Here is a 57671-nt window from a genome sequence, read left to right on the forward strand (position 1 = left end):
TCCTTGTTGGGCGGCCTCGGCGGAGCAGGATCATTTGGAGGTATGCTTGGAGGCGGTATGCGTTTGTTCGGCATGATTCAGCGTTTTGTGCCTGTCGTGAAAATGGGCTACGGCATGATTAAACAAATCCAGCCGTTTATGGGTGCCGTGCAAGGTTTGATGTCACCCGCAAGCCAAGCTCAAGAAAATGAAGATGAGGCTGAAGCGGAAATCCAACGGGGGTAACAAGAGTAAAAAAAGTAACAAAATACAGTATCAAGAACATGTTGATGTTTGAGCAGGAGAGAAGATAAGTAAGCGCTCCTAAGTCGCTATTATAGCGGCTTTTTTTTATCGTTTAAGTTTTTTTCTGAATATGATAAAGATTCAATAAGGGAGAGTAGATTCAGTGAATTCAGACTTTTCGGGTAGATGGAGTATTATTAAGTGTTATAGAAAAATCATTCCAAATTATGTGTTATGATATTTTAAGGTGAAATACAATACGTAATCATTTCTATGATCAAGAGGTGGAAACAGCAATGAAAAATAGAAACATAACAGGTATCGTAGTAGCTATAATATATTGCATTGTTTTATTTATTTTCTTGACTGATTCCCCGTCAGGTGAAGCTCCCAATAATCCCCGTTGGATATACTTATTGTTACCGCTTGGAGCGATTGCAATAACGTCTCTGTTTGATTATGTAATCAAGTTCGATTTCTTTAGGGTGAAAAAATGATTCTCGAAGGCCTGTTGGATTAAATTCAAAAGTAGAATATAAGATAACATGTAAGATAGATTTCTTTAACTCGTGGCAAGCTGCTCTCCGTACTTCATGCCAAGGAGAATTTTTTCAGGCAAAAGCGCTAACGATCATCAGAAAGCTTATTTGAGTAGATATTGAGCTTTGAACATTCTAACGATCCCGAGAGAGCTTATTTTGTTGAAAAGACGTGATTTTGCCTTAAAAACACTTAAATTGTCCGAAATAGCGTCTCCTGTGATCGTTAGAATAAAAAATGACCTCAAAGGAGCCAAATAAGCTCCGCTGAGAGCGTTAGAATTTAGCCTAGACACCCAAGCCACATATCGAAGCTACATAATGTGTTTGTCTTAAACCCACTGAAGTGCTTCTTTTATCGCCTCTTTGTCCCCGCTGTGTCACTCTACTACGTACTCCGGCACGCCTGCGGTGAACCTTCCTGGCTTGGAACAGAATCAATCAAAATTAGATTCGTTAAAGGCTAATGCCAAGGTTAAAGCCCAGAAGCAGGTATGCTCTGGGCTTTTGGATTTAGCGCGATTTGCGGGATTAAGCTTGTTTTGTTTTCAAACGGATCACGTTCCATGAAGCTTTGTTCAATACAGCTTGTACTTTACCTTGATCGACGGTTGTATGTCCGCCGTTGTGAGGCAACACGTTACGTGGATTTTCTTTGGTATTGCTTGCTTTCAGGTCGTTGCTTTCCAGGACAATGTGCTCCACAAATGTCGTTTCTCCGAAGGAGCGAAGGTCAACATTCAGTTCCATTGACTCGTCAAGATGTCTGTTCACAGCAAAGATGGTAATGGTGCCATTTTCTTCATCATGCACACTGATCGATTCCAGATAAGGTACATCCGTGAAGTCTTTGGAATCATATTTCGGTGAAGATGTGATGGAACGCAACACGGTTCCACGTCCGAAGTTGGAAGCGTGCAGGAACGGGAAATACGTCGTTTGTAACCAGATTGCGCCGTTATTTTCCGTCATGATTGGTGCGATCGTGTTAATCAACTGCGCAAGGCAAGCCATTTTTACACGGTCAGCATGTTTGAGAATGGTGATCAGGTAACAACCTACAGCCAGCGCATCTTCATGCGTGTACACATCTTCGAACTCTGGGGGAGCAATCTGCCAGCGTTCTTCCATACGACTTGTACCAATCGATTTCCACACATTCCATTCATCCAGGGAGAGCATCAATTTCTTTTTGCTCCGTTTTTTGGCTTGTACAAAATCACAGATCGAAGCCACACTATCAATAAATTGATCCAGATCCAGCGAGGTCGCCAGGAAGTCATATGTGTTGTCTTTGTTGTTATTGTAATACTGATGCAGAGACAAGTAGTCTACATTTTCATAGGTAAGATCGAGCACGGTTGCTTCCCAATCTGCAAATGTCTTCATGTCACGGCTGGAGCTACCACATGCAACGAGTTCGATCTCTGGATCAACCCATTTCATCGCTTTAGCAGTTTCATTGGCAATACGGCCATATTCATATGCGGTCATCGCACCAATCTGCCAAGGACCGTCCATTTCATTCCCGAGGCACCATGTTTTGAATTTATGTGGATCTTTATATCCGTGAGAGATACGCAGGTCACTCCAGTATGTGCCGGAAGGGTGGTTGCAATATTCAACCAGATTTCGAGCTGCATCGATACCGCGGGTTCCCAAGTTAACAGCCATCATCACTTCCGTACCTGCCAGCTTGGCCCAATCAGCAAATTCGTTCGTGCCCACAGCATTGGTTTCAATCGTCCACCAAGCCAGCTCAAGTCTGCGTTTACGGTCAGCTACTGGACCCACGCCGTCTTCCCAGTTGTAACCGGATACGAAATTGCCGCCCGGATAACGAACGATGGGTACGTTAAGCGCTTTAATTGCTTCAATAGCATCCTGACGGAAGCCTTGTGCATCTGCGGTTGGATGACCTGGATCATAAATACCGCCATACACGGCACGTCCCAGATGTTCAATAAATGAACCGTAGACACGAGGGTCTACTTCAGCAATCTGAAAGTCTTTATCGATCAGCATTTTGGATTTAAGCATAGTGAAAACCTCCATAAGATTAATTTTATAGTGCACGTGATTGATTTTGTAATACATATCATCGTTTGTAATGTCATATGTTGTCGCTAATCACTAATCCATATTGAATTCGCCAAAAAGCAAAATCAATACATTGATTTATTATCTAATATGTATCATAATGCGGATATACAGGGCAAGTTCATTTTTCACAGTTCGCTAAATAACGAATTCTAAATCTATATATATAAACACAAGATTGAATTAACCCACAGAACAAAAGCTGGATCACAAATGAGATACCCGCTATATAAGCAGACTATACAAAAGGAAGTGGATTCTATGATGCTTGGAACAGATGCATCTTCGCTGCTTGTCTACGAGGCGTTAGCCAGTGAAGCCCGTTTAAATATAGTGCGCCTGTTGCTTCAAAACAGAGAAATGCATATTAACGCTCTCGCTCAAGAGCTTTATTTAAGCAAAGCGATTGTAAGCACCCATGTCAGCAAATTGCAGAAGGCAGGCATTGTAGGCAGCCGAATGAAACGGGAGAATGGCGGCACTTACAAATATTGTTTTATCGTACAGGAGTTCATGACCATTCAACTGTCGCCCCCCGAACCCGCTGACGCTTCTTATCATGAAGTATCCATCCCGGTTGGGCATTATACAGATTATGAAGCATGGCCTACATGCGGGCTGGCAACGACAACTCAGATGATCGGTCAGTACGACACACCTGCTTGTTTCATGGATCCCGATCGGGTTAACGCGGCAATTCTTTGGATGGCACGAGGTTTTCTCGAATATAAGATTCCCAATTATCTTCACAATGATCAGCATCTTCGCGAGATTGAACTTTCACTCGAACTTAGCTCGGAAGCGCCCAAGGTTAATGAAAACTGGCCTTCCGATATTCGTTTTACGCTTAACGGCAATGATCTCGGTACATGGACAAGTCCTGGCGATTTCGGAGACCGAAAGGGCAAGCATACTCCACTATGGTGGAAACTGGATGTGAATCAATACGGGGTGTTAAAAGTACTGCGCATCAACGAGGATGGTACGTTTATAGATGGTCAACAAATTTCGGATGTCACGATCTCGGATCTGAATCTACGAGCAGCTACCTATTGGACATTTGGGTTAAAACCCGAAGAGAGCGCAGCAGGTCGAGGTGGGCTGACCCTATTTGGAAAAGGGTTTGGCAACTATGATCAGGACATTCTGATTCGGTATTATTATGATAATGCTCTAGAAAACAACACTTCAGAAGAATAGAATGTGCAATTTGGTATCAACCTATATAAGAGCAGTGCATAATCCGACTTAAATGAAGTATATACCCATTCCAGCGTTATGGTATTGACAACGATTACATGGCTGGTATAGAATACAGCTAAATAAGGAGTGTCACTGATTCGATCAGGCACCACCACAGTCTGGATTTCACAAGTTTATTTCTTGTGTACCTGGCCATGGTGGTGCTTTTTGCATATATGGGGGTGAAAACATCATGAGGTTCAAGAAATCGTTAAACAACAATATCGCCCTGGCGGAGGATGCCGAAGGCTGTGAAGTCATTGTCATTGGAACAGGTGTAGGCTTCAAAAAAGTAAAGGGACAGCCGATCGAGCAAAGCCAGATTCAGAAAACGTTCCGGATCGGCTCGAATGATAAATATCAGCGAGTCGAGCAATTTCTTAGCGATATCCCTCTGCAAGTTATCGATATCACGGATCAGATTATAGAAGAAGGCAGGGAGATCATCGGGAAAAAGCTGAATGATTCTATCCTACTAACGCTTGCGGATCATATTCATTTTGCTCTGGATCGTTTCAGAAAAGGGGTGGACATGCAAAACCCGCTACACTGGGATATTCGCCATCTGTATCCTGCAGAATTCCGCGCTGGTGAGTTTGCGGTACGCAAGATCAATGAAGCTTTTCTGGTCGCATTGCCTGCGGGTGAGGCTAGCTCCATTGCTCTTCATTTTGTGAATTCACAATTTGATTCGGGTAGCATGAATCAGACGATCAAGATTACACAGATGATTAATGACATTCTTGGGATCATGACCGATCATTTTGGGAGAACGCTGAATCAGGAGTCTGCTGATTTCTCCAGGTTCATTACCCATCTGAGATACTTCATCGTTCGGCAAATGAACCGGGAAGTGCTCTCATTCAAGGATCAGCAGTTTTTATATGATGTATTGTCGGATCGATATCCAGATAGCTTCCAATGCGCACTCAAGATCAAGGAGACGATGGAACAGCAACGCGGATTTGTAATTACTCCCGATGAGATGGTATACCTTATGATCCACATCGAAAGAGTAACATCCCGTACCGACACGGGTTGACCTCAAAATAGCTCTTAGAAGATATTCCATTACCATGTTAATTGAATATGGAGTGTTACTGATTCGATCAGGCACCACCAAATGTTTCCGATTCCGCTTCAGTAGCGGGGCGGGTTTACATTTGGTTTTTTTTTCGCCAAAAAAGGAGGAAGCAGCATGAATCACCGGGAGTTGTCCAAAGAGATCATCCGATTAACAGGAGGGCAGGAAAATATTACGCAAGCCTGGCATTGTATCACTCGATTGCGCTTTAATGTACGTGATGAAAAGAAAGTGCAGCTTGAACAGATTCGCGCACTGGATGGTGTTCTTGGGGCACAGTTCCAAAACGATCAGTTCCAGGTTGTAATTGGCAACAAAGTTGCAGCCGTCTATGAAGAGCTGGAGGATCAGTTGAAACAAGCTGGTGCAACGGAGAGAGAAGCAGAACCGCCGCGTTCAAGAGGTCTTAATGCCGTACTGGACACGATCTCGGGTATTTTCACCCCCATTCTTCCAGCCATAGTAGGTACCGGGATGCTGAAGGGCATTCTCGCATTACTTGTTACACTTGGGGCCATTCAAGAGACTAGCGGTGAGTATCAGATTTTGGCGTCCATAGCCAATGCGGCCTTTTATTTCTTGCCATTCCTACTCGCTGTATCGTCTGCGCGGAAGTTTAAAGTGAATGAATATATCGCCTTGACTCTTGCAGGTACACTATTATATCCAACCATTTTGAATGCTTATCTTGAAAATCATCTGGAGCCGATTCGTTTTCTATCTCTGCCGGTATCGATCGTGAATTACACCCAGTCTGTCATTCCGATTATTCTCGGAGTGTGGCTTCTCAGTTATGTACATCGCTGGGTAGATCGTTTCATTCCTGGTCCGGTTAAAGTCATTTTCACCTCAATGATCGTGCTGGTGATTACCGTCCCGATTCTGTTAATAGCCATCGGGCCGCTTGGTAATTACATCGGCATCTATCTGGAGATCGGTACATCCTGGCTCTTTGCTCACTCGGGCCCATTAACAGGAATCTTGCTGGGCGGACTTATGCCAGTGATCGTTATGACGGGTATGCATTATGCATTTTTCCCGGGAACATTGCAGAATTTGAGCAAACTGGGTTACGACGTACTGTTACTGCCGCTTAACCTTGTAGCCAATATGAGTCAAGCTGGTGCCGTAATGGCGGTATTCCTCAAAACTAAAAACAAATCGATGAAATCGATTGCTTTATCCAGCGGTATATCTGCTTTTCTGGGCATCACAGAGCCTGCAATCTATGGAGTAACGTTGAAGCTGAAAAAACCGTTCTATGCTTCGATCATCGGTGGAGCAGCCGGCGGTGGATTTATTACAGCGGTAGGGTTAAAATGTTTCGGTTTTGCCGTTCCGGGCCTGCTGTCATTGCCTTTATACATTGGTCCAAACGGGGGGATGGAGAATTTCTGGTACGCGCTCATCGGTGTGGGTATCAGCTTCGTAGTTTCGTTTATAGTGACCTTATTGCTTAAGTGGGATGAACCGATTACGCAGCAACCTGCTGGAGCAAGTTCGTCAGCAATAGCTCCAACAACAGCATCGGAATCAGCGAAACGATCAGGAACAACAAATCGGTCTAATCAAGAACCTGCACCACCGCCTGTGACCGTTCATTCAATTGAGGAAAAGAAAGGTGAAATATTCAGTCCGCTTACCGGTGAACTGGTCTCACTCAAAGAACTGCCTGATCCTACGTTTGCAGAGGAAATGACGGGAAAAGGAATTGCAATTATTCCAAAAGAGGGCCGTGTAACCGCACCATTTGACGGAACGGTCACAATGATCGCGAAAAGCAAACATGCTATCATGCTGACTTCCTCCAGCGGAATCGACATTCTTATTCATGTTGGACTTAACACGGTGTCCCTGAAAGGCAAATTTTTTGAAGAGAAGGTTGTTATCGGACAGCGAGTGAACAAGGGGGATTTATTGCTGGAATTTGATATCGAGAGCATTCAAGCTACCGGTATTGATCTGACCACCCCGGTCATTGTAGCCAACACGCCAGATTACCTTGACGTAGTACCCGTTCAGGTGAAGGGGGTGGTTCCAATGAATGAATTACTGCTACTCACCGTTCGTTAAACTTATTACTAAACGAATGAAGGCTTTCTATTTTACCGAGTTATAAAATTCAACGTTATATTTACACAAGAAACGGAGAGGACAGAAATAACCTGGAAAAGCAACGCGGGCGCCTTTATCACCATATTTTCCAATTAAAATTAATTCAAAAAAATCTGGGGGTAACAGCGATTGGAAGGTTAGTCTGTCATTGAAGTGGCACGTGTAAATAAAAAAAAGGAGAGAAACCATCATGACACAAACAACAAAACACACATTCCCTAAAGGATTCCTATGGGGCGGAGCTACCGCAGCCAATCAGCTGGAGGGCGCATTTGACGCCGACGGCAAAGGACTTTCCACCTCTGACATGGCACCTTATGTGCCGCATGAGGAACGGAATGGCAAAGATTTCACGTTTGACGTAAACTCCGTTGAACTGGAACAATATTTGAGTGGTAACACCGATGTGTATTTCCCGAAACGGAATGGAGTGGATTTTTACCACCGTTACAAAGAAGATATCGCATTGTTTGCCGAGATGGGCTTTAAAGTTTTCCGTCTTTCCATCGCTTGGCCGCGAATTTTCCCGACAGGAGAAGAAAGCGTTCCGAACGAAGCAGGTCTTGCTTTCTATGATAAAGTGTTCGACGAACTGTTGAAATACGGCATTGAGCCACTAGTCACGATCTCTCACTATGAGATGCCGATTGAGTTAACCCGCAAATATAATGGCTGGGAAAGCCGCGAGATGATTGATCTGTATTTGAAATTTGCCAACACATTGTTCGACCGTTACAAAGATAAAGTGAAATACTGGATCACGTTCAATGAGATGAATATGATGTTGACCAGCTTGTATACAGGTGGCGGCATTTTGGAAGATAAAATCAAAGGCACACCGGAACAGGTAGCCTATCAAGCAACACATCATCAGTTTGTAGCTAGTGCGCTGGCTGTAAAAAGCGGCAAAGAAAAAATGCCTAATGCCCAAATCGGCTGTATGATCTGCCGTCTGGAAACATACGCTGCATCCAGCAAACCGGAAGATGTGCTGCAGACGATGAAGGAAGATCAGATGAACCTGTTCTATCCGGAAGTTCAGGCGCGTGGGGAGTACCCGTCCTACATGCAAAGATATTTTGAAGAGCAAGGCATTGAACTGGTGAAGGAACCTGAAGATGATGCGATTATCCGTGACAACACAGTGGACTTTATTGCATTCAGTTATTATATGACGTATATCGGAAAATACGACCCGAATGACAACAGCAACTCCGGTATGCTGGTAAGTCAAATCAAAAACCCGCATCTGAAAGCCACCGAATGGGGATGGCCAATCGATCCAATCGGTCTTCGCATCGCGCTGAACAGATTGTATGACCGCTATCGTATGCCGCTCTTTATTGTAGAGAACGGATTGGGTGCTACGGATATGCTGGAAGAAGACGGATCGGTGCATGACCCGTATCGCATCGATTACCTGCGCAGCCATATCGAGCAGATGAAAGAAGCCGTAGCTGACGGAGTGGAACTGATGGGCTTCACCAGCTGGGGACCAATTGATATTATCAGCTGCTCCACATCCGAGATGGGTAAACGTTATGGCTTTATCTATGTTGATCAAGACAACGCGGGTCATGGTTCGCTGGATAGAACACGCAAAGACTCATTCTATTGGTACAAACAAGTGATTGAGTCCAATGGTGAGATTCTTTAAACAAAAGTAACTAGCACTGATCATTCTTATCTCTAATTTTTTAACACAAATATAAGAAGGTTGCCTCATCAGGCAGTCTTCTTATATTTCATTTCACGCCCCTTAAGGCCTAACACAAAGATCATTAACCATTTTGAATTGACATATCGCAAAAGATCGATATAATGATGATTATGAATCCAATTGAAATTTTGAAAGCTGTCTCGAATGAGTCCAGATTTCAGATCTTACAATGGCTCAAAGAACCAAACGAGCATTTCAAACCCCATGAAGGAGTGGATATGAACGAAATAGGGGTATGTGTAAGTCAAATCACCGACAAACTCAACATGACACAGTCGACCGCCTCCCAGTATCTTACGATATTGCAGCGAGCAGGGCTGATCACAACCAAACGGATAGGCAAATTTACGTATTATCAGAGAGACGAGAACGCGATAAGTGAGTTTACTCGTTATATGATGAATGATATGTAAGTTACAGCTGAGTTCTTACCAAGAATTCAGTTTTTCTTTAGCCGATCATATCGACAATTCACAATATGTCATTTTGTGACTCATTATATCTACAAATTTAGATATAACAATTTATAAATTCATTAAGGAGTGGATTCCATTGAAGTCATCCCATTCGAAAGTTTACATTTTAGCAATCGTTAGTTTCTTGGTCGGGACTTCCGAGTATGCTCTATCAGGTATTTTAGATAAGGTGGCCGCCTCTTTTGATGTCTCACTGGCTGCAGCAGGTCAGTTAATTACCATTTTTTCTTTGATCTACGCTCTTTGTACACCCATTCTAATGGCACTCACCGCGAGTATGGACAGAAGAAAGTTAATGATGATCAGTATGGGCATATTTATTGTTTCTAATATCCTTGCCTTTGTCCTTCCAGGATATGGACTCTTTGCAGCTGCTCGGGTCATGATGGCGATTGGAGCAGGAATTGTGGTGGTCACTGCTTTGAACATTGCCGCTAAAATTGCACCGTCAGGTAAACAAGCAAGTGCGATTGCTACAGTGGTTATGGGTTTCACAGCGTCATTAATCATTGGTGTTCCCCTTGGGCGAATTGCAGCTGACACTCTAGGTTGGAAATCCATGTTTGGAGGAATTGCCATTTTAGGCATTTTGGCTATAATCATTCTTTCTTTCGTCATTCCGCGTATTGAGGGGGACGCGCCTGTGCCGCTCAAGCAGCAGCTAAGTCTATTGAAAAAACCAAAAGTCGCATTAGGATTAGCGATCACTTTCTTCTGGCTGGGAGGATACTCAATCGCTTATACGTATCTCTCACCCTATTTGCTTCAAGTATCAGCATTAAATAACCAATATCTCAGTGGAGCTTTGCTTGTATTTGGTATAGCAAGCATGATTGGTTCCAAGCTTGGTGGCTTCAGTGCGGATCGGTGGGGAGTTAATCGCACATTATTCGGTGGATTTGCACTGCATATTCTCATGCTGATCCTGCTGTCCGTTGTGACCCATACATTAGTGGGCGTAATGATCGTACTTTTGTTGTGGTCGTTTTCAGCCTGGTCTTCCGGTCCAACGCAGCAATATCATTTAACGACCATTGAACCGGAAGCTTCAGGAGTGATGCTAAGTCTTAATCAATCCATGATGCAGCTTGCTATGGCAGCCGGTGCAGGTATGGGAGGAATCGCGATTGAAACGTTCTCTCTCTCATCAATAACCTGGATTGGTGCTGGTGGAATTGCGATCGCAATAATAGCATTAATCATCCTTAATAAAGTGAATGTAGCTACAAAAGTGAATGTTAATCGTTGACTTCGATGAATTAATCGTAGATCACATTTTTACCTTCGTCACTTAACTTTTTCAGAGATGAAGTCATATGATCAATTTCTTCATCCGTGTGTCGTTCCCATGAACCTAATTCAGCGACGATCTTTAGTGGGGATTTGGATCGATAGGATCGGGTCGGGTTTCCAGGGAAACGTTTATCCGTTACGTTAGGATCATTTTCGAAATCTCCTAAGGGTTCTACGATGTAAATTCGTTCTTTTGCACTCGATCTGGCTAGTTCAGCACCCCATTTGGCAGCGTTTAAGGTTCCAGTGAAGTAGATGTGATTCGACTTCTTGTCTTGATAATTGGATAAAAATTGTGGCTCTAGTAAATCGCCAATATTTAGTTCTGCTTTGGTACCGTGAAAAAAGGGACCCGGATCTAAGACTATTTTTTTGTCATCCATTACGGACACACCTCAACTTTTAGATTTGTATTTAGCAGTATAGTGCAGGCATCGGTGAAAAAACAGTCTGTTATTCTATTTTCGTAAACGTTATAATTAGAGTAGAGGAAAGATACTGTCCCGTGGAACGGACCATAATTGTTTCAATTCAGCCGCTAATTTAGCGGCTTTTTTTGTTTTTAACACGAACAGCAGTCAGTTGAAGAGGCAAGGCTGCGTCAATCACCTGCAATCGAATCCTCATTCATATTACACCTTAAACATCGAGGCATTGGATGCGTAATAGGAAATAATAAATTGTTGGAATTGTTCCAATGATGAAGAGAGGTTTCGATGTTTCATCCATGACAAGCTGATCGGATATACGGCGGCATCGTCAGCAATCGGCACATAGTGCAGTCCAAGATTACGACAGACAGAGACAGGCAGCAGTGCAACCCCACGATCCAGTCTGATGATCTCGACCAATGTATGAGAATCGACCTCGAATGCCAAATGGGGAACAAAACCTGCCCTTTCACACAGCATCAAGGTGAAACGTCGGTATTCATCGTTATTGGCGAGAGAAAGAAAAGGTTCACTCGCAGCGGCGTGTAATGAAATTTGCTTTTCACTGCCATAAGCATGATCAGCAGGCAAGACAAGCACAATGTCCTCCTCGACAAGCACGCGGCTGTCAATCTCCTCATCCTGAACCGGGTAGCCGGTGATCCCCAGATCCACATCTCCTTTTTTCAGCTGTGTAATAATGTCATTTCGACTTGCAATACCTTGATGAAGCTGTGAATCGGGGAAAACTTCGATATACTCACGTATCAAACCTGATAGAAATCTTGAATTGGAGATAGAGATCCGGATCAACCTCGACAGTTCATCCTCTTTTTCCGTAATGGCCAGCTTGGCATTCTCCAGCTCAACAAAAATGCGGTTCACATGTTTCAGCAAAATTTCTCCAGCGGCATTCAGCTCAATGTTTCTGCCTTTTCGATGAAAAAGGGGAGTACCCATTTCGTCCTCCAACCGCTTTATGGTGAGACTTAACGAAGGCTGAGCGATATTTAACTGAGCAGCAGCTTTGGAGATATGTTCTGTGTAAGCTACCGTTTGAAAATATTTTAGCTGGAGAAGCTCCATTGTTATGCACTCCTTATTTATTTGAATAAATATATATAGTACTTATTATGTATTATATTAAATTTAAAGAAAGATGTAGACTTTATTTATAAGCAAATCAACAAATTCAAATCAACAGTTAAACCAATAATCTAATAACCCGATGCAAAGGCAGGTGTCTTTTTCATGAAAATCGATGTGAACAATATCGCCAAAAACCTGAACACGCCTTTAACAGCCCCGGCATATCCAATGCCACCGTATAAATTCGTTAATCGCGAGTACTTGAACATCATCTATCGAACGGATGAACAGGCTCTGCGGGCAGCTGTTCCTGAGCCATTGCAAATCACCGAACCCTTGGTGAAATTCGAAGTGATGTGGATGCCGGACGTCTCCGGACTTGGCGCATATACGGAAGCTGGACAGGTCATTCCCGTGCAGTTCAATGGGGAAGACGGGGATTACGTGCATTCGATGTACGTGGATAACTTTCCCGCCATTGCAAGTGGCCGAGAGTTAACCGCTTATCCCAAAAAGCTCGGTGCTCCCAAGCTGTACACAGACTCTGACACACTCGTCGGTACACTGGACTATGGATCACTGCGCGTAGCCACAGCAACGATGGGTTTCAAACATGTGGAGATGGACAAAGAGCTTGCGAAAAAAGAAATCTGCCGTCCCAACTTTATGATCAAAATAGCTACGGATTATACCGGGAATCTGCGGATCTGCGACCTGATACGTACCCAGATTACCGACATCGAGGTGAAGGAAGCTTGGACAGGCCCGGCTCGGCTACAACTTTTTGAGCATGCGCTTGCGCCTTTGGCTGATTTACCAGTGCTTGAAGTCGTGTCTGCTTCACACATTCTGACGAACTTAACTTTGAATGCAGCACAGCCTGTATATAACTATCTGGAAGAAAAATAAGGAGGCAACACATATGAGAATTGCAATTGTAGGTGCAGGTTCACTTGGAACCATCGTTGGAGCTTATCTGGCAGATGGCGGAATGGACGTGGAGTTAATTGATGCATATCAGGAACATGTCGATGCACTTAATCAGACAGGAGCAAAAGTAACCGGAACGACCGAGTTTCAGGCCAAAGTAAAAGCCATCACCCCTGAACAAAAGTCAGGGCAATATGATCTTGTGCTGTTGTTAACGAAACAATTGTACAATGAGTCTGTATTGAAAGAATTGCTTCCATATCTGCATGAAGACAGTGTTGTATGTTCTCTGCAAAACGGAATTCCCGAAGACAACGTGGCATCGATCGTTGGAGCTGAACGGGTTATCGCGGGTTCCGTTGAGTTTGGTGCTACATTCATGGAACCCGGCGTATCCAGTCTGACCACGGCGTATCCTCAATTCAAGCAGTACGCATTCCAGATCGGGGAATTGAATGGAGAGACAACCGAACGAATTCAGCGTGTAAAAGAAGTTCTTGATCTCGTTGGAGGTACACATATCTCGAATAATCTGGTAGGCACGAAATGGTCAAAACTGCTAATCAACAATGCTTTTAGCGGTTTATCTGCTGCACTGAACGGCACGTATGGAGATATTCTCGATCATGAAGCAGGCATTCGAAGTGCGGTTCATATCATTGACGAAACGATCAAGGTCGGACATGCGAATGGTGTTTCTTTTGTCACGATGAACGGATTCGATATGGCTTCATTGGAGCTACAGAGCGAAAAGGAAGTCCCTGCACGTATTGAAACGTTACGTCATGTAATGGAACCATCCAGACTGCTTAAGGCGAGCATGTTGCAGGATCTGGAGAAACAACGTAAAACGGAGATTCATTATATCAACGGCGTAGTTTCGAGCAAGGCAAAAGGTACCGGGATTGCAACACCGTATAATGATACGGTCGTTCAACTGGTAGAAGCCGCAGAAGAAGCACAGAACGTACCCGAGTTTGCAGCCAACATCCATGCGTTTGAGCAGCTTTTGAATATGTCACAGGTGTAAAGCTTGAAGCTTGATGCAATCACAAATTCATAGCACAAAACGCAAACAAAGAAGCCTTTCCTTCCGCATGAGTACAATGAACCATACGTGTGAGGGAGGGCTTCTTTTATTTTGTGAAGTTTAGCTAAAAGGTCATTATTCCAACGGATTAATCTTGCTCCACGAATTGACTCTATCGGTTGTCCTCATTGCCTGCATAATGCAACAGCATATCAACCAACTGCTTTGTCATCTGATCATCCAGTTGATGAAGTTCATGTGAGCGGTGTGTAAACATCTTCTGCAACATGCCCATCATCACCGTAAATATGAACTGCGCCAGCTTAAGCGGAGGGGTAGCATTGCGGATGCTGCCGTCGGCAACACCTGAGTTCAATGCTTCAAGCAGGAAGTGATTCTCTTTACCGTTTTGGATAAACCGTTCATAAGTATCCTTCAATTCCGGCTGAAAATGAACTAGCTCATAATTGATATCAAATAATTGAATAAAACGAATATGGTCCGGATTTTCCTTAGCAAAAGAAACCCATGCGTTCAGCATCGCTGCAAGCTGTTCACGGCCACTACTACTTGGGCTTGTAGCCTGCCCTACGTGCTGGGTCATGGTTTCAACCAACTGCATCTGAATGGTGAGCAGCAGCTCATCGATCGATTGAAAATGTTTATAGAAGGTCACTCGGCTTAGATTCGCTTCAGCACAAATGTCTTTGATTTTTACTTGAAGCAGACCGTGTTTCAGAAAAAGGTGCTTACCCGCTTCGATCAGTTCATCCCGATTCTGATTTTTTAACTGCTGATGCCAATTCTCATTCGCTTGCATATTGCTTTCCTTTCCTGGAACGTTGTGCACTCATCGTAAGTGATAATGCTGCCAGTAACATAAAGGCACCAAAAATATACGGAAAGTTTACGTTTTTGTCAAACAGCAGACCTGCAACAAGTGGGCCGAAGACAGTACCTAGGCTCGAATACGTCGTATTCAAACCTGATGCATAACCTTGACGATCCCCGGCACTTTTAGATATCAGGGAGCTGACAGTTGGTCTCAGGAACGCATTGAATGCAAAATAAAGCGCTGATGCAAATAATAAAAATGCCAGATTAACCTTAATTAACATCAGCAGAAGAGCAATCGGGGTCATGATTAAGGACAGACGGATGAGTTTGATTTCGCCCAAGCGTTTCACAAAAAAGTCCAGTAACCAGATCTGGATCACGATACCGATAATCGCTCCCATGGTGATGATAACCGAGATGGTTGAAGCATTAAAGCCATATTTGTATTTGGCAAACAGCGAGAAGACCGTCTCATAACTCATCAGACCAAAGGTCATCACCAGAATAATCAACAAGTATCCAAAATAAGGAACCTTGAACGAACTCCAGATTTGCTCGCCCATGGTGAACCCTTTTTTCTTCGACGTTGAGATTGTTCTTTTTTCAGGTGGAAGAGTCTCTGGCAAGAGAAGAGTAAGCATTGCCGCAACTAAACCCAAACCGGAAGCGACGAAATACGGCATACGCACACCCATCTCGGCAATAAAACCGCCCAAACCTGGCCCAAGCACCATACCCAGGTTCATCGATGCACCGAAATAACCCATCCCCTTGGCGCGGGTTTCCGGGGTTGTAATATCGGCCACATAAGCCAGATTGGCTGGAACCATCAGACCTAGACTGATTCCCCCGATGAAACGAGCGATATAGAGGAGAGGTAGAGACGTCGATACCGCAAAAATAAGATCAGACACGACAACCAGAAACATCCCTGCCATAATCAGCTTTTTACGTCCAAAACGGTCAGCCCATTGTCCTCCAAGCGGAGAAAACAGAAACTGGGCTGCGCCAAAGGCTGCGACCAAAAATCCGGCAACGGTGCCTCCTGCATGGAACAGCTTGAGATACTCCGGTAATATCGGAATCAGCATCCCTTGTCCGAGCAAAGCAATAAACAGATTTAACATCAAAATAAACATCGGAAAGCGGGTGGATTGTGTCATGGTACGCATACGTTTAAATTTCTCCTTCTCCATCATGTACAATTTTTTATGGTTTACACATCGTTAACCTTTACTCGATGTAAACTATTATAGTGTGTTATAATTCCTGTTGTAAATACATTTTTGATGGAAAATGGGTGAGACGTATTGATTGATCACAACAATCAGGAAGAGTACCGAGATCCAATGAACTATGATCTGGAATTTGGCGGTGAGACGGACAAATACGAATTTTTCCTTCAACTTGCCAAGAAAAATCCGGGACATGTGCTGGAGCTTGCTTGTGGAACAGGATTAGCCACACTTTATTTAGCCGAAAGAGGAGTTCAAATTAGCGGTGTAGATATCGTAGAGCCTATGCTCGCGTATGCGAGAGTCAAAGCGAAGGATCTGCCGGTTGCTTTTATCGAAGCAGATGCGCGTACGTTTGAATCTGATCAGCGCTTCTCCATGATTTTTCTGACGGGAAATGCATTTCAGGCTTTTCTGAGCGATGAGGATCAGCAGGCATTGCTGCAAACGGCGTATAATCATTTGGAGCCTGGTGGCATATTTGCATTTGAGATGCGAAATCCGGACGGCAATGATTTATCGGATGAAGAAGAAGAGCACTGGGGCACATTTGTCGATGTGGATGGCGTGACGGTTAAAGTATCTGGTAGCCAGACATATGATGCCGAGAAACAGATCATGCACTGGACAACCGTTCGGGACTGGGGCCATCGCCAAACGACGTCACGCATTGCTTGCAGATTTACGGATGTGCAGACACTGCAGCAGTTGCTGGAAAAGCAAGGTTTTACCCTCGAGAATCAATATGCGAACTGGGATCAAACGCCGTTTCAACCGTCAAGTCCAATGGTAATTAGTGTATGTAAGAAAGGGTAAGTATGCATCGTAATGATTAAAATGATTGAAATGATGCATTGAAATTACATAAGTAGAAAGGGGAATGTTTGATATGACAACATCCAGAACTTGTAACGATTGCGGAGGTACATCCTTTGTGGAGGCAACCGACTTTATTAATTTGCGGCCTTTGGATAAAAAGATGTCGCTTGGTTCTGAACGTGTGTATACGATTTGTCTGAACTGCGGTGAGGTTGTTTCCATTAAGGTGAAAAACCCGGAGAAGTTGGTGAATTAAACAGTTTTCGGGAGAGAAGACAAAAGGAATCCTGCACTTATAGTACGACTTGACCGTTTTATCATTTTCATCACAGGCAACCGATATGTCGGTTGTCTTTTTGCTTTTCCCACCTTGTATTTCAAATGATACATTTAGTAGAATGATGAAGCACATACACTTGCATTTAAGAGGTAACGCTAGGATAGGGGTGCTACAGTGAATCGCATTTTGCTTGTTGAAGATGATGAAAATTTTGTATTTGGAATAGAATATACGTTAACCAATGAAGGTTATGAGGTCATTCATGCCGGAACCTTGAAGGAAGCTCGCGATGCTCTTGCGCAGCACGAGATAGAACTTATTTTGCTCGATATTAATTTGCCTGACGGAACGGGATATGAATTATGCAAGCAAATTCGTGTGGACTCAGAGGTGCCGATCATTTTTCTCACCGCGCTGGATGAAGAGATGAATGTGGTCGCGGGACTTGATCTGGGTGCTGACGATTATATGACCAAGCCGATTCGTACCAAGGAGCTGCTTTCTAGAATCAAGGCTGTTTTACGGCGTCATTCCCGCCCTGAACAGCATTCAAACATATGGAAATCCGACGACTTTGAAGTTCGCGTGCTGGAAGGTGTTGTTTTCAAAAACAAAAATGAAGTTCCGCTGACAACGCTAGAGTTCCGGCTGCTTCTTATGTTAATGTCCCATCCCAAACAGATATGCAGCAGGACATCAATCCTTGAGAAGTTATGGGATGTCTCTGGTGAATTCATTGATGATAATACGTTGTCCGTACATATACGCCGATTAAGGGAAAAGGTGGAGGAAACACCCGCCGCGCCTAAGTATATTGTTACAATTCGCGGAGTTGGATACAAATGGAACGCCGAAACGACAGGAGCATACCGCTGATGGTTGAAGTCATCCGTAATCCGGAGTGGAAATCTGTGTTCACCAAGTTTATCCTTGTTCAATTAGGTTTGACTGCAATCATTTATGTTGTGATGAACCTACAAACACAAAGCATTAATGAAACGGTTGTGAACCAGCACGCGGCCTTTGTTGGACAAGTGTTAAGTAAGCAACCACAGCTCGAAGATCAGCTCATTCATACAATTACTCAAGGGACAGACCCGCAGGATCTTAAGCTAGGTAAACAAATATTGTCTCAATACGGATATACAAATCATATGAATATTCAGGATCAGCCTGCCCTATCGGGAACAGCATTACCTGGAAATACAGCGTTGATCTTTTTCCTGTGCGGTATCCCGGTGTTGCTGCTTTTATATTGGGAGTACCGTAAGCTGTTTTCCAGAATACGCCGTGTTACACATGCAGCGGAGCAGGTGGTGGAAGGTCAATTCGATACCTCATTGCCTGAGAATGCAGAAGGAGACTTCAGCGCTCTTGGTCATAGCTTTAATATGATGGCAGGTAGGCTAAGTCATAGTGTAGATCAGCTGAAGCAGGAGAAAACATTTCTAAGCCATCTGCTGACCGATATATCACATCAACTCAAAACACCGCTCGCATCCCTGCTCGTATTTAATGAAAATATGTTGCATGACCCACACATGAAAGAAGACGTCCGAGCCACTTTTCTGGAACGAAGCAAGCAACAGATCGAACGCATGGAATGGCTCATTATCAGCTTGTTGAAGCTGGCAAGAGTGGAAGCGGGAGCCATCGTTTTTCAACTGCAGAACATTAAACCCAAAGACATCATTGAATCAACGGTGCAGACCTTGCAACCCTTGGCGGAGCAGAAGAAACAGACTATTGTCGTTCAAGGCGGCGAGGACATGTTGCTGCATGCAGATGAAGAATGGTTAACCGAGGCGATTATTAATCTGACTAAAAATGCACTGGAGCACTCTCCCGTATCAGGAAAAGTTTACATTACCATGGAAGACGAAGGCTTGTTTCATTCGATTACCATCCGGGATGAGGGGGAAGGGATCGGGCCGGAACAGATCCCCCATGTGTTCACGCGATTTTACTTAGGCAGAAGCAATGCTAAACCTCACAGTACCGGGGTAGGTCTGTCCCTGACCAAGTCCATTATTGAAGGTTTGGGTGGAACGATCTCGGTATCAAGCGAGCCTGGAGAGGGAGCTGAATTCCGAATTACTTTTATGAAAACAGTGTATTGAGAGGAAGCTTACAATAACGTAAGCTTCCTCTTCACTTTAACGTAAGCTTCCGAGCCTATAATAACCATATGAATACAACAATTGTTCACAGCTCATGAAGGAGGCACATGCTTTGGAAATTTTAAAAACGCGTGATTTATGTAAAACATACGGAAGTAACGACGCCAAGGTCGATGCATTGAAAGAGATTAATTTAACGGTTCAACAAGGTGAATTTGTCGCTATTGTTGGTGCAAGCGGTTCGGGGAAAAGTTCGTTACTGCATTTGCTTGGAGGTGTAGATCGCCCAACAAGTGGACAAGTCCATATTGATGGGACAGACTTGTATTCTCTGAACGAAACGGATTTAGCCATTTTCAGAAGACGAAAGATCGGATTCATTTTCCAGGCGTATAACCTGATTCCGGTTCTAAGCGCAGAAGAAAATATTAAACTGCCTATGCTACTAGACCATCGTCAAGCCGATGAAGACTATGCAGACGAACTAATGAACGTACTCGGTCTAAAAGACAGAAAGCATCATCTCCCTAACCAGCTATCAGGTGGACAGCAACAGCGTACAGCCATTGGACGAGCCTTGATTAACAAACCTTCGATCATACTAGCTGACGAACCAACGGGGAATCTCGATAGCAAAAACAGTAAAGAAATTGTAGATTTGCTCACCTATTCGGTTCGAAAGTACAATCAAACCTTGATTATGATTACACATGCTTCCGATGTAGCCCGGAGAGCCGATCGTATTGTGAACATTAAAGACGGGGTTCTTTTCGATCAGCAATCTGGGGGCGAGAGCGATGCGTAAGTACACAGGGCTCACCGAGAAGTATTTACTTGGCCAGAAAAAAAGATCCATTCTCACCATTGTTGGCATCATTCTATCGGTAACACTTCTTACCGCTGTCGGCACACTAGCGATGAGTTATCAGGACAAACTGGTACGTCAGACGATTCAAGATTACGGAGATTATGAGGTGTCCTTCAATGGAGTTTCGGGCAAAGACGTACCTCGTATCGTAAACCAGGCCGCCATAGGCAGTGCAGGAGTCATTCATCGTATTGGTTATGCAACCATAAGTTCCACGAGTGAAAAGGAGCAAAAGGAAAATCCATTTGCTGCGCCGTATCGTTATCTGAATGTGAAGGGATACGACTCGCAAGCCATGTCCAAGCTTCAAGTTCAGTTGGAGAGTGGACGTTTGCCACAAAAGCCTAATGAAATCATCCTGTCATCCTGGAGTCTGAATAATTTCACTTCGAAACCAGCGGTTGGTGACAAGATCACGCTGGATCTGGGAGATCGGGTCGAAGCTTCCACCGGAAAGGTGAAGAGCGTGAACTCCATTGGTGATTACGGGTGGAATCTGGATGAAAAATTCAAACCGCGTATGAAACAGCAATATACCGTTGTCGGGGTGATGAAAACAGCCAAAAATGTAACGTGGTCATCCACTTTTATCTATTCAGCGATTACGTATGATGATCATCAAAAAATCGATCCGTCTCAGAATTTTTTTATCTATGCGACCATGAAATCGATGGACAATATAAAGGAGAAGAGCGAGGCCATTCTGTCTTCATTGGGTTTAGGGAATGTGGATCAAGGTTCTGCTCAGGAACTGAACCGTGAAAATGTGTTAAAGGATATACGCATTGAATATAACAATGAATTGCTCAAACTGTTTGGCAAGAGCACCTATGCCAACGTTAACCAAAGCTCAATGTATGCATTTGCAGCTATTGTTCTAATTATCATGGGATGCACCAGCGCGGTAATTTACAATACGTTTCATATTTCAGTGCTTGAACGCATTTCTCAGTTTGGCATGCTGCGCTGTATCGGTGCAACACCAGCCCAGATTCGCAGGATCGTATTCAAGGAAGCGACTGTGCTTAGTCTAATTGCCATTCCAATCGGTTTATTTACAGGAACCATTCTAATGAAAGTTTTATTCTATAACATTAGCATGCTGACATTAGGCTTCTTGAACGATATGCACATGATTATTTTATTGCCTGTTCTACTTGCGGCAGCAGGTTTAGGACTGATTGTTGTCTATGTGTCAGCGCTGGGTCCAGCCAAACTGGCCTCCAACGTTTCACCGCTTGAAGCACTGAAAACCTCAGGCAGCACGGCGGTAGAGCAGGGGGATTTCAAGCGCTTGTCTTTTGCAGGTAGCAAATGGCTAGGGTTTGAAGGTCGGTTTGCCAGCCGAAATATTCGGCGGAACCGAAAGAGATTCCGCATTACGGCTTTTTCGATGATTATCAGCATTGTTATGTATATTGTGTTTGGCGGCTTGGTGAATCTTCTAGGAACAACCTCTGAATCAGGCATCGATTACTCTTACTCCTTGGACTATCAAGGGATGAATAAACGTATCCCTAATTCGGTGTATAATAAGCTGGTTACACTTGATGGAGTTAAAGAGGCTTATCCGTTCTACACCCACCAGCTTCAAGCGATCATTCCGAAAGAGAAAATAAATCCGGATTACTACCAGCAGCAGAAAGAAATGTACACGGTTGAACAGGAAAACGGGTATCGGATGGGTAACAACTTTCTGACATCTTACGGTATAAACGGACTTCAGGAACTTCGTCCCAAACTCACCTCCGGAAGCATTGATGCAAGCCAAATGAATGATGAAAATGGTGTCATTGTTATCCAGAAAATCAGCATGATCACCGACAAAGGGACTAACATGATCATTGATCAAACCCGTTTCAAGGTTGGTGATAAAATTAAGGTCCGGTCAATGGGTGACAAGCAGTCATACAAAACCGTTACTGTTGTCGGAACCGCAGATCAAGCCCCTCTCTCTGGTAAATACACCGAAAGTGCTGTTATTCAAATGATTACGACACCGAAGGTGATTGAAAACATCACGGGCGATAATTCTTATGACAGGATATTCATTCAAGCGAATCCTGAGACAGATAACGGGGCAATTGTGGGTTATTTCAAAAGCCTTGTTCAGCAGGATGCAGGGTATAACTATCGCGATCGGATAGAGGAGATGAAACAAGCCCGTAACGATGCTATGACGCTAAATATATTCCTGTACGGTTTTATCGGAGTCATTGCAGCCATTGCGTTTCTGAATATTTTGAATACGGTAAGTACGAATCTTATTCTGCGGACGAAGGAGTTCGCCGTATTAAAAGCGATTGGTATGACGCAAAAGGAAATTCGTAAGATGGTTTTGCTTGAGGGTGTGTTCTATGGCGTATTTGCCGCTGTGTACGGAAGTCTTCTTGGCACAGGCCTAAGTTATAGTGTGTCCTATCTGATGAGAAATGCTGTGCAGGTCGAATGGGTTATGCCTTGGAGTAGCATTCTGATTGGCAGTTTGGGTGCTATCATAGCCACACTCATAGCCTCATACTGGCCGCTTAGACGTCTTGAACGAATCCAGATTACAGATGGTTTGCGCGGGGAAAATTAACGAGTCAAAAAAAGCTCGGTTGTTCGCTTTAGAACGAACAACCGAGTTTATTGACGTTTTAAGTGGTCGTTACTCCTTTAAGAAAAACACGTACAATTTTCTCCGCCATGACATGATGAGACTCATATTTTTGCTGATCATGCGCCCGGTTCCCCATCAACATTAGAGTCGAAAAAGCCTCAGCCAAGAAAAGCGGATCTTCTTCACGAAAGATTTTCTCATCCATGGCTTTTTTAAAATGCGAGGCTAGTACGTCATGAATCTGATGTTCTGATTCACGAATGGCATGAATCTGTTCTTCCTCCAGAAAAGGCTCCGCTTCACGCATCATCATTTCAATCTCACCATGCGGATTAGCAAGACGAGCTTCCGCTAATCGGATTAATCCGTCTCGTAAATGTTCCGCCTCATCCAGCATATGCGCCGTAATTTTTCTAACGTTCTGCAACATCGTTGTCATGGCTGCCACGAATAGATCCGCTTTGCCCGCGAAATGATAATATATGGTTGGTTTGGATACGCCGCATTTCTTCCCAATCTGCTGAAGGGTAACCATCTCGTAGCCAAATTCTTTAAATAGGGTAGATGCCGTATAGATAATAGTTTGTTGCATGGAAATGTCATTGTCTGTCTGCTTGGGTCTTCCGCGCAAACGCTTAGGTACTTGCTCTGGCATAGATTCGTACACACTCCTTCCACAATATTTTATGTCAAATCATAAATATAAGCAAAGAAGCTTGTAATTTTACTTACCAGTAAATATAATTAGTTCTGTAATTAAAAATGATACGTTTAAAGGTGGGCAACGAAGTTATGGCAAAGACAACAGTGCGTAAGAGCAGATGGAAGAAAATAGCGATATGGATTAGTGTAATTATTATTGCCCTGGTAGCAGGGGTGTTTGCGTACCTGGCATCTGTCACATACAGCCCTTCGGAACAAGCGGAAGTGGCAATGAAAAGTGATGATCGGGTCGTTGTTAGTGAAGTGAAGAACGGTTATCAATTTGAACCTAAAGGGCAGGACATCACACAGCCTAATGTTGTGTTTTATCCCGGAGGTTTAGTGGAGCCGGCAAGTTATGCGACTATGGCACGAGCACTAGCGGAGCAAGGACATCGTGTGTATATTACGAAGATGCCGCTGAACTTGGCGATGTTCGGGGAAAACCGGGCGGATACGTTTCTCGCGGAACATGCGGGTGAAAGCTTTGTTATTGGTGGACACTCTCTAGGAGGTGTATTCGCTTCAAGATATGCTGCGGCGCACACAGCTCAGATCAAAGGTGTCTTTTACCTAGCTTCTTATGCAGATGATGGCGGGAGACTGGACGGAACCAACTTGTCCGCACTGCAAATTACGGGAAGCAATGATGGTGTTCTGAACTGGGAATCGTGGGAAAAAGCCAAATCCAATCTTCCAAATGACACGACATATGTAAGCATAGAAGGCGGCAACCATGGTCAATTTGGCTCCTACGGAATGCAGAAGGGAGACAACGCACCTAAGATCACAGAACAGGAACAGCTTAAGCAGGTTGTTCAGGCATTGGAAGAATGGATGAAATCAAATTCAATAAAACCATGACCAAATAAAAAAAGACCGAGGTTTTCATCTGCAAACGATGAATGCTGTCGGTCTTTTTATGATTTTCGATGATTTTCTATTGAACAACGTGATCGATTTCCGCTTCTCTTGGTTAACGTCTACGGAAGGCTCCGCCGCGTGCCAGAGCAAAAAAGAGGAGCAGGGCAATGATTGAGCCAACGATCGCCGGAATGATATGAAACCCGCCAATCACCGGTCCCCTTGGTCCAAGCAATTCGGTTCCTAACCAGGAACCGATAAAACCCGCAACAATGTTCCCAATTACACCGCCCGGTACGTCCCGCCCAATCAAGTTGCCACTTAACCAGCCAATAAGTCCACCAACAATAAGTACCCAGAGCAGATCCATGGTTTGTTCTCCTTTCTTCGGGTTTATTACAAGTTATGTTGGGTTCAGTGGAATATACCTCATCTTATATTGGTGGAGTACTGCAAATGCTCTGTGCTAAGATGAGGGTACTTATGATTCAAGCTGGGGAACAAGGATAGAAGGGGTGTACAGTCCATTGAATAAAATACTTGTCATTGACGATGAAGTCGCCATTCGAGATTTAATTGAGCTGGTGCTCAGAAGAGAGAACTATGATGTAAAAACCGCAGAAGATGGCAAAACCGGGCTGCAATTGCTGGACTCTTTTCAACCAGATCTGGTAGTGCTTGATTTGATGCTGCCCGATTGCTCGGGATATGACTTGTGCAAGGAGATTACCGGGAAACGTGCAGTTCCTGTTATTATGCTCTCTGCCAAAAATGAGATTATAGATAAGGTGCTTGGATTAGAACTTGGCGCGGAAGATTACATGACAAAACCTTTTGACAACCGCGAATTACTTGCTCGCATCAAGGTAGTTTTGAGAAGAAACGAGAGCAAGGTGGAGACAAGTGAAGGGACGGAATCGCAAACAACACGCATCGTTCATGAAGAGCTGACATTTGATATGGAAAGTCGAAGAGTGCTGAAAAACGATGTTCCCGTCTCTTTGACGGCCAAAGAGTTTAAAATTCTGGAAACTTTACTTAAAAGGCCTGACAAAATCTATACTCGGGATGAGCTCTTACAGATCGGATGGGGATATGATTTTATGGGAGATAGTCGTAGTGTGGATATGACCATCATGCGACTGCGGAAGAAACTGGAGGATAACGCGGACGAACCGAAATATGTCAGAACGATCTATGGATTCGGTTATCAACTTGGAGGTGGCGAGGCCTGAAGTACGCAACCCGGCTACTGCTGAACTATTTATTTTTCTCTGTATTGTCCTTTGGCATCATCATCTTTGCCGTTAATAAAGCCATTGATTACTACAGCTTCATTACTATTGAAAAACAGATGATGGAGAAGGCAGATCTCTCCGAGCTGTCCTTCCGTGAAGTGCTGGCACAGCATCGATCATCATCAGGGGAGCCGCAGACGAAGGAAATCGTCAGACTTGCACTGGAGAAGCTGAAGGCTTCAGGCAAGGAAGTGCGTATCTATGACAGCTCCAAGCAGCTACTGGGCTTGGCTGTAGATGGCATCATCATTAATGATGGCAAACCACATATTTTCGAGAAAAATATTGAAAAAGCTCTGAGCGGTAGCTATGCCTACACTGTAACGGATGATCATCTGCTTTATTTTGCGACTCCCATTCAGAATCAATTTTACGAAAATGCTTATGTGTACGAGTTCGTAGAGGACATTTCGTACTTTTATGCAATCATGGATCAAATCCGTTATGTGCTGTTTGCAGGCGCGGGCGGATTCATTGTGCTGATTACGTTAGCCAGTCTGTGGATTGCACGAAATACAACCAAACCGATTAAGGTGCTCCTTGGTGCCGCGCAAAGTTTCTCCAGACAGGAATTTAAGCGAGTTCATCTGAACCGCAAGGATGAGCTGGGGATGCTCGCGGATGGACTCGACTCCATGGGACAGCAGCTTCATAATTACATTCAATACCAGAAACAATTTGTCTCGAACGTGTCTCACGAATTAAAAACACCTCTCGCAGCCATTCGTGGTTTCTCTCAATACTTGTACGAAGGAGAGAATGAGAACGAAGAGCTACAAAAAATCTATGCTCATCTGTTGCAGGAATCGGATCGGCTCACCCGTTTGATTAATGAACTGTTGTTGTTATCCCGATTTGACAAGGCAGGTTCAAGCGAGCTGGAGGTCGAAAAGACGGAAATGAACGCACTGATCCAGCAAGTCGCCAGAAATATGGAAGCCAAAGCTAAGGATAAAGAGATCAGGATCACAGTTAAACAAGTAGAGGAAGACCAGGCGGATGAAGGTCTGACAAAAGTCTATGCGAGCGTCAATCCAATGCTCATGTCCCATGCAATCGCCAACCTGTTGGATAACGCTATCAAATATTCAGGCAGTCATTCGCAAATTAATGTGGAGATGGAACATACGTCAAGCGAGGTCGTTGTAAAGATAAGTGACCAAGGCATAGGCATCGCGGGTGATGAACTAGAGCGAGTGCAGGAGCGCTTTTACCGGGCGAAAAATGCAAGCACAGCGAATGGTTCAGGTCTCGGTTTGTCCATTTGCAAAGAGATCGTCGAGCGTTTTAATGGATATATCGACATCGAAAGTGAGTTAGGACAAGGTACGACAATTACGATTGTGTTACCTCGTGTCTAAACACATTTCTAAAACGAAGCCCAAATAAATACCGTTACAAGACTGATACATTTCTGTTATAAGACTAACAAATGCTTCTTTTATAATGACTTCATAAGAACAAATCACACATTTATGGAGGGATTATGATGAAATTAACAAAGAAATCTGCGAGCTTTATCCTGCTAAGTGCTTTACTAACGGTAGCTCTGACGGGCTGTCAGTCCACGGATGCGAAGTCACCAACAACCGGACAGAATTCGGCTGAGCAAAATACGTCGAATGGACAAAGAAAAGGTGAAGGAACATCCGATTCAAAAAAACCGGATTCCGAAGGTACTGAAGGACAGGGCTCTGAAGTAGTGAAGGAAGGTTCAGTGAAGAAGGAAAGCAATGTGGTGCTGAAGGAGCTGGCTTTTGTCTATAATGAGCACACCATTGCGATTTCGGATACAGCGAATGAAGAGCAGATGGAACAGATGCTGGGCAAACCAGACAATTTCAAATCCCACACGTATACTGAAGGTGATGGAACCAATATGGATAATTTAATCGGATTTACGGAAAAAGTATACACGTATCCTGGTATGGAGATTAAAACGATCAGTGTACCTGAAGGAAAACAAGACTCGATCTTTGATATCAAAATTACCGATCCCAAGTATACAACAGTTCGAAACATTAAAGCAGGGGATAGCCTAGACACACTTAAAAAAGCTTATCCTGAAGGAAAGCTGGTAGGAGATGGGGCACCTGACGAGGAAGACGACTTCCGTTACGAGCCATCGAACTATGTAGATGTCATGTCATTCCATATTAAGGATGCCAAGGTCGAGAGCATTCATATCTTCAGCCTGCTGGACTAAAAGTGTAATTGATTTACTTCTTTGATTTATAGAGCCGTATCATAAGATTTACTTTTCGAACCTGCCCAAGAGTTGGGCAGGTTTTTATGTCGTTATGAGTTGATAAGAGATTATAGCGTGTTTAATGTATGTAATGTTTTTGACGTTACATATCTCCAGATTTATACATAAAGATTCAGGTGGAGTACAAGTTTTCCTTACGCAACTTTTTTGGATTCCCATTAAACTCTTGCGGCACTCAGACTATGTTTGCTTACACTTAAAACGTTTCTCTAGACCCACACAAATGTTCAATGATACCATCATACAAGTGTTACGATAGTTGAAGATTGCAGGAGGAACGAAATGTGGATCAAGTAAGATACGATAACTTAAAACTCGGGGAACGTGGGGCGATCATCAGTATCATCGCTTATATATGTTTGACCGCAATAAAGCTGGTGATTGGCACAATTGCTGGCTCTGAAGCACTCAAAGCAGACGGCTTGAATAACGCAACGGATATTGTCGCGTCCATCGCCGTACTGATTGGTTTAAGGTTCGCCCAGCGTCCGGCCGATAAAGATCATACATATGGGCACTGGCGGGCAGAAACAGTGGCGTCTCTTGTGGCCTCATTCATCATGATGGCTGTGGGATTGCAAGTATTATTCGAAGCCTTCGGTTCCGTATTCGAGGGCAAGCACGAATCTCCTGATCTCATTGCTGCGTATACAGGCATTTTCTGTGCAATTATTATGGTTTTGGTCTATCGATACAATAAAAGACTGGCCACACGTATCAAAAGTCAGGCTGTTATGGCTGCCGCACGGGATAATATCTCCGATGCTTGGGTGAGTATCGGTGCCGTCGTCGGGATCGTGGGTTCTCAGTTCGGCCTTCCGTGGCTTGATCCTGTAACGGCAATTATCGTCGGTTTACTGATCTGCAAAACGGCCTGGGATATTTTCAGAGAAGCTACGCACCATCTTACGGATGGATTCGATGTAGAGTTGATTCAAGAATACCGGGAGACCATTGCCGGAATTGATGGTGTAGAGACGGTTAAAGATGTACGAGCGCGTAATTACGGCAGCAACGCCGTAGTTGACGTGGTGATCACGGTTCGGGGAGATTTGGATCTGCAACAAGCACATGATATTTGTACGGATGTGGAGAATGAGCTGCTGGAAGAGCATGATGTGTATACGGTACACGTTCACGTCGAGCCGGAGCCAGAACAGGAAGTAGTCAAAGAATACATGTAATATTCAAAAAAATATAAAAGGACCTTGAAAAGGCAAAAACCAGTAAACGATGATGTTTACTGGTTTTTTTGATGTTGTTACCTATTTAAGGTTCGTTCAGTTTTTAACATGCAAGCATCAACACCAACGACCTCACCTAACAATCATTTAGGCATAATTGTACATAATCAGATTATTGTACTTATCCGCATGTTTTTGTTCGTCTAGAATGATTCCCCATACCGTGTCTTTGTAAATGCCGTAGGGGAGACCAAACCATATTCTTCTGTACTTCTCCACCGCAGCAAGCTCGCCCTGAAATGCCTTTTGTAAACCACCCAGATACGATGTAACGTTTTCCGGGGATTCAGTGCTTACGCCTGTGATCTCCTGGCCTGTAAGGTCTTTGTACATCTCTCTGAACATCTGATTGTGTCCACGCTCATCATCGCGAATGCTTGTAATAATCGCGGCTTGGTACGTATCTGGAGCCATACGAATAAGAGCGTCATAAAACATTTCATCATTTCGCTCGCCTTGAACAGCGGATTGAATGAGTCCGAGTGCTTCAGCTGTTGATGTGGCCCACACGGGAGTAAAGGGTTTTCGATAAAAATAAGGATACGTTGTGTACATACCAATACCTCCATAACAATAATGAGTTAAGATATGCACATATGCCCAGAAACGTAACCCTCTCTCTTTTGCTGTGCTTCATGCTATGCCTGCACCAGAGCCCTTTAACGTTCGATCTGCTTAACGATATCGTCTCTAATCATGATTTTTATCAGCTTACTGTAACCATAGGCAATGATAAGCGCCAGGAAATAAGACCAAAACGTCCAGAAGATAGTCCATCCATTAAAATAAACAACATGTCCCATAAGCTTGGCAATGTACTCGATCAATGTCAACAAGAGCGCTGAAACAGTGATACTCGGCCAAGGTCTGAAGTGTTTAACAAGGATTAGATACATCATAATGCAACCCGTAACCGGATATATTCCCAGATCCATCGGGAGAGCCGCAAAGGCTTCATTGCGAGTGTTAGGTAGTATATTCCAGAAGAAATTGAAGCCAACACTATTAATACAAGTGGATGTAGCCACACCAAGCGGAAAATAAATCAAAACGAGTCTATAGTTCCGCCGTAAAATCCATGCACCGATCAGAAGGGGGATGACCATACCAACGATCCAATTGACCAGCATATCTTTTCCCTCCAAATTAAACTGTGAGTTTTGACTGTAGTACCGATTCATAAGATGTTTAATTCTGAACTCTCGCCATTAATCCGTTTTTTTCTGCTCAAGGAGAAGATTCACTTTATCCGTAAGTGCATTTAATTTTTGATCATAGTGTCTGTACGTGTACCAGCCAATCACAGCTTTGATCGCAAAAAAGAGAACCGCAGCAATGACGACCAAGATGTAATTGTGTGCGATCTGTTTCAACCAATCATTGATGTGTTGCATTGTTTACAACCCCCGTCGCGTACATATATCATCTGGTTAAGATGCCCAATACATCTTAAGGTAATTCATAAATCTAATAAGATCCTTTGATTAAAGTAAGAGATGATTTCTGTGTTGTAAAGGAATCATCTCACTATTCATCCAATGAATTGGTGAGTTAAAACAAATATAAATATACCTTTCAGCAGATTCTTCTTTTCGGTAGAATAGAGTTATCCGATCTGTAATCTTTTTCCTTATTGATAACGGATTGGAAAAATGAACTGAAGGAGGAGAATGAATGAAATCGGTTGCTTGCAGGGAGAGGCAATTGGTGTACAGAAGGGTGGGTGTGATGCTCGTATTCATCATGCTGGCCAGTGTTTTACTTGGGCCCGGTTCAACGGCTCGGGCTGCCGGGAAGACGATTACGTCCATGGAGTACTTTTCATCTGCTGACGGACCTGTCATATCCAAATCCGGGGTTGGCAAGGCCAGTTTCGGATTCGTGATGCCTAAGTTTAATGGGGGTTCTGCTGCATGGAGCGAGGTGAACGAGGATTTAGGTGTTAATGTCAAGGTAGGAAGCGAGTGGGTGGATATTGATCAGGCGGAAGGCTTTACGTACAACCAAAACTGGGGACACTGGACTGACGCCGGCTTTCATGGATATTGGTTCACTCTCTCCTCAACCACCGATGTTCAATTGTATTCCAAAGCGAACGGAATAAAGCTTGATTATCGACTGGTCTTTCAGAACATTAACGAAACAACGATCTCAGCAATGAGCCCTACACAGGGGCCTGACATCATTGCCAGCAGCACCGGAGGCGCCGGCTTTACGTATCCCACCTTTAACAATAATCCATCAGTCACCTATGAAGCCGTCGCTCAGGATCTCAAGGTGTATGTGAAACCGGTGCAGAGCAACACGTGGATTGATATTGACAATAACGCAGCCAGCGGCTGGATTTACGATCAGAACTTCGGCCAATTCACTGAGGGTGGAGGAGGATATTGGTTTAACGTAACCGAGTCTATTCACGTCAAGCTGCAGTCCAAAACATCGGCTGTGAATATTATTTACACCATTACATTCAATGAACCTGTGCGTAATTCATTCGTAGTTACTCCCTATGAAGGAACAACTTTCACAGCAGATGAAAGCGGTTCCATTGGTATCCCGCTACCCAAGATTGGCGGGAGCGCACCTATTGCGAAGGAATTACAAAATTTTGTCTACCAAATCAATATCAATGGTCAATGGGTAGACTTAAGTAATAGTGGTCAAAGTAAATTTACGTATTCCGCCAATGGCTACAATCCGATTTCCGATGCCAATCAGTGGGGATACTGGGCCGATCATATCTACGGTCTATGGTTCCGGCCTATTCAGGAAAATATGCAAATTCGAATCGGCTATCCGCTTAACGGACAACCCGGTGGAAACGTAGGCAGCAACTATGTGAATTATACACTCATTGGCAACCCGGATGCCCCGCGTCCCGATGGCTCGGACCAAGAAGACATCATCATCGGTACACCGAACAATCCGGCGATTGAAGGCATGAATCTGATTTGGCAGGATGAGTTCAGTGGTTCTGCGCTGGATACAAGCAAATGGAATATAGAAACAGGGTATTATCTCAATGATGATCCGGGAACCTGGGGGTGGGGCAATGCGGAGCTCCAGCACTACACTACCAGTCCGCAAAATATTTTTGTTCAGGATGGAAAATTAAATATCCGTGCAACACATAGTAACCAATCATTCCCTCAAGACCCGAATCGTTTTGCTAAATATGCTTCCGGTAAGGTGAATACCAAAGACAAGTTATCCTTGAAGTACGGGCGTGTCGATTTCCGTGCCAAGCTGCCTACAGGAGATGGCGTATGGCCTGCACTCTGGATGCTACCGCAAGATTCGGTATATGGCACATGGGCTGCATCAGGCGAAATTGACGTGATGGAGGCAAGAGGCCGTCTGCCTGGAACAAGCAGTGGGACGATTCACTTTGGCGGGCAATGGCCTGCCAATCAGTATGCAGGTGGAGAGTATCACTTCCCCGCAGGACAAACTATTGCTAACGATTATCACGTATATTCTGTAGTTTGGGAACCGGACAACATCAAATGGTACGTGGACGGCAAATTCTTCTATAAAGTTACCAATCAGCAGTGGTCGTCTGCAGCTGCACCGAACAACCCTAATGCTCCATTTGATGAACCGTTCTATTTAATCATGAACTTGGCGATCGGCGGTAATTTCGATGGTGGCCGCATTCCGGATGCTTCAGATATTCCTGCAACCATGCAGGTGGATTATGTTCGGGTGTATAAACAGCAATAATGGTTTTAGCTTAGTCCGTTAAATTAGCGAGAGCGAAATCCTTCGTGTAAAGTAACATGATTATTAACGCTATATACCTGGGGTGAACTTCGATTCACCTCTTTTTTGTACACGTAAGAGAGGTAAAGGCCAGCACGTAATCAAAGACATAGATGTCAAATAGTTGAGTTTTTTCTTTGTGCGAGTACATCGAATCCTAAAAATGTTGCAAACTGTAGCAATTTATGTTGCAATGAGATGAAACTTTCTGTTTACAAAGAAGAAGGAACGTGAGGTAAGCGTATATGATTGCAAAAACGGAAGAGGATTTTAATGGTTTAAAAGAAATTGGAAGGATCGTTGCTTCCATCCGCGATACGTTGGTTGAGCGGACGGTTCCGGGTGTAACGACCAAAGAACTGGATGATTTAGCTGGAGAGCTGTTTGAGAAAGAGGGTGCCATTTCCGCACCCAAAAGTGAATATGACTTTCCTGGTTTTACGTGTATTAGTGTCAATGAAGAAGTCGCTCACGGGATTCCAGGGGATCGGGTAATCCAAGAAGGCGATATCGTCAACATCGACGTTTCCGGCTCCAAAAACGAATATTTCGCGGATACTGGTATCTCCTTTGTTGTCGGCCAGGGAGAAGAAGTGTTAACGAAAATCTGTGAGGTAGCCAAACTGGCTTTTGATGCAGGATTGAAAAAAGCGAATCCTGGCTCTAAAAAGAGCGGTATTGGCAAAGCTGTTTTTCTAACTGCCCGGCAGAATGGGTTAACTGTTATTCGTAACCTGACAGGACATGGGGTTGGCCGTGCCATTCACGAAGCGCCGGATCATATCTATAATTATAATGACACGTCAGATGATGAGTTGCTGAAAGAAGGCATGGTCATCGCGTTTGAACCCTTTATTTCTACATCTGAAGAAGAAGTGTATCAAAAAGGGGATGGATGGACGTTTGCTACCAAAAACAGTCATGTAGCTCAGATTGAACATACGATCATTCTGTCCAAAAAAGGGCCAATCATTATTACCCTGTAACTATAGAGGTCGATTAAGGTTTTGTAAGGTATACTTAAAAGCCGATTCCAGATGTAGATGTGGAATCGGCTTTTAGCGTTAGAGAGTCATTTTTTCAACAAGGGGTCTGTTCTGCAAATATAGATCCATATCCGGGCTGGAGCCATGCACGATATTGTCCGTTACAATTTTTGCCAACACTCCGTTATACACGGTTCCATTGTCGCCATAAGCCATAATGACGTAACAATGCGGATATGACTCATATTGTCCGATTACCGGCAAGCCGTCATGTGTTCCCCCGTAGAATGCTCCTAAATAATACTCGGGTTCCACCTGAATATTTGGAAAAAGCTTATTAAATTCTTGGATCAGTTTATCCTTACTTGCCAAAATTTTAGAATCCCTGGTTTCCACGTAGGCCGTATCCTTATCCATGCCGCCGATAATAATACGGTTATCCGTCGTTGTGCGCATATAAACATACGGACGTGCCGTTTCCCAAATTAACGTGCGTTTGTACCAGTTTTCTAAATCAGAAACCGGCTTGGTAATAACAGCGTAAGAGCTGGAAAGCGTGGCATTTTTTTCTACTTTAAAGTCTTTATCTTCATATCCAGCCGCAATAATCACATGTTTCGCACGAATCTCGTGGCGTTCTTTGGTATAGAAAACAGCCGAATCGTTCTCAAAACGTTTACCTGAAATCTCGGTTTCCTCGTAGATCCGTACACCTTCTGATTTTGCTTTCTCAAGCAGTCCATAAACGAATTTTAACGGGTTCATCTCGGCATCATCATGATAATAAATCGCAGCTGATTTAGAGAAAGGATATACGCTTGATATACGCTGCTCATCCCAAAAATCCACGTTGAAACCGTGCTTTTTGAGAAGTTCATATTCTTCTTGCAATGCCGGGATATCTTCCAGGTAACTCGCGTAATACAAGCTATCACGTCTTGTAAAATCAGGCTTAATCGGGAGCTCGCTACTGATATGCTCAATATGATTGATCGATTGTTCACACAATTTCAGATGACGGGCGGCTGCTTCTTCACCGAATGTATTCTTCAAAGATACAAAGCTCTTTTCCCCTGCATATTGAATCAACGCAGTGTTGGTGCTTGTGCTGCCTTCTCCAACCTTTCGCTTGTCCACGACAACGACTGATAATCCTTGATTACAAAGAAAATGAGCACACTGTGCACCCGAACTGCCCGCACCGATGATGAGAACATCACAAGTAATATTTTCCTCAAGCTTCGGGTAAGAAGGAGGATTTGTTACCGTGGTTGGCCAATACAATTTGCCGCTCTGCAGATCCATCTCGAATCTCTCCTTAAATATATTCGATACGTAGTATGAGCACTTTGTTGGAAGTCAATGCAGAGCATACGTTTCTTATGAAGGAGCAAATGGCGAGTATACCGAACATGAAGCGACTTTAGACAGGCCTTCGGATCAGCATGATCAACGAAGAAGACCACTTAATAAACATTTTTGTTTACAAAGTGGTTTGCTTATCCTATATTAAAGATACATCTGCAGGTGTATTTTACTAATATTTCAATATTTATGGAGGTGTCCGTGACACACGAGAAACCAATCGGCATCTTTCATCGACGTTACAGCGCCATGACCATTGGCATCATGTTAGTATTAACTACTTCGGCATTCGAAGGGCTCGCGATCACAACTATTGCTGCCAAAATAGCTCAAGACATGCAGGGAATTCATCTATATGGGTGGATTTTTAGTGCGTTTTTGTTATCTCAGCTTGTAGGAACACTGGTGATGGGCCAGCAAGTGGACAGGCGAGGTGTATTCACTTCCATTCTTATATCTTTTGTTATTTTTGTAATGGGGACAATGATTGCTGCGACATCCATGAACATGTACATGCTCATTGGAGGAAGAGTTTTTCAAGGATTTGGAGCTGGCGCTTTAATTACATGTGTCTATGTGTGTGTAACATTATACTACCCGGAAAATCTCCGAACTCAGATTTTGGCAGCTTTTTCGATGGCCTTTGTTCTTCCTTCATTAATCGGGCCTTATTTTGCTGGACTTCTTGCTTCTTATCTGTCTTGGCGGTTTGTTTTCTGGATCGTTATCCCTTTGATTGCACTTGCTCTTCTGCTTACATATCGCTCATTTCGTGATCTGCAGCGCAATCAGCACATTATAGAAGAAGCACGAGCAGTTGACTCAAGAACAGGTCAGGCCATTTTATTAGCTATCGGAACGGGCTTGTTACTGACAGGTCTCGGGATGATTATAAGTTGGCAGGGCATAGCTCTTTCGATTAGTGGATTCATAATCATGATACCGTTCATGCACAAATTACTGCCTCAAGGAACATTTCTAATCCAATCCGGTTTACCGGCAACCTTGGTAACAAGAGGATTGTATGTGGCTTGTTATTTTGCAACGGAAAGTTTTGTTATTTTGGGTTTGACTGAGATGAAGGGGGTATCTTCAGAAACTGCCGGATTACTTGTCGCAGCAGGCTCATTAAGCTGGTCTGGAGCGGCGTGGTTGCAAGCCCGATTGGATGTAAAAGACCAAGGTGATGGACGGAAGCAGAGAGTTATGTATGGAATTGGCATTATGATCGTCGGAGTTATGCTCGTCATGCTGGCTTTATTTTTGACGGATACCGGGATTGCGCTCATTCTCCTCTCACAGATTATTATTGGTTTTGGTGTGGGTCTGGCTAACCCGACTACCGCGGTTCTTGCTTTACAGTACGCTGAGCTTGGACAGGAAGGAAAGATGTCTGCCAACCTTCAGTTTGTCGATTCTTTTTATGTGGCTGTAAGCATTGGTGTAAGCGGTTCATTGGTTGCTTTAGCCAAAACGACGGGATGGGGCATATCCACAGGCATTCTGATGGTGCTGACGCTTCAACTTCTATTGGTTATACTGAGCTTTTTCTCATCATTACGGATTGCCGCTGTTCCTTCTCAATTACATCAGCCCACTGGACAAAAAATAGATACACTTCCGATGTAAACAAACAACCGGTCAGACCAGATACGGATCGGAGGCACATATTACATTCAGGAGGTGCGCACGATGGCGCGTGTATTGGTTGTTATTACTCCGGCTGAAGGCCATGTGAACCCATCCCTTGGGTTAATTACGGAGCTAGTCAAACTTGGGGAAGATGTTGTTTATGTCTGTGTAGAGGAATATCGTTCTCGGATTGAGCAAACGGGAGCTAAGGTCATGACCTATCCTTTTGCGGAGGATGCGTTCTCACATGAACCTACACTTAAGCCTTTGGCGTATCGGCATCCCTACCAATTCCTACACATGGTTACTTGCGGTATCATTCCCAGAATGATTCCTGAGGTGCTTCGTTTAATTGAGCATGAAACGTTTGACTATCTCATCTATGATTCACTGATGGGGTGGGGAGGCCAAATTCTCGCTGAGAAATTAGGGATTCCATCCGTATGTACGATAGCTTCTTTTGCTTCCGTTGAGCCGGCAAGCATAGAGAACGGGGAGGTTATCAATACACGAGAACTATATGAAGCGATTATGAACAAGGCAAAAGAAATAGCAACAACGTATAAGGTCAGCCTGCCTGCTGTGGAGGAGATGATGGCACATAACGCTCAATTAAATATTGTATACACCAGCCGTTATTTTCAGCCACGGGCAGAAGAATTGCATGATCGTTTTCTATTCACGGGTTCATCGATTATTCCGCGGGAAGATGCCCCCGAATTCCCATTTTATCTTCTGCGTGAACGGCATACGAAAACAGTATACATTTCCATGGGAACCATACTCAATAAAAACCTGGAGTTTTACAAACTTTGTTTTGATGCATTAAAAGATCAGCCAGTAAATGTTGTTTTATCTTCGGGGAAATACACTGATATTACATCCATCGAAGGAATGATTCCCGATAACTTTATCGTGAGGCCTTATGTTGCTCAGATTGAAATATTGCAGCATGCAGACGTTTTTGTTACCCATGCAGGCATGAATAGTGTAAGCGAGGCATTATATTTCGATGTTCCACTTGTCATGATTCCCATGACCTCGGATCAACCGTTTGTTGCAGGTCGCGTAAAAGAGCTTGGAGCCGGGATTGTATTAGATCAACATCACCTGAACGCAATTCAATTACAGGAGGCGATTATGGAAACACTTCACAATCCTATCTATAAAGAGCAGGCACATCTCATCGGCAAATCTTTAAAAGAAGCTGGGGGCTGCACCTTTGCGGCGACGGCGATAATGCAACAATTTGCCAAAGTATAACTGCAATTCACCTCTTATTCTTATATAACAGGGAATAAAATTAATGCTAATACAACAACCCCCTCACTTCATTTCTTTCGAAAGAAGAGAGGGGGCAATTTAGAAAAGTACTTATACAGCTAACCATTGGATATCAAGAGTGCAAAATCGTTTACTTGCCCTTTTTCAAAATATCAAAAATGATTTTGGCATTATCAGTGTTATCAATTAAGCCAGAGAAGCGCTGACTTCCTGGGCCATAGGCATACACCGGAACATCTTCACCTGTGTGTCCGCCTGTTGTCCAACCTGTGAACGAGCGGTTATCAATAATAGCTTCAATCGCATTATCGATCTTTGTAACATCCGCACTTTGGGCAGCATCTTTCACGGATTGAATTTCCTCAGCTGTCAGCTCAAGTTTGAGATATTTTTTCAAAGTTTCATCAACAGAAGCCCCTTTGGCAATTTGAGCAGCCATGAAGTCAGGAGTACGCAGTGCAGCTTTAATGGGGTCTACGAAGAAGTTGTATTCTCCATCTTTACCCAGGGTAAGTCCTCCTGTGGAGTGGTCAGCTGTTGCTACGACAAGAGTTTGTCCATCTTTTTTCGCGAAATCAATCGCAGCTTTAAAGGCAGCAGCAAAATCGTCCATCTCACTCATGGCACCGACAATATCATTATCGTGTCCTGCCCAGTCAATCTGACTGCCTTCAACCATCAAGAAAAATCCTTTTTTGTTTGTTTTAAGACGATCGATAGCCGAATTCGTCATCTCAGCGAGTGAAGGTGTCGCGCTTGTGCGATCAATAAATTTGTCCAATCCGCCATCTGCAAACAGGCCAAGAACTTGTTTGTTTTTGTTCGCGAGCAGGGATGTACGATCCGTTACATAACTATAACCTGCTTTTTGAAACTCTTTCGTAAGATCACGGTCTTTACGTACAAAATTGGTTTTCCCTCCGCCGAGCAGTACATCCACTTTGTGTTTGCCGTTAATCAACTCGTCGTAGTAGTCATTTGCAATAGCATCCATGTTTTTGCGGCTGATATCATGAGCTCCAAATGCCGCTGGAGTAGCATGGGTAATCTCAGAAGTCGCGACCAAACCTGTGGATTTACCGATCTGTTTGGCTTGCTCCAACACGGTTTTGACATTCTTTTGATTTGTGTCCACTGCAATGGCTGCGTTATATGTTTTCACACCTGACGACATTGCGGTTGCGGCAGAAGCGGAATCCGTAACATTTTGTTTGTCATCGTCGGGATAGGTCATTTGAGCGCCTACCAGATACGGATCAAACACCGTTTTTTCCATCACTTTCGTCTTAGGATTATCTTTCATATAACGATACGCTGATGTATACGATGTTCCCATACCATCTCCAATAAGGAAAATGATATTTTTGATTGGTTTTTTCTCAGTACTTGCACCGGCAGCTTTAGCGATAGTTGCTTGTCCAGGGGAAAGAAGAGTAGAAGCTGATACAGCCAATGTCAGAGCTAATGCAGGCAATGCTTTTTTAGACAATTTCACAACGATTCCTCCTCGATATCTCTTTAACATGAATGCATGAAACTTTGTTCATTTGTTCATCCTTAAGAAGATTATCATTCATTTGTAAATAAAAACCATCACAATTGTACGCTGATTGTAAAATATTCAACATTAACTAACATACAAGCTTAGATCAGTCTAAACCCTAAAAAACGAATAAAATCTCATTTATCAACTTGAATAGTTCGTAAATAATGTGAACAAAGCTCGAATTCCATTGACATCCCGTGTTATTTTTAATAAAATTCGAAATGCACCTCAGATTAAAAACAAAATTCTTTTTTTGATCTTCACATTCGGAGCTGTTCAGATCCTAATGACGAATATAGGAGCGTAAGAATTCCAATCCTATAGGCAATTAGGATTTTTTGTTTTTAACTGTGCTGTAGAATTTAAGAAAACAAAATGAAAGTTGGAGGCTGGCTTGACGATGGACAACTGGTTCAAACTGAAAGAAAGAGGCACCACCGTTTCAACCGAAATTATTGCTGGTATTACTACATTTTTCACGATGGTATACATAGTGATTGTGAATCCCGGAATTCTTAGTGGTACGGGAATGAGCTTTAACGGCGTATTCATTGCTACAATTCTGGCGAGTATTGTAGCAACCTTGATTATGGGATTGTGGTCCAATTATCCGATTGTTATCGCACCAGGCATGGGATTGAATGCGTTTTTCGCGTTTAGTGTTGTACAGGGTTATGGGGTAACTTGGCAGACAGCACTGGGTGCTGTATTCATTGCGGGTATTCTGTTTATTATTTTATCGTTGACTTCATTTCGTTACATGCTGCTGGATGCGATTCCGGCAAGTCTCAAACACGCCATAACAGCAGGGATTGGATTATTTATTACTACGGTAGGACTGCAGAATGCAGGTATTATTGCCAATTCGGAATCCAATCTGATTACACTTGGAAATCTGGCGCAACCGATGACCTATCTGACTCTTATTGGTCTAATCATCACCGTTACGTTGATGGCTTACAATGTCAAAGGATATCTATTTATAGGTATGGTTATTACAGCGATCATCGCCTGGTTCATGGGACTGTTCCAAATGCCTGCATCCATTGTAGCGATGCCTTCAGGACTGGGAGAAACTGCGTTCCAGATGGATTTAGCCAGTGTCTTCTCCAATGGACTATACACGATCATTTTCACGTTTTTGTTGATTACTTTGTTCGATACTACAGGGACGATGCTTGGTGTCGCGGAACAAGCTGGATTACTGAAAGATGGCAAATTCCCGCGCTCTCGTGGTGCATTGCTCGCTGATGCTGTTGGTACAACGACGGGTGCTATGCTTGGAACAAGCCCAACCTCGGCATATATTGAGTCCAGTACGGGAGTAGCTGCAGGGGGGAGAACTGGACTGACTGCGGTAACAGTAAGTGTATTGCTCGCCGCGACTTTGTTCTTTAGTCCAATCGTAAGTGTCATCTCGAGCATCCCGGCAATTACATCCCCGGCACTCATTATTGTTGGTTTCTTTATGATCAGTGTGATTAGTAAAATGAACTGGAGTGATCTGGAAGAGGCCTTCCCGGCGTTCCTGATCATTATTCTGATGCCGCTGACGCACAGTATTGCAACAGGTATAGGGATTGGTTTCATTTTCTATCCTGTGCTCAAGCTACTTCGTGGCAAAGGTAAAGATGTTCATCCGATTTTTTATATTTTTGCGATTCTATTCTTCATTCAACTTGTATTCCTCGACCACTAAGAAACGGTCTTGAACATGGCAAAGAGAGCTGCGTTTATATAAGCAGCTCTCTTTTTTCATGTATAATGCTTAAAAACGATATAAAATGAATGATTATTTACACGTTAACGGAGAGGACAGAAAAAACCTGGAAAAGCGGAGCGCTCGCCTTTATCACCGGATTTTCCCCTTTGGAAAAGGGAATCCAAAAAAATCTGGTGATAACAGCTACTCTCCAGGTTATTCTGTCATCGGAGTGGACTGTGTAAACCAATTCAACTTATATATGCCAGTTCATATTCCGTTCATATTGGCGTCACGCTGGCAACATCTTGTCTCACTATACTGTAAATAAGTCACCAAGACAGTTACACAGACTAAGGGACAGGAGAAGATGAGAATGGAAGAAATCGTAGAAATAAAGCAGACAGAGAAGAAACGTGGCAAGAAACGCAAGCTGTTCTTAAAAATATTCGGGGGAATCTTCGCAGCGCTTGTATTATTCATGGGCATCGTCTTTGTGATCCATGTGATTAGCAATGGAATGGAAAAGAAAAAGATAGAATCGTATGGGCAGTATGTGCAAGTGGATGGCAAAAACATGAATGTCTCCATTCAAGGTCACGGAGAACAGACCATCGTGCTGCTTCCGGGACAAGGAACCCCATCTCCGGTGTTAGATTTCAAACTATTAATTGACCAATTAACGCCAGATTATAAAGTGGTAACGATTGAACCATTGGGCTATGGATTAAGTGATCGTACAGACAAAGAACGTACCTCTGAAAATATCGTTAGAGAAATACATGAAGCTGTGGAGCAACTAGGTCTTGACCGTTATATTCTTATGGGGCACTCTATTGCGGGACTGTACAGCGCATCTTATGTAAAAGATTATCCGGGTGAAGTGATCGCATTTATCGGTATAGACAGCAGTGTTCCTAATCAGCCTGGCATGGATGTTAAACTACCTCTGAAATCGATGCAGTTCCTTCAAACCTCAGGGCTGATGCGATTCCTCAAAAATGTGAGTGCAGATCCTTACAAATCCATGGACTATGATGAGCATACCATAGAGCAGATGAACCTGATCTCGAATCAGGTGTCGAGCAATGCGACCTTAATGAATGAGTTGAAAAATCTGGGGTCTAACTTCAAAAATGCAGAGAAACTGACCTATCCTCGCGATTTGCCGATGTTGCTTTTCGTTCAGTCCAATAATACTGCGAATCCCAATTGGATACCGCTACATGAAGAGCAGATCAAACAATCCGATCAGGGCAAAATGATCCCGATGGAAGGCTCGCACTATTTGCATCATACAAAGTATAAAGAGATTGCTGCAGAATTCAAAGCTTATATGAAGAGTGTTCAATTAAAATAAAGTAAAGTTGTTAAGGGGGAAAAACATCTCCCCATAGGAGTCGCTATATTAGCGGCTTTTTTTGTTTTATCGGTAGAAGCTTCCACTGGATTAATTAATATAATTCTCAAGCTTCCTTTATCTGAGTAATCTCCCCGTGCTTCAATCCGAATTTTTCCATCATATCTAAAATCGGTAGGAGATCGCGTCCTTTGTCTGACAGAGAGTATTCTACTCGCGGTGGAACTTCAGGAAATACGTGTCTGGATATGAGTCTATTTTCCTCTAATTCCCTCAATTGTTTGGTTAATGAACCTTGCGGTATGTCATTCAGAAATGACTTGATTTCATGAAATCGTCGTGCTTGATCCTTCAAAAACCATATAATGAGAAATTTCCAACGCCCTGATAGCACGTGTTGAGTGTAAGCCATGCCAAAAATGATAGGATACTTTTCCCTAAACTCTTCGTGAAATCCGTCTTTGCATATCCGAGTCATACACTTCCTCCTCACAATGATAATCCAATAGTATTAAAAAAGTGACTATGTTCATTATTTTTGCCTACTTCTAACTTATAGAGATCTCAGCTAGTATAGAAGACATTGAGAAAATCTTCAATCTAGGCTTGAAATATACGTATAAAGGAGTTCGTCAGATGAATAAGATTACCGAATTACTGAATATAGAATATCCCATTATTTCTGCAGCTATGAATTGGGTAACTTCAGCAGAGTTTGTAGCTGCTGTTTGTAATGCAGGGGGGATGGGGGTACTCGGACCAAATGCTGGACAAAAACTACATCCTACTAATTTGAAAGAATATGCTGATAACCTGCGAAACGAGATCCGTAAAGTGAAGCAGTTAACGAATAAAAATTTCGCTGTAAATTATATATTCCCTCTAGATGACAGTGGCACTCTACCATTTGGCTCATTGCTTTTTGATATCATAGTTGAAGAAGAAGTCAAATATGTAGTAGCTATTGGGAACCAAATGGTCGCAAGCGAAATGATAAAATTAAAAGAGCAAGGCATAACCGTTATCTATAGGCCGCTTAACCCTACGGTTCATAACATTCTGGAAGCGGAGAAACATGGAGCTGATGCAGTTATCGTTACTGGTAGTGAGGCTGGGGGACATTTTAGTCAGTATAATCTTAGTCTATTTACGCTGTTACCCCAAATAACTGCAGTTGTTAATTTGCCTGTGATTGCGGCTGGTGGAATTATCGATGGACGTGGTGCTAAAGCAGCCTTTGCGATGGGGGCACAAGGCGTTTACATGGGAACTAGATTCATAGCAACCGTAGAAAATCCTGCGAGTCCTGCCGCCAAGCAAGCCATTATTGATGTCAAAAGTGAAGAAATACTCGAACTGGATGGGGTTTATGAGCGAACAATCCCGACTCCAGGAGGAAAAAAAGCTTATCAACTCATTAATGAAGGGAAGTCACTAGATGCCGTTCCGTACCACAAAAATGGATACAAAGAAACGCTCTTACTAGGGAATTTAGATCAAGGAACAATTAGCGTTTCTCCATCAGCAGGAGGGATTCAGGAAATATTGACATGTCAGGAAGTTATAGATGAGATTATAAACTATATAAGTTATTAATTAGCAAGATTATGCTTTCCAAAAATGGATTCATCACCACGATGATAACTAAAATCTATACGCAGCAAAAAGTGGTACCAGAGCAGGTGCCGCTTTTTGCTTATCATCAATTTTATATACAAGTACTTCACAATAGATACCGTGTTGAGATCATCGAAAATCTCCTCGTAGCAAATGGAATTTTAAGGTTTATTTGTAACTGGTTTAAGCTTTTCCACATCATTTTTATTAAATATATATCTTCCCTTTGCATTGAAAGTTATAATGATTCCTGAGCAAGTAAAAATAGAGTTTGTCCAAAAATCAAGTGCATTCGGAGGTAACGATCAGCATGAATATTCAGTTTGGCACTCCAGCCACCTATTGGGTTGAAGCACTGCCTATCGGTAATGGCAAGTTGGGCGGAATGGTCTTTGGCGGTATCGAAAAAGAACGCATTGCATTGAACGAAGACACGTTGTGGTCAGGCTATGCACAGGATTGGAATAACCCGGAGGCTCGTGAAGTTTTACCGCAAATCAGGGAATTGATTGCCCGTAAACAGTATGTAGAAGCGGATCAACTTAGCAAAAAAATGATGGGGCCTTTTACACAATCGTACCTGCCATTTGGTGATCTGGAACTTGTGATGGAACACGGACAATTATGTGAACGAAAAACTTATCAACGCAAGCTGGATTTATCTACAGGTGTTGTAAGCGTTTCCTATGAAATTGGTGGAGTACGATATGACAGGGAGGTATTTGCTTCCCATCCCGATCAGGTTATCGTCATTCGTTTAACCGCAAGCAAAGAAGGAAGACTTAACTTTCATACCAGACTGAGCAGTCCGCTGAGACACGAAACTTCTGCTGCGAACGCTCAATATGAACTGTCTGGAACAGCTCCGGAGTATGTGTCACCGAACTATCACGATGTTGAAGTGCCTGTCCGTTACGGAGATGTAGCAACTAGTCGTGCGATGACTTTCCATGGCAGACTTGCGGTAACCCATACTGGAGGCACACTGCATTCAAGCGGTGGTGGACTGCAAATCGTGGGTGCAACGGAAGCGGTCATTTACTTTGCAGGGGCTACAAGTTATGTATCCTCTAGTCAAAAAGGTGACAGCGTAACCTCCCCGAAAGAGAAGACTGCGGACGTTATTAAGCAGATTATGACTCGTGATTATACAGAATTGCGTCAACGTCATGTACAGGATCATCAAGCGCTGTTTAATCGTGTTCAATTACACTTAGGTGAAAGTGTTGCTCCGCAGGACATGCCTACAGATGAGCGCATCGAGAAATACGGTAGCAGTGATCCAGGGTTAGTCGAGTTGTTGTTCAACTATGGCCGTTATTTGATGATCGCCAGCTCCAGACCAGGAACGTTGCCAGCGAACTTGCAAGGAATTTGGAATCAGGAAACACGTGCGCCTTGGAGCAGCAATTATACACTGAATATTAATGCAGAGATGAACTATTGGCCTGCGGAGACGTGTAACATGGCTGAACTGCATGAACCATTACTTGATTTTATTGGAAAACTGGCGGAAAACGGACGGAAAACAGCTGAAGTAAATTATGGTGCTCGAGGCTGGGTAGCCCATCATAATGCGGATATCTGGGGACAAACAGCCCCTGTAGGAGATTATGGTGCCGGTGACCCGTCATGGGCTTTGTGGATGATGGGCGGCGTATGGCTGACGCAGCATCTGTGGGAACATTATGCGTTCTCAGAGGATAAAGAGTTTTTGCAGGAGACCGGTTATCCACTGATGAAGGATGCCGCCTTGTTCTGTCTCGACTGGCTCATTGAGAATAAAGAAGGACATTTGATCACATCACCATCAACGTCACCAGAGATGAAATTTGTCATTAACGGAGAACATACAGCTGTCAGTGAGGCAACTACAATGGACATTTCACTCATTGCCGAGCTGTTCGAAAACTGTATTCAAGCAGCTGAAGTGTTGCAAACGGATGCGGAATTCGTGGATCTCCTGCGAGCGAAGAGAGAACAACTGCTGCCTTTGCAGATCGACCCAAAAGGTCGCCTTCAGGAATGGAGCGAGGATTTCACAGAAGAAGATCCGCAGCACCGCCACGTATCCCACTTGGTTGGTGTGTTCCCGGGAAGACTGATTACAAAGAAAAAATCTCCTGAACTGATGCAGGCAGCACGCACTTCACTCGAGGTTCGGGGTGACGGTGGTACAGGCTGGAGTCTTGGCTGGAAAATCGGTTTATGGGCTCGTTTTGGAGAAGGGAATCGCGCTGAACAGCTTATCTCCAATTTGTTAACACTCGTTAAAGCTTACGAGCCAAGCAAACATGAGCAGGGCGGCGTGTACGCGAACTTGTTTGATGCTCATCCGCCATTCCAGATCGATGGAAATTTTGCGGCAACCGCAGGTATTGCCGAGATGCTGCTGCAATCTCATCAGGGATATCTGGATTTCCTGCCGGCATTGCCTGAACGCTGGTCTACAGGTTCGGTTAAAGGTTTGAGAGCAAGAGGCGGGTTTGAGGTCAGCCTAAGTTGGGAGAACGGTAAGCTAGTTGAAGCAAAAGTCCTCTCACATACGGGCAATACATGTTATTTGCAGGTTGAGCCTGGCTTGAAAGTATATCAAGGGGATACGGTTGTACAAACCGTTCAGGAGAAAGACGATCAAGTTAGTCTGCCAACGCAAAAAGGACAAATATATACCGTTTCATTTAAATAAAATGAACTTGAATCCTAATGTCGTTCGAGTGAATAACTTATATTCAATAAATCAATTCACCCTCGGAGCAGTATAAGATCAAGGGATGAAGCCGCTGATCAATGAAGATCAGCGGTTTTCTTTTATACCAAACGCGAAAAGTTAAGTGTTGTAATGAAAACGGTTTTATGCTATTTTGAATGTATAAAAACGTTTTAATAGCAAAGGAACCTGAATGTATGGGAAAAATCACAATTAAAGATGTTGCAAGGGAAGCCGGTGTCTCGATCTCTACGGTTTCGAATGCCTTAAATGGTGTGGATGTACTGAATCCGGAAACGAAGTCCCATGTGCTCAAAGTGGCGGAACGTTTAAACTACATTCCCAATCTGAATGGGAAACTGTTGAAGTCAGGTCAGACAAAAATGCTTGGTTTCTTCACAACTAGTGTGTCTGGACCGTACTTTTACAAGTTAGTCGAGGCCATGTCGCGTGAATGCGACCGTCTCGGTTACGGACTCAATGTGTTTGTAACCAAAGATAAACATGTGATTATGAGCAATATTCTCGGTAGACGGGTAGATGGGGTAATCATCTACGAAGAGCTTCGAATCGATGAACAGGATATTTTGTCGATGGAAAAAGACAAGATTAAAGCTGTTTTCCTGGATCGTGTGTATGAGAGCGAACGAATGGGAAGTGTCATCTTTGACTCTTACGTAGCCAGCTATGAAGCAACCAAATATCTGATCGGGCTTGGTCATCAAAAAATTGCCTATATCTCCGGTGTAGATGAGATGTTTGACAGTGTACAGCGTCGAGAGGGATATCTGGCGGCCCTTCGAGAATATGAACTTCCAGTCGATGAGGATTACATTATTCAAGGGTACTTTGAAGAAGAGGCCACTTACAGTGCCATCAAATCCTTCATTCATAAGCACCCAGGCAAATTACCAGATGCCTTTCTGGCCGGCAATGACCTGAGTGCGATCGGATGCATACAGGCATTGAAATCTCATGGTTATGAGGTTCCAAGTGACATGAGTGTAGTCGGATTCGATGATATCGATATTGCTCCGTATTATTCTCCACCGCTAACGACCGTTCGTAATCAAATTGCAAGACAAGGCATTCTAGCTGTCACGCAATTGGTCAATATGATCAAGGGACAGGAACAAGGCTTAGCGCAAAAGCTGTCAGGAGAACTTATTGTACGCGGTTCAAGTCATGTGAAAATGAACAACCGGAGAGATGGACGTAAATAACGGGTGAGAGGCTCATCGGGTCCATTTTTCATTTTATATTACAGAGAAAGGAGCTTTTTCGGATAAAATAAAAACGTTTTTATAAAATGAAATACATGCATCTATCGACACATACAGAGGGGAGCAACGAAGGATGAGTCACTTGACGACTACAGCAAACAGACAGCAGCAACCTCTTAAACCCGGTGGCAGAAAACATTTCAAGCAACGCTTCAATACGTTCTGGGCCGATTTCGCCAGACAATGGGAGATCCAGTCCATGGTTCTGCCGGGTATTCTGTTCATGATTGTTTTCTGTTACATACCGATCTACGGATTAACGATTGCCTTCAAAAATTACACCGTCATTGATACGCTGTCCAGTGCTCCATGGGTGGGGCTGGATAACTTCAGAATCATTATGTCAGATAAATACTTCTGGGATGCTGTTGTGAATACGCTAGGCATCAGTTTTTTGAAGCTAGGGATTGGGTTTGTCATTCCGATTATTCTGGCCATTATGATTTACGAGCTGAACAGCGGACGATTCAAGAAATTCGTGCAAACGGTTTCATATTTGCCTCACTTTCTCTCATGGATCGTGCTGGGCGGTATGCTTATCACTTGGTTCTCCACAACCGGTTTGTTCAATGAACTACTGCTCGGTCTTGGCATCATATCACAGCCGCAAAACATATTGCTGGATGCGGGCAAGTACTGGTGGATCGCCACGTTATCGGATATCTGGAAGGAAGCTGGTTGGGGCACCATTTTGTATCTTGCCATCATGTCCAAGATCGACCCTACGTACTATGAGGCCGCCAAAATCGACGGAGCCAGCCGAATGCGTCAGATATGGAATATTACCTTGCCTAACATGAAGTCTATAATCAGTCTGAATCTGATCCTGACGGTCAGCGGACTGCTGGGTTCGAATCTGGATCAAACCTTAGTGCTCATGAACTCACAGAACCGTGAGAAGGCCGAAGTCATTAATTCTTATGTCTATCGCATGGGGATGTCGCAAGGCGACTTCTCGTATGCTACCGCCGTAGGTTTGGGTGTTTCCATCATTTCTGTAATTCTGCTCGTCACGGCAAACAAAATAACTAGCAAGCTCAATGACAACCAGTCTGTGCTGTAGAAGGAGGTTCCCTCATGAATGGAAAAGCGGCCAAAGAAGATCTGGACAGCCGGATTTTTGATACGCTCAATATCATTTTTTTAACGATCTGTACCATCGTCATTATTGTTCCGCTCTGGAATGTCATCATCTCGTCCTTTAGTTCTGGCAAAGCACTGGCAGAAGGTGGATTCATCTTCTGGTCACCCGAGTTTTCGCTGGAAAATTACCGAGCGGTGTTTAATGATTCAAACATCTGGCAGGCGTTCTTCATCTCTGTGTCCAAAACCATGATCGGTGTCGTAACACATGTATTCTTCTGTGCCATGGTCGGATACGGACTAAGCAAGAAGTACCTGAGAGGACGCAAATTGTATGTAGCCATGGGTGTAATTACCATGTTTTTCTCCGGCGGCATGATTCCAACCTTTTTGCTCATCAAGGCACTGGGTCTCCTGAACAGCTTCTGGGTGTATATTATTCCGGCTTTGTTCAGTTTCTTCGATGTCGTCATCCTGATGAATTTCTTCCGTAATGTACCGGATTCACTCGAAGAGTCGGCGAAGATGGATGGGGCTGGAGACTGGCATATCTTTCTCAAAATCTTTATCCCGCTATCCATGCCAGCAATGGCAACCATCGCTTTGTTTAACGGGGTAGGGCAGTGGAACGACTTTATGACGACCAAACTGTATATTACGGACCAGTCACTCTACCCATTACAGATGATGTTATATGAAATTATTGTGCAATCCCAGACACAGTCCATGCAGAACGTGGGCGGGTCCGTCGTGATCGAAACAACAACCAAAGGCGTGCAGCTTGCCACCATTGTCATTACCACATTGCCAATTGTACTGATCTATCCTTTGTTACAGCGATATTTCATTTCAGGCATGATGCTTGGAGCTGTGAAGGAATAAAACGATAGATTCACATCAACGATTTATATTCGACTACGAGGGGGAAAACACATGTTTAATATTCACCGGGTACTGGGCAAAAGAGGGGTTAAAGGATGTGCAGCATTACTGACGGCTGTGTTAATGATTACGGGATGCAGCGGTGGTTCCGATGGATCAAGTGAAGCGAACTGGGTATCCATCGAGAATCGTTATACGGTTGATCCGGAGAAACCAGCATGGCAGCTCGATAAGAAGGAAGAAGTGACCGATCTGACCTGGTACGTTAATGCCGACTGGTGGAATACCGATTTTGGCAAAGATATCGTCACCAAAAAGATCAAGGAAGACTTGAACATTAACATCAAATTCATTACAGGCGATGATACCAAATTAAATACCTTTTTTGCCGGTGGAGATATGCCTGACCTGCTGACGGTGTTTGATTCCAATTCGCAAGTCGTGAGCAAAGCATCAACCTGGGCCATTCCTCTGAATGATTTGGCCGAGAAATATGATCCGTATTTCAACAAGGTCGCGGCTGCGGACACGATGAAGTGGTTCCAGCAAGAGGATGGCAAGACCTACGGTTATCCGAACTATTCCAACACACAAGCAGATTATGATAGCGGTAACATTCCAGCCAAGACCGCCTTTATCATCCGCAAGGATGTATATGAAGCGTTAGGCAGTCCAGTCATGGGAACACCGGAGCAATTCCAAAGTGTAATGAAACAGATCAAGGAAAAGTTCCCATCGCTCATTCCGTTTGGCTTTAACGCCATCGGTGGAGGCACCGGTTCGCTTGGCGATGCGTTGCAGGATTTTATCGGCGTACCCCTGGAGGCGGCAAACGGAGAGTTCTATGACCGCAATCTGGACGAAGATTATCTGACTTGGCTGAAAACCTTAAACGCTGTATACAGAGACGGCAATATTAGTGATGACAGTTTTGCGGATGACGGTACGGCCTTTGAAGAAAAGGTGAAATCCGGCAAATATGCGGCGATGCTGCTCGACGGTACACCTCAACAGGGCGGAAACCTTCAGATCTACATGAGTGATAACGAAGGCAAAGAGTACATCGCCATTGATGGGCCGCAAAGTACCAAGGGCAACGCACCAACACTGAATCAGTCCGGTATTACAGGCTGGATGATTAATTTCATCTCCAAGGATGCCAAAGACCCGGCTAAAGCGATGCAAGTTTTCACGTATTTGCTGAGTGAAGAAGGCCAGATACTGATGAACTATGGCGTTGAAGGAGAGACCTTTAAGAAAAAAGCTGACGGTACGGTGGAACTACTTCCGGCCGTGAAGGACATGCAATTGCATAATGCGGACCAATTCAAGAAGGATTATCGCTTGGGTGAATTTATGTTTTTCGGTCATGACCGTCATAAGGCGCTGAGTGCCGATGCCTTCCCGGAGGCTATTAAACAAATGCAAACATGGGGCAAAGGCAAGCTGACCCCTCATTTTATTCTGGAAAATATTAACCCGAACCTGGGCACACCGGAAGCCCGCGCCTTGTCCGCCATTAACACCAAATGGAACTCAACACTGGTAAGCATGTTGCGTTCGAAGGATGATGCCTCGTTTGACAATGCCCTTGCCGCATATCAATCGTTCTTGGAGGAAAATCGCTGGCCTGACATTGTGAAGATCCGCAGCGAGAAGATGAAGCAGAATAAAGAGAAATTAGGCATGCAATAATGAGGAGGCTTTGCGATGACAACATCTAAAATGTTCAAAACTACGGGGGAAAATGACCTGTTTCGTCTTGTTCCCCCCGAGGAATACAATCCGATCAAGTCCATGGACGCTGATTCGATGGTCGTAACCGTTCAACTGGATGATCGTCAAACGTACCAGGAGATGGACGGGTTCGGAGCGTCATTTACAGATGCTGCGGCATATTTGATGAATCAAAAGATAACGCATGAACAGCGAGTTGAAGTGATGTCACGGCTCTTCCATCCGACAGAAGGGATCGGTTTGTCGGTGATTCGCAACCCGATGGGCGCTTCGGATTATGCCCGCACGGTATACAGTTATAACGATCTGCCTGACCATCAGACAGACCCGGAATTAGCCGGATTTAGCATTGCACATGATGAAGCGGACATTATTCCGTTAACCCGGCAGGCGCTTGCACTGAATCCCGATCTGAAACTGTTCGCTTCGCCGTGGAGCGCACCCGGCTGGATGAAAACAAGCGGCTCCATGATTACAGGCCAGCTCAAGCCTGAGTGGTATTCGGCATATGCGGAGTACTTTGTAAAATATATTCAGTCCTATGCAGCTCATGGTCTGCCAATCTATGCAATCACCCCGCAGAATGAGGCTTTGTATGAGCCTGGACATTATCCGGGCATGCTGATGCCCGCTGAGGCGCAAGCAGAGTTCATTCTCAATCATCTCAAGCCAGCTTTTGTACGCAACAACCTTGACACCAAAATCCTGTGTTATGATCACAACTGGGATCGTCCGGATTATCCGCTGACCGTTCTGGAGCAGGCAGGAGAAGCCGTGGATGGAGTGGCATGGCATTGGTATGGGGGAGATGCTTCTGCCCAATCCAAAGTATACGAAGCTTTTGCGGGAAAAGAAGTGCATTTCACCGAAGGTTCTGGAGGGGAGTGGATTCCACCCTTTGAACAAGCGTTCTCCAATGTGATTCGAACGGGCATTCACATTTTGCGAAACTATAGCAAGTCACTCGTTCTATGGAATATGGCACTGGATGAACATAACGGCCCTACAGTGCCGGGTTTTGGACAGAGCACGTGCCGTGGAATTGTGCAGATTAATCAGCAGACGGGAGAGCTTGTCTACACGCTGGATTATTACGCGCTAGCTCATTTCAGTACTTTGATTCGCCCTAAAGCGGTTCAAATCCAATCGGTGTCCAGCGAAGATTCCATATATACAGTAGCTTTTCGCAACACGGACGGAAGCACAGCATTGGTACTGTTTAACGATGAGCAAGAAGGCAAACAGGTTAAGATTGAAATGCAAGATCAAGAAAGCCTTGTTGTATACATGGAATCCAAAAGTGCTATATCCATATTAATATCGAACGATTAAAGAGCAGTAGCCCGGCTATGACCTAATGGTTGTAGAAATGAAAACACCTGCCTCAGCATGTATTCATGTTTTCTCGACATTCCTAGAGAGCAATAATGCGAACCACGCAGACCGCCAATTGGCGGTCTTTTATCTGTTTTCTAAACTGTTGTCTGTTTTTTGATCGTTTTCTGATCATTTTTCTAACCTTTTAAGGGGATTTCATGCATGCAGTCCGAATAAAGTACAAGATAGAATGTATCTGTCCCTGAATTTTTTGGGTGATGGCTCGTGTATAAATAACCAACTTTGGAGGACTTCCATGTATAAACTGATGATTGTGGAGGACGAATTGCTAATGCGCGTGGGCATTCGTTCCATGCTGAACTGGGAAGAATATGGTTTTTGTATAACAGGTGAGGCTAGTAATGGAAAAGAAGCACTGGAGCTTGCGCTTGAAAAGGTACCTGACTTGATCATTACAGACATCCGAATGCCCGTAATGGACGGATTAGCGTTAATCAAACAGTTATCCCCATCGTTAAAAAACTGTAAATTCGTCATTCTGAGCAATTTTGATGAATTAGATTACGTGAAAAATGCTTTAAAGTTCGGTGCCACCGATTACTTGATTAAAAGCGAAATTAATGAGCAATCGCTCATCGAGCTTTTGACGAATATACGGGAGAAGTTGCAAAGTGAACAGCATCCATTAAATGCCTTACCCTACGTATTCCCCGAGTATTCCAAGAGTATTCGTTATTTGAAGGATAGCTTTTTCCAAGATATTGTAAGCGGATTCACCCATGAGAAAGAATTGCTTACCAAAGCCAAAGAACTCCATTTTCGTATCCAATCAGACCAGTTAGTGGTCATCAAATTCATCGTTAATCATTATGAGAAGGTCAAACGCAAATACATTGAAAAAGGGGAAAAGCTGCTCCGTTTCTCGATACTCAACATTATGGAAGAGGTTATTCCATCCCGGTGGGCAAAGGAGATTTTTGTGGAAAGCTCGTCTGAATACTGGGTAGTGGTTAATGTCCGATCTGACACGGAAGCACATGCTAACCTGAACAAGCTGATTCGTAAAGTACTCACTTCCCTTAAGGATTTTATGAACCTGTCACTTACAGCGGGAGTAAGTTCGATTAGTTTCGGCTTTGTGTCGCTGCGGAAGGCTTGTCAGGAGGCAGAATTTGCGCTTAAGGAGCGTTTTTTTACGGGTGAAAGCCAGATCCTGTATGTTGAGGATATACGTGAAACCCCCAGTAGGGAAGACGTTGAACATCTGCTGAGTCCTCAGCAGGAGCAACAATTCATGAAAATTTGTATGAGCAAAAATAAGGAGAAAGCCCGGCAATTTCTTGAAGAAATCTACATTGACCTGAAGACCGTAAGGGCAGGCGAGAACAGTATCCGCAAGCAATACCTTACGTTGCTCGAAACAATGCAGGCCCATTTGCTGAACAGCACATCACGAAGCAAGCTTTCCATGACGGAGAAATCCCCCTATGAGATTGTCCTGAACGGGGAACATTGGCAGGATATCCATGAGAATGTGCTGACTTATATCACGGAGACATTTAACGCTAGCTCCCAGGTCACACACGAGCTCAAATACACGGACCTCGCAATAGACATCATCAACAGTTATTATGCAGAGGATCTTTCATTGCAAAGTGTAGCTAGCCAGATTAACGTGAATCCGTCCTATTTAAGCCGTTTGTTCAAGCAGGAGAAGAAGGAAAATTTCATCTCTTATCTGACCCGGGTTCGGATTGATCATGCGAAGGCTTTTCTCCTCAGCAAAGAGCTGAGAATATATGAAATTGCCGATAAAGTCGGGTATCACAACTACACGTATTTCAGTAAGATTTTCAAAAAGAACACAGGGCTTACGCCAGAGGAATATCGGGAACAGCAGCATGTGCATGCCATTCGGAAATAGAGGTGTGATCGATGAAATATAAGCGGCCTTTTCAGATTAAATACAAGATTATGGTGATCTGTATGATCGTCATCATCTTTCCTGTCGTTGTGATGACTATTAATTCGTACTACTCTTCCGAAAGGTTATTATCACAGAATTACAATACACTGCTTAATGATTTGACCAAACAGACGAACATTCGCATTGACGAGTTTTTGAAAGAAATCGAAAAGATCACGCTGCTCGCCAGTAATGGACTCAGTGACAGTTTATCTGCTACCCATGAAGGCAGCTTTCCGATCCAGGATTTTCTGCGTGTAAGTAATGAAGAAAACGAAATCTCGGCATATAACATACTAATGAATTACATCATGATGAAGGATCGTGTATTTTCCATTTATCTCTACAATATGAACGGAGGACAAGACCTGTTTGTAAGTCCACATCAACCGATTGACAAGGCCTTCAATGTGAGAAATGAGCTGTGGTTCAAGAAGTTTATGCATGAGGACGAGCGTACGATCACGTTAACAACCCGGGTTGACAAGCAACTCGAAAACAAAGTGCTGGCCGTGTCCCATGCACGAAAAATTCATGATGTCACGAACGGCAAATTGCTTGGCGTGATGGTGGTTAGCATCGATATTAAATTTATCGAAATCGTCAATCGTAACTTGCAGGAAGGACTTCGATCCAGATTCATGATCATTGATGAGGACGAAAAGATCGTTTACAACGTCAACGACCAGTTAATTGGCACCTTGTTTCGGGATAACGTTCGTCCATCCGAAGCAACCAACGTCGTGGTAAAGAGTCCGCTTAGTCAGCAGAAATGGACTACATATGTCTATATGCCGCTGGAAGAGCTAACTGCCGATGGTAGAATACTAGGTAAAAACCTCGTAACGCTAGCGATCGTCATGTCACTTTTCGCTGCGGTGATCTCCATTTTCCTGTCTCACGTCATTACACGTCCCATCAAAAAGCTGTTAAACAATATACGTCTTGTCGAAAAGGGGCAATTTGAGCAGGTGCAGGATATTCGCTCCCGTGATGAGATTGGTCATTTATCCACCAGATTCAACCGAATGTCCCATGAATTGAAACGAATGGTGGAACGCATGCAGCAGGAAGAGGTCGAGAAGGCCGCTGCCGAGATGCGGGCACTGCATGATCAGATTAACCCGCACTTTCTGTATAATACTTTAGGTTCCGTGAAATGGATCGCTTCCATGCAACAGGCCGACAAAATTGTAGATATGACCGATGCACTGATCTCTATGCTCCGATATGCCACCAAGTCTGATGGAAGTCTCGTTATGATTCGTGAAGAATTAACTCACATTGCACATTACGTGACTATCCAAAATGTTCGATATTATGGCAGTATTCAGATGAAATATGAGATTGATGAGAACCTGCTACAATATGCAATGCCTAAAATGATCCTGCAGCCCATCGTCGAGAACGCGTTCTTTCACGGTCTGGCCGAGATCGAAGAGGATGGCGTAATTACGATTCGAATAGGATCTCAGGAGGAAGACATCTGCATTGAAGTTTGTGATAATGGAACCGGCATGGATCAGAGTATGGTACGAGGCTTGATGGAGGAAAAGCATGAAACAGGAAATGGAGGCCGGGGGATAGGCCTCTATAATGTACAACGGCGTATTCAACTTCACTTCGGTGAGCCGTATGGGATACAGGTGAAAAGTGAGGTCGGCAAAGGAACAACGTTTGCAATTCTGCTTCCAGCGATCTCCTGTTTATCGGAAAACAAGTGAATGTGTCTTAGACAGTCGCATGTGAAGTCGCTTTTGCTGTCACTTTAGCCTTTAACACTGCCCAGTACCAGTCCTTTGGTAAAATACTTTTGCAAGAACGGATAGATCAGCAGAATCGGTATCGCACCGAGGAACATCTGCGCGGCTCGCCCTGTCCGGGCATTCATCATGGATAACAGTTGCGTGTAATCCGATCCGGATTTCAGCATCATCTGCTCAAAGCTTTGAAGCAGCGTCTGCAAATAGCTCTGTAACGGATAGTTGGCGGGATTGTTCATATAG

The 57671-nt window shown here is 43.8% G+C and carries 49 protein-coding genes (2 of these 49 cut by a window edge); 35 read left to right on the plus strand and 14 right to left on the minus strand.

Annotated features, from left to right (window positions below):
• Window positions 1–225 carry the 3' portion of a hypothetical protein gene (locus BLQ13_RS03530; protein WP_090916051.1) on the plus strand. 360 nt of this gene lie to the left of the window's left edge, so the window shows 225 of its 585 coding nt (coding positions 361–585); its start codon lies beyond the left edge, outside the window; it ends in the stop codon at window positions 223–225.
• Between the two features lie 1070 nt (window positions 226–1295).
• Here the strand turns inward: BLQ13_RS03530 and arfA are convergent.
• Entirely contained in the window at window positions 1296–2804 is a 1509-nt protein-coding gene (arfA, locus tag BLQ13_RS03540; protein ID WP_186812399.1) for an arabinosylfuranosidase ArfA, read from the minus strand.
• A gap of 321 nt (window positions 2805–3125) precedes the next feature.
• On the opposite strand from arfA, the gene BLQ13_RS03545 reads away from it, so the two are divergent.
• The 6 genes from BLQ13_RS03545 (at window position 3126) to BLQ13_RS03570 (ending at window position 10750) form a co-directional block, all read left to right on the plus strand.
• The gene (locus tag BLQ13_RS03545) at window positions 3126–4064 is read left to right on the plus strand and encodes an ArsR/SmtB family transcription factor (RefSeq protein ID WP_090916058.1); all 939 of its coding nucleotides are present in this window, start codon (window positions 3126–3128) and stop codon (window positions 4062–4064) included.
• A 235-nt stretch (window positions 4065–4299) separates the two neighbouring features.
• Entirely contained in the window at window positions 4300–5148 is an 849-nt protein-coding gene (gene licT / locus BLQ13_RS03550; RefSeq protein ID WP_090916060.1) for a BglG family transcription antiterminator LicT, read from the plus strand.
• Window positions 5149–5304: 156 nt separating this feature from the next.
• Window positions 5305–7263: a beta-glucoside-specific PTS transporter subunit IIABC gene (locus BLQ13_RS03555; protein ID WP_090916062.1), complete on the plus strand. Its 1959-nt coding sequence runs from the start codon at window positions 5305–5307 to the stop codon at window positions 7261–7263.
• Window positions 7264–7495: 232 nt separating this feature from the next.
• On the plus strand, window positions 7496–8962 hold the full coding sequence (locus BLQ13_RS03560) for a glycoside hydrolase family 1 protein (protein ID WP_090916064.1): 1467 nt from the start codon (window positions 7496–7498) through the stop codon (window positions 8960–8962).
• 173 nt (window positions 8963–9135) lie between these two features.
• On the plus strand, window positions 9136–9438 hold the full coding sequence (locus BLQ13_RS03565) for an ArsR/SmtB family transcription factor (RefSeq protein WP_090916508.1): 303 nt from the start codon (window positions 9136–9138) through the stop codon (window positions 9436–9438).
• Between the two features lie 139 nt (window positions 9439–9577).
• Window positions 9578–10750 (plus strand): MFS transporter, encoded by a 1173-nt coding sequence (locus tag BLQ13_RS03570; protein ID WP_090916066.1) that lies wholly within the window; start codon window positions 9578–9580, stop codon window positions 10748–10750.
• A 10-nt stretch (window positions 10751–10760) separates the two neighbouring features.
• Here BLQ13_RS03570 and arr read toward each other — a convergent pair whose 3' ends face one another.
• Both arr and BLQ13_RS03580 read right to left on the minus strand, forming a co-directional pair.
• The gene (gene arr, locus BLQ13_RS03575; RefSeq protein WP_090916068.1) at window positions 10761–11177 is read right to left on the minus strand and encodes an NAD(+)--rifampin ADP-ribosyltransferase; all 417 of its coding nucleotides are present in this window, start codon (window positions 11175–11177) and stop codon (window positions 10761–10763) included.
• 249 nt (window positions 11178–11426) lie between these two features.
• Entirely contained in the window at window positions 11427–12311 is an 885-nt protein-coding gene (locus BLQ13_RS03580) for a LysR family transcriptional regulator (protein WP_090916070.1), read from the minus strand.
• A 165-nt stretch (window positions 12312–12476) separates the two neighbouring features.
• Between BLQ13_RS03580 and BLQ13_RS03585 the strand changes: the two genes are divergently transcribed.
• Window positions 12477–13223, plus strand: coding sequence for an acetoacetate decarboxylase (locus BLQ13_RS03585; protein WP_090916072.1), 747 nt, complete (start codon window positions 12477–12479; stop codon window positions 13221–13223).
• A 13-nt stretch (window positions 13224–13236) separates the two neighbouring features.
• Window positions 13237–14274: a ketopantoate reductase family protein gene (locus tag BLQ13_RS03590; RefSeq protein WP_090916074.1), complete on the plus strand. Its 1038-nt coding sequence runs from the start codon at window positions 13237–13239 to the stop codon at window positions 14272–14274.
• Between the two features lie 172 nt (window positions 14275–14446).
• Here BLQ13_RS03590 and BLQ13_RS03595 read toward each other — a convergent pair whose 3' ends face one another.
• Both BLQ13_RS03595 and BLQ13_RS03600 read right to left on the minus strand, forming a co-directional pair.
• Window positions 14447–15094: a TetR/AcrR family transcriptional regulator gene (locus tag BLQ13_RS03595; RefSeq protein ID WP_090916076.1), complete on the minus strand. Its 648-nt coding sequence runs from the start codon at window positions 15092–15094 to the stop codon at window positions 14447–14449.
• Window positions 15081–16283, minus strand: a complete 1203-nt coding sequence (locus BLQ13_RS03600; RefSeq protein WP_090916078.1) for an MFS transporter — start codon at window positions 16281–16283, stop codon at window positions 15081–15083. Before BLQ13_RS03600 ends, BLQ13_RS03595 begins: the two co-directional genes overlap by 14 nt.
• 138 nt (window positions 16284–16421) lie before the next feature.
• On the opposite strand from BLQ13_RS03600, the gene BLQ13_RS03605 reads away from it, so the two are divergent.
• The 6 genes from BLQ13_RS03605 to BLQ13_RS03630 all read left to right on the plus strand — a co-directional run bounded on the left by BLQ13_RS03605 (window position 16422) and on the right by BLQ13_RS03630 (window position 23014).
• Window positions 16422–17162 carry a class I SAM-dependent methyltransferase gene (locus tag BLQ13_RS03605; protein ID WP_244159204.1) on the plus strand — a complete coding sequence of 247 codons (741 nt, stop codon included), beginning with the start codon at window positions 16422–16424 and terminating at the stop codon, window positions 17160–17162.
• Window positions 17163–17235: 73 nt separating this feature from the next.
• On the plus strand, window positions 17236–17421 hold the full coding sequence (locus BLQ13_RS03610) for a hypothetical protein (RefSeq protein ID WP_090916079.1): 186 nt from the start codon (window positions 17236–17238) through the stop codon (window positions 17419–17421).
• A gap of 198 nt (window positions 17422–17619) precedes the next feature.
• Window positions 17620–18321, plus strand: a complete 702-nt coding sequence (locus tag BLQ13_RS03615; RefSeq protein ID WP_090916081.1) for a response regulator transcription factor — start codon at window positions 17620–17622, stop codon at window positions 18319–18321.
• The gene (locus BLQ13_RS03620) at window positions 18321–19565 is read left to right on the plus strand and encodes a HAMP domain-containing sensor histidine kinase (protein WP_167375628.1); all 1245 of its coding nucleotides are present in this window, start codon (window positions 18321–18323) and stop codon (window positions 19563–19565) included. Before BLQ13_RS03615 ends, BLQ13_RS03620 begins: the two co-directional genes overlap by 1 nt.
• Before the next feature lie 112 nt (window positions 19566–19677).
• Window positions 19678–20370 carry an ABC transporter ATP-binding protein gene (locus tag BLQ13_RS03625; RefSeq protein WP_090916085.1) on the plus strand — a complete coding sequence of 231 codons (693 nt, stop codon included), beginning with the start codon at window positions 19678–19680 and terminating at the stop codon, window positions 20368–20370.
• Window positions 20363–23014 (plus strand): ABC transporter permease, encoded by a 2652-nt coding sequence (locus BLQ13_RS03630; RefSeq protein ID WP_090916087.1) that lies wholly within the window; start codon window positions 20363–20365, stop codon window positions 23012–23014. Before BLQ13_RS03625 ends, BLQ13_RS03630 begins: the two co-directional genes overlap by 8 nt.
• Before the next feature lie 58 nt (window positions 23015–23072).
• Here the strand turns inward: BLQ13_RS03630 and BLQ13_RS03635 are convergent, their stop codons facing one another.
• Complete coding sequence (locus BLQ13_RS03635; protein WP_090916089.1) at window positions 23073–23690, minus strand: TetR/AcrR family transcriptional regulator; 618 nt, start codon at window positions 23688–23690, stop codon at window positions 23073–23075.
• 137 nt (window positions 23691–23827) lie between these two features.
• On the opposite strand from BLQ13_RS03635, the gene BLQ13_RS03640 reads away from it, so the two are divergent.
• Complete coding sequence (locus tag BLQ13_RS03640) at window positions 23828–24601, plus strand: alpha/beta hydrolase (protein ID WP_090916091.1); 774 nt, start codon at window positions 23828–23830, stop codon at window positions 24599–24601.
• 112 nt (window positions 24602–24713) lie between these two features.
• On the opposite strand, the gene BLQ13_RS03645 is transcribed toward BLQ13_RS03640, so the two are convergent.
• Window positions 24714–24971, minus strand: coding sequence for a GlsB/YeaQ/YmgE family stress response membrane protein (locus BLQ13_RS03645; protein WP_090916093.1), 258 nt, complete (start codon window positions 24969–24971; stop codon window positions 24714–24716).
• A 157-nt stretch (window positions 24972–25128) separates the two neighbouring features.
• Between BLQ13_RS03645 and BLQ13_RS03650 the strand changes: the two genes are divergently transcribed.
• From BLQ13_RS03650 to BLQ13_RS03665, 4 genes are all read left to right on the plus strand, one after another.
• On the plus strand, window positions 25129–25836 hold the full coding sequence (locus BLQ13_RS03650) for a response regulator transcription factor (RefSeq protein WP_090916095.1): 708 nt from the start codon (window positions 25129–25131) through the stop codon (window positions 25834–25836).
• Window positions 25837–25955: 119 nt separating this feature from the next.
• Window positions 25956–27260, plus strand: a complete 1305-nt coding sequence (locus tag BLQ13_RS03655) for a sensor histidine kinase (RefSeq protein WP_244159205.1) — start codon at window positions 25956–25958, stop codon at window positions 27258–27260.
• A 125-nt stretch (window positions 27261–27385) separates the two neighbouring features.
• The gene (locus BLQ13_RS03660; RefSeq protein WP_244159206.1) at window positions 27386–28105 is read left to right on the plus strand and encodes a hypothetical protein; all 720 of its coding nucleotides are present in this window, start codon (window positions 27386–27388) and stop codon (window positions 28103–28105) included.
• A 347-nt stretch (window positions 28106–28452) separates the two neighbouring features.
• Complete coding sequence (locus BLQ13_RS03665) at window positions 28453–29352, plus strand: cation diffusion facilitator family transporter (protein ID WP_090916101.1); 900 nt, start codon at window positions 28453–28455, stop codon at window positions 29350–29352.
• Window positions 29353–29499: 147 nt separating this feature from the next.
• On the opposite strand, the gene BLQ13_RS03670 is transcribed toward BLQ13_RS03665, so the two are convergent.
• The 3 genes from BLQ13_RS03670 to BLQ13_RS03680 all read right to left on the minus strand — a co-directional run bounded on the left by BLQ13_RS03670 (window position 29500) and on the right by BLQ13_RS03680 (window position 30806).
• Window positions 29500–29967, minus strand: coding sequence for a ferritin family protein (locus tag BLQ13_RS03670; protein ID WP_090916103.1), 468 nt, complete (start codon window positions 29965–29967; stop codon window positions 29500–29502).
• Window positions 29968–30071: 104 nt separating this feature from the next.
• Window positions 30072–30542 (minus strand): hypothetical protein, encoded by a 471-nt coding sequence (locus BLQ13_RS03675; RefSeq protein WP_090916104.1) that lies wholly within the window; start codon window positions 30540–30542, stop codon window positions 30072–30074.
• Between the two features lie 78 nt (window positions 30543–30620).
• Entirely contained in the window at window positions 30621–30806 is a 186-nt protein-coding gene (locus BLQ13_RS03680; RefSeq protein ID WP_090916107.1) for a hypothetical protein, read from the minus strand.
• Between the two features lie 334 nt (window positions 30807–31140).
• Here BLQ13_RS03680 and BLQ13_RS03685 point away from each other — a divergent pair, with 334 nt between their 5' ends.
• Window positions 31141–33135 (plus strand): glycoside hydrolase family 16 protein, encoded by a 1995-nt coding sequence (locus BLQ13_RS03685; protein ID WP_244159222.1) that lies wholly within the window; start codon window positions 31141–31143, stop codon window positions 33133–33135.
• Window positions 33136–33419: 284 nt separating this feature from the next.
• A complete protein-coding gene (gene map, locus BLQ13_RS03690; RefSeq protein ID WP_090916109.1) occupies window positions 33420–34160 on the plus strand; it encodes a type I methionyl aminopeptidase in 741 nt (246 codons plus the stop codon).
• Window positions 34161–34238: 78 nt separating this feature from the next.
• On the opposite strand, the gene BLQ13_RS03695 is transcribed toward map, so the two are convergent.
• Window positions 34239–35465 carry an NAD(P)/FAD-dependent oxidoreductase gene (locus tag BLQ13_RS03695; RefSeq protein WP_090916111.1) on the minus strand — a complete coding sequence of 409 codons (1227 nt, stop codon included), beginning with the start codon at window positions 35463–35465 and terminating at the stop codon, window positions 34239–34241.
• Between the two features lie 324 nt (window positions 35466–35789).
• Between BLQ13_RS03695 and BLQ13_RS03700 the strand changes: the two genes are divergently transcribed.
• Both BLQ13_RS03700 and BLQ13_RS03705 read left to right on the plus strand, forming a co-directional pair.
• Window positions 35790–37154, plus strand: a complete 1365-nt coding sequence (locus BLQ13_RS03700; RefSeq protein WP_090916511.1) for an MFS transporter — start codon at window positions 35790–35792, stop codon at window positions 37152–37154.
• 63 nt (window positions 37155–37217) lie between these two features.
• Window positions 37218–38420 (plus strand): macrolide family glycosyltransferase, encoded by a 1203-nt coding sequence (locus tag BLQ13_RS03705; protein ID WP_090916113.1) that lies wholly within the window; start codon window positions 37218–37220, stop codon window positions 38418–38420.
• A gap of 151 nt (window positions 38421–38571) precedes the next feature.
• On the opposite strand, the gene BLQ13_RS03710 is transcribed toward BLQ13_RS03705, so the two are convergent.
• Entirely contained in the window at window positions 38572–39966 is a 1395-nt protein-coding gene (locus tag BLQ13_RS03710; RefSeq protein WP_090916115.1) for an alkaline phosphatase, read from the minus strand.
• A gap of 421 nt (window positions 39967–40387) precedes the next feature.
• Between BLQ13_RS03710 and BLQ13_RS03715 the strand changes: the two genes are divergently transcribed.
• Both BLQ13_RS03715 and BLQ13_RS03720 read left to right on the plus strand, forming a co-directional pair.
• Window positions 40388–41686, plus strand: coding sequence for an NCS2 family permease (locus tag BLQ13_RS03715; protein ID WP_090916117.1), 1299 nt, complete (start codon window positions 40388–40390; stop codon window positions 41684–41686).
• 379 nt (window positions 41687–42065) lie between these two features.
• Window positions 42066–43049: an alpha/beta hydrolase gene (locus BLQ13_RS03720; protein WP_090916119.1), complete on the plus strand. Its 984-nt coding sequence runs from the start codon at window positions 42066–42068 to the stop codon at window positions 43047–43049.
• A 106-nt stretch (window positions 43050–43155) separates the two neighbouring features.
• Here the strand turns inward: BLQ13_RS03720 and BLQ13_RS03725 are convergent, their stop codons facing one another.
• Window positions 43156–43527 carry a winged helix-turn-helix transcriptional regulator gene (locus BLQ13_RS03725; RefSeq protein WP_090916121.1) on the minus strand — a complete coding sequence of 124 codons (372 nt, stop codon included), beginning with the start codon at window positions 43525–43527 and terminating at the stop codon, window positions 43156–43158.
• Between the two features lie 158 nt (window positions 43528–43685).
• Between BLQ13_RS03725 and BLQ13_RS03730 the strand changes: the two genes are divergently transcribed.
• The 9 genes from BLQ13_RS03730 (at window position 43686) to BLQ13_RS03770 (ending at window position 57389) form a co-directional block, all read left to right on the plus strand.
• Entirely contained in the window at window positions 43686–44645 is a 960-nt protein-coding gene (locus BLQ13_RS03730; RefSeq protein ID WP_090916123.1) for an NAD(P)H-dependent flavin oxidoreductase, read from the plus strand.
• Window positions 44646–44976: 331 nt separating this feature from the next.
• Entirely contained in the window at window positions 44977–47355 is a 2379-nt protein-coding gene (locus BLQ13_RS03735; protein WP_208606747.1) for a glycoside hydrolase family 95 protein, read from the plus strand.
• 218 nt (window positions 47356–47573) lie between these two features.
• The gene (locus tag BLQ13_RS03740; RefSeq protein WP_090916127.1) at window positions 47574–48599 is read left to right on the plus strand and encodes a LacI family DNA-binding transcriptional regulator; all 1026 of its coding nucleotides are present in this window, start codon (window positions 47574–47576) and stop codon (window positions 48597–48599) included.
• Between the two features lie 259 nt (window positions 48600–48858).
• Entirely contained in the window at window positions 48859–49722 is an 864-nt protein-coding gene (locus BLQ13_RS03745) for an ABC transporter permease (protein WP_205127951.1), read from the plus strand.
• A gap of 14 nt (window positions 49723–49736) precedes the next feature.
• Window positions 49737–50624, plus strand: a complete 888-nt coding sequence (locus BLQ13_RS03750) for a carbohydrate ABC transporter permease (protein ID WP_090916131.1) — start codon at window positions 49737–49739, stop codon at window positions 50622–50624.
• A 51-nt stretch (window positions 50625–50675) separates the two neighbouring features.
• Window positions 50676–52319, plus strand: coding sequence for a type 2 periplasmic-binding domain-containing protein (locus BLQ13_RS03755; protein ID WP_090916133.1), 1644 nt, complete (start codon window positions 50676–50678; stop codon window positions 52317–52319).
• 15 nt (window positions 52320–52334) lie between these two features.
• On the plus strand, window positions 52335–53693 hold the full coding sequence (locus BLQ13_RS03760; RefSeq protein ID WP_090916135.1) for a glycoside hydrolase family 30 protein: 1359 nt from the start codon (window positions 52335–52337) through the stop codon (window positions 53691–53693).
• 301 nt (window positions 53694–53994) lie between these two features.
• Complete coding sequence (locus BLQ13_RS03765; protein WP_167375629.1) at window positions 53995–55623, plus strand: response regulator; 1629 nt, start codon at window positions 53995–53997, stop codon at window positions 55621–55623.
• 11 nt (window positions 55624–55634) lie between these two features.
• Entirely contained in the window at window positions 55635–57389 is a 1755-nt protein-coding gene (locus BLQ13_RS03770) for a cache domain-containing sensor histidine kinase (protein ID WP_090916138.1), read from the plus strand.
• Window positions 57390–57433: 44 nt separating this feature from the next.
• Here BLQ13_RS03770 and BLQ13_RS03775 read toward each other — a convergent pair whose 3' ends face one another.
• Window positions 57434–57671: the 3' portion of a carbohydrate ABC transporter permease gene (locus BLQ13_RS03775; protein ID WP_090916140.1), read on the minus strand. It continues 653 nt past the right edge of the window; 238 of the gene's 891 nt are visible here — the last part of the coding sequence; its start codon lies off the right edge, out of view — the gene reads right to left on this strand; the stop codon is at window positions 57434–57436.

The organism is Paenibacillus polysaccharolyticus (assembly GCF_900102085.1).
Taxonomy (GTDB): domain Bacteria; phylum Bacillota; class Bacilli; order Paenibacillales; family Paenibacillaceae; genus Paenibacillus; species Paenibacillus polysaccharolyticus.

Bases quoted from the DNA above. Each gene is read 5' to 3' on its own strand.
- BLQ13_RS03645 (WP_090916093.1), bottom strand. From the start codon at position 24,971: ATGGATCTGCTCTGGGTACTTATTGTTGGTGGACTTATTGGCTGGTTA.
- BLQ13_RS03755 (WP_090916133.1), top strand. From the start codon at position 50,676: ATGTTTAATATTCACCGGGTACTGGGCAAAAGAGGGGTTAAAGGATGT.
- BLQ13_RS03720 (WP_090916119.1), top strand. From the start codon at position 42,066: ATGGAAGAAATCGTAGAAATAAAGCAGACAGAGAAGAAACGTGGCAAG.
- map (WP_090916109.1), top strand. From the start codon at position 33,420: ATGATTGCAAAAACGGAAGAGGATTTTAATGGTTTAAAAGAAATTGGA.
- BLQ13_RS03655 (WP_244159205.1), top strand. From the start codon at position 25,956: ATGATGGAGAAGGCAGATCTCTCCGAGCTGTCCTTCCGTGAAGTGCTG.
- BLQ13_RS03630 (WP_090916087.1), top strand. From the start codon at position 20,363: ATGCGTAAGTACACAGGGCTCACCGAGAAGTATTTACTTGGCCAGAAA.
- BLQ13_RS03640 (WP_090916091.1), top strand. From the start codon at position 23,828: ATGGCAAAGACAACAGTGCGTAAGAGCAGATGGAAGAAAATAGCGATA.
- BLQ13_RS03770 (WP_090916138.1), top strand. From the start codon at position 55,635: ATGAAATATAAGCGGCCTTTTCAGATTAAATACAAGATTATGGTGATC.
- BLQ13_RS03725 (WP_090916121.1), bottom strand. From the start codon at position 43,527: ATGACTCGGATATGCAAAGACGGATTTCACGAAGAGTTTAGGGAAAAG.
- BLQ13_RS03560 (WP_090916064.1), top strand. From the start codon at position 7,496: ATGACACAAACAACAAAACACACATTCCCTAAAGGATTCCTATGGGGC.
- BLQ13_RS03705 (WP_090916113.1), top strand. From the start codon at position 37,218: ATGGCGCGTGTATTGGTTGTTATTACTCCGGCTGAAGGCCATGTGAAC.
- BLQ13_RS03610 (WP_090916079.1), top strand. From the start codon at position 17,236: ATGACAACATCCAGAACTTGTAACGATTGCGGAGGTACATCCTTTGTG.
- BLQ13_RS03590 (WP_090916074.1), top strand. From the start codon at position 13,237: ATGAGAATTGCAATTGTAGGTGCAGGTTCACTTGGAACCATCGTTGGA.
- BLQ13_RS03710 (WP_090916115.1), bottom strand. From the start codon at position 39,966: ATGTTAAAGAGATATCGAGGAGGAATCGTTGTGAAATTGTCTAAAAAA.
- BLQ13_RS03675 (WP_090916104.1), bottom strand. From the start codon at position 30,542: ATGCTGGTCAATTGGATCGTTGGTATGGTCATCCCCCTTCTGATCGGT.
- BLQ13_RS03595 (WP_090916076.1), bottom strand. From the start codon at position 15,094: ATGCAAGCGAATGAGAATTGGCATCAGCAGTTAAAAAATCAGAATCGG.
- BLQ13_RS03685 (WP_244159222.1), top strand. From the start codon at position 31,141: ATGCTCGTATTCATCATGCTGGCCAGTGTTTTACTTGGGCCCGGTTCA.
- BLQ13_RS03600 (WP_090916078.1), bottom strand. From the start codon at position 16,283: ATGCGTACCATGACACAATCCACCCGCTTTCCGATGTTTATTTTGATG.
- BLQ13_RS03700 (WP_090916511.1), top strand. From the start codon at position 35,790: ATGTTAGTATTAACTACTTCGGCATTCGAAGGGCTCGCGATCACAACT.
- BLQ13_RS03545 (WP_090916058.1), top strand. From the start codon at position 3,126: ATGATGCTTGGAACAGATGCATCTTCGCTGCTTGTCTACGAGGCGTTA.
- licT (WP_090916060.1), top strand. From the start codon at position 4,300: ATGAGGTTCAAGAAATCGTTAAACAACAATATCGCCCTGGCGGAGGAT.
- BLQ13_RS03585 (WP_090916072.1), top strand. From the start codon at position 12,477: ATGAAAATCGATGTGAACAATATCGCCAAAAACCTGAACACGCCTTTA.
- BLQ13_RS03680 (WP_090916107.1), bottom strand. From the start codon at position 30,806: ATGCAACACATCAATGATTGGTTGAAACAGATCGCACACAATTACATC.
- arfA (WP_186812399.1), bottom strand. From the start codon at position 2,804: ATGCTTAAATCCAAAATGCTGATCGATAAAGACTTTCAGATTGCTGAA.
- BLQ13_RS03715 (WP_090916117.1), top strand. From the start codon at position 40,388: ATGGACAACTGGTTCAAACTGAAAGAAAGAGGCACCACCGTTTCAACC.
- BLQ13_RS03565 (WP_090916508.1), top strand. From the start codon at position 9,136: ATGAATCCAATTGAAATTTTGAAAGCTGTCTCGAATGAGTCCAGATTT.
- BLQ13_RS03760 (WP_090916135.1), top strand. From the start codon at position 52,335: ATGACAACATCTAAAATGTTCAAAACTACGGGGGAAAATGACCTGTTT.
- BLQ13_RS03695 (WP_090916111.1), bottom strand. From the start codon at position 35,465: ATGGATCTGCAGAGCGGCAAATTGTATTGGCCAACCACGGTAACAAAT.
- BLQ13_RS03765 (WP_167375629.1), top strand. From the start codon at position 53,995: ATGTATAAACTGATGATTGTGGAGGACGAATTGCTAATGCGCGTGGGC.
- BLQ13_RS03635 (WP_090916089.1), bottom strand. From the start codon at position 23,690: ATGCCAGAGCAAGTACCTAAGCGTTTGCGCGGAAGACCCAAGCAGACA.
- BLQ13_RS03740 (WP_090916127.1), top strand. From the start codon at position 47,574: ATGGGAAAAATCACAATTAAAGATGTTGCAAGGGAAGCCGGTGTCTCG.
- BLQ13_RS03750 (WP_090916131.1), top strand. From the start codon at position 49,737: ATGAATGGAAAAGCGGCCAAAGAAGATCTGGACAGCCGGATTTTTGAT.
- BLQ13_RS03670 (WP_090916103.1), bottom strand. From the start codon at position 29,967: ATGTACACAACGTATCCTTATTTTTATCGAAAACCCTTTACTCCCGTG.
- BLQ13_RS03660 (WP_244159206.1), top strand. From the start codon at position 27,386: ATGATGAAATTAACAAAGAAATCTGCGAGCTTTATCCTGCTAAGTGCT.
- BLQ13_RS03580 (WP_090916070.1), bottom strand. From the start codon at position 12,311: ATGGAGCTTCTCCAGCTAAAATATTTTCAAACGGTAGCTTACACAGAA.
- BLQ13_RS03620 (WP_167375628.1), top strand. From the start codon at position 18,321: ATGGTTGAAGTCATCCGTAATCCGGAGTGGAAATCTGTGTTCACCAAG.
- BLQ13_RS03735 (WP_208606747.1), top strand. From the start codon at position 44,977: ATGAATATTCAGTTTGGCACTCCAGCCACCTATTGGGTTGAAGCACTG.
- BLQ13_RS03745 (WP_205127951.1), top strand. From the start codon at position 48,859: ATGGTTCTGCCGGGTATTCTGTTCATGATTGTTTTCTGTTACATACCG.
- BLQ13_RS03555 (WP_090916062.1), top strand. From the start codon at position 5,305: ATGAATCACCGGGAGTTGTCCAAAGAGATCATCCGATTAACAGGAGGG.
- BLQ13_RS03730 (WP_090916123.1), top strand. From the start codon at position 43,686: ATGAATAAGATTACCGAATTACTGAATATAGAATATCCCATTATTTCT.
- arr (WP_090916068.1), bottom strand. From the start codon at position 11,177: ATGGATGACAAAAAAATAGTCTTAGATCCGGGTCCCTTTTTTCACGGT.